Annotated in this window: 60 protein-coding genes (2 of these 60 cut by a window edge); 34 read left to right on the top strand and 26 right to left on the bottom strand. The window is 38.9% G+C overall.

The genetic code is table 11. The annotated features are described in order from the left end of the window. From J2Z32_RS10135 to J2Z32_RS10115, 5 genes are all read right to left on the bottom strand, one after another. Window positions 1-264 carry the 5' portion of an ABC transporter ATP-binding protein gene (locus J2Z32_RS10135; protein WP_210089043.1) on the bottom strand. Its footprint begins 660 nt before the window's first position, so the window shows 264 of its 924 coding nt (coding positions 1-264); the start codon lies at window positions 262-264; its stop codon lies beyond the left edge, outside the window. A gap of 338 nt (window positions 265-602) precedes the next feature. After that, entirely contained in the window at window positions 603-1,556 is a 954-nt protein-coding gene (locus J2Z32_RS10130; protein ID WP_280921125.1) for a sensor histidine kinase, read from the bottom strand. Then, on the bottom strand, window positions 1,535-2,254 hold the full coding sequence (locus J2Z32_RS10125; protein ID WP_342453945.1) for a response regulator transcription factor: 720 nt from the start codon (window positions 2,252-2,254) through the stop codon (window positions 1,535-1,537). Before J2Z32_RS10125 ends, J2Z32_RS10130 begins: the two co-directional genes overlap by 22 nt. Before the next feature lie 29 nt (window positions 2,255-2,283). Beyond that, window positions 2,284-3,342 (bottom strand): hypothetical protein, encoded by a 1,059-nt coding sequence (locus J2Z32_RS10120; RefSeq protein ID WP_210089042.1) that lies wholly within the window; start codon window positions 3,340-3,342, stop codon window positions 2,284-2,286. 83 nt (window positions 3,343-3,425) lie between these two features. Further along, window positions 3,426-3,704, bottom strand: coding sequence for a hypothetical protein (locus tag J2Z32_RS10115; RefSeq protein WP_210089041.1), 279 nt, complete (start codon window positions 3,702-3,704; stop codon window positions 3,426-3,428). Between the two features lie 215 nt (window positions 3,705-3,919). Between J2Z32_RS10115 and J2Z32_RS10110 the strand changes: the two genes are divergently transcribed. The 13 genes from J2Z32_RS10110 to J2Z32_RS10050 all read left to right on the top strand — a co-directional run bounded on the left by J2Z32_RS10110 (window position 3,920) and on the right by J2Z32_RS10050 (window position 16,793). Continuing rightward, a complete protein-coding gene (locus tag J2Z32_RS10110) occupies window positions 3,920-5,617 on the top strand; it encodes a molecular chaperone HscC (protein ID WP_210089040.1) in 1,698 nt (565 codons plus the stop codon). A gap of 3 nt (window positions 5,618-5,620) precedes the next feature. Beyond that, on the top strand, window positions 5,621-6,961 hold the full coding sequence (locus J2Z32_RS10105) for a J domain-containing protein (RefSeq protein WP_210089039.1): 1,341 nt from the start codon (window positions 5,621-5,623) through the stop codon (window positions 6,959-6,961). 27 nt (window positions 6,962-6,988) lie between these two features. After that, window positions 6,989-7,615 (top strand): DUF1266 domain-containing protein, encoded by a 627-nt coding sequence (locus J2Z32_RS10100; protein WP_210089038.1) that lies wholly within the window; start codon window positions 6,989-6,991, stop codon window positions 7,613-7,615. 106 nt (window positions 7,616-7,721) lie between these two features. Then, window positions 7,722-9,080 (top strand): transcriptional regulator, encoded by a 1,359-nt coding sequence (locus J2Z32_RS10095; protein ID WP_245251369.1) that lies wholly within the window; start codon window positions 7,722-7,724, stop codon window positions 9,078-9,080. Beyond that, on the top strand, window positions 9,061-9,228 hold the full coding sequence (locus J2Z32_RS10090; protein WP_210089036.1) for a hypothetical protein: 168 nt from the start codon (window positions 9,061-9,063) through the stop codon (window positions 9,226-9,228). Before J2Z32_RS10095 ends, J2Z32_RS10090 begins: the two co-directional genes overlap by 20 nt. 255 nt (window positions 9,229-9,483) lie before the next feature. Further along, window positions 9,484-10,848, top strand: a complete 1,365-nt coding sequence (locus tag J2Z32_RS10085) for a helix-turn-helix transcriptional regulator (RefSeq protein ID WP_280921124.1) — start codon at window positions 9,484-9,486, stop codon at window positions 10,846-10,848. Window positions 10,849-11,042: 194 nt separating this feature from the next. Next, window positions 11,043-12,416, top strand: coding sequence for a helix-turn-helix domain-containing protein (locus J2Z32_RS10080; RefSeq protein ID WP_342453944.1), 1,374 nt, complete (start codon window positions 11,043-11,045; stop codon window positions 12,414-12,416). Window positions 12,417-12,499: 83 nt separating this feature from the next. Next, window positions 12,500-12,676 (top strand): aspartyl-phosphate phosphatase Spo0E family protein, encoded by a 177-nt coding sequence (locus tag J2Z32_RS10075; protein ID WP_210089033.1) that lies wholly within the window; start codon window positions 12,500-12,502, stop codon window positions 12,674-12,676. A 172-nt stretch (window positions 12,677-12,848) separates the two neighbouring features. Next, window positions 12,849-14,123, top strand: coding sequence for a transcriptional regulator (locus J2Z32_RS10070; protein WP_210089032.1), 1,275 nt, complete (start codon window positions 12,849-12,851; stop codon window positions 14,121-14,123). A gap of 198 nt (window positions 14,124-14,321) precedes the next feature. Then, on the top strand, window positions 14,322-14,987 hold the full coding sequence (locus J2Z32_RS10065; RefSeq protein WP_210089031.1) for a hypothetical protein: 666 nt from the start codon (window positions 14,322-14,324) through the stop codon (window positions 14,985-14,987). A gap of 51 nt (window positions 14,988-15,038) precedes the next feature. Beyond that, window positions 15,039-15,389 (top strand): hypothetical protein, encoded by a 351-nt coding sequence (locus J2Z32_RS10060; RefSeq protein ID WP_210089030.1) that lies wholly within the window; start codon window positions 15,039-15,041, stop codon window positions 15,387-15,389. A gap of 35 nt (window positions 15,390-15,424) precedes the next feature. After that, window positions 15,425-15,643, top strand: coding sequence for a hypothetical protein (locus J2Z32_RS10055; protein ID WP_210089029.1), 219 nt, complete (start codon window positions 15,425-15,427; stop codon window positions 15,641-15,643). A 64-nt stretch (window positions 15,644-15,707) separates the two neighbouring features. Further along, complete coding sequence (locus J2Z32_RS10050) at window positions 15,708-16,793, top strand: polysaccharide deacetylase family protein (protein WP_210089028.1); 1,086 nt, start codon at window positions 15,708-15,710, stop codon at window positions 16,791-16,793. Window positions 16,794-16,998: 205 nt separating this feature from the next. Here the strand turns inward: J2Z32_RS10050 and J2Z32_RS10045 are convergent, their stop codons facing one another. Further along, entirely contained in the window at window positions 16,999-17,424 is a 426-nt protein-coding gene (locus J2Z32_RS10045; RefSeq protein WP_210089027.1) for a hypothetical protein, read from the bottom strand. A 133-nt stretch (window positions 17,425-17,557) separates the two neighbouring features. On the opposite strand from J2Z32_RS10045, the gene J2Z32_RS10040 reads away from it, so the two are divergent. Then, window positions 17,558-17,845 (top strand): hypothetical protein, encoded by a 288-nt coding sequence (locus J2Z32_RS10040; RefSeq protein WP_210089026.1) that lies wholly within the window; start codon window positions 17,558-17,560, stop codon window positions 17,843-17,845. Between the two features lie 23 nt (window positions 17,846-17,868). Here the strand turns inward: J2Z32_RS10040 and J2Z32_RS10035 are convergent, their stop codons facing one another. Together J2Z32_RS10035 and J2Z32_RS10030 are read right to left on the bottom strand one after the other, a co-directional pair. Beyond that, complete coding sequence (locus J2Z32_RS10035; protein ID WP_210089025.1) at window positions 17,869-18,240, bottom strand: hypothetical protein; 372 nt, start codon at window positions 18,238-18,240, stop codon at window positions 17,869-17,871. Window positions 18,241-18,290: 50 nt separating this feature from the next. After that, on the bottom strand, window positions 18,291-19,925 hold the full coding sequence (locus J2Z32_RS10030; protein ID WP_425342995.1) for a bifunctional metallophosphatase/5'-nucleotidase: 1,635 nt from the start codon (window positions 19,923-19,925) through the stop codon (window positions 18,291-18,293). A gap of 256 nt (window positions 19,926-20,181) precedes the next feature. On the opposite strand from J2Z32_RS10030, the gene J2Z32_RS10025 reads away from it, so the two are divergent. The 4 genes from J2Z32_RS10025 (at window position 20,182) to phnE (J2Z32_RS10010) (ending at window position 23,709) form a co-directional block, all read left to right on the top strand. Continuing rightward, on the top strand, window positions 20,182-21,159 hold the full coding sequence (locus tag J2Z32_RS10025; protein WP_245251364.1) for a phosphate/phosphite/phosphonate ABC transporter substrate-binding protein: 978 nt from the start codon (window positions 20,182-20,184) through the stop codon (window positions 21,157-21,159). Between the two features lie 80 nt (window positions 21,160-21,239). Then, a complete protein-coding gene (phnC, locus tag J2Z32_RS10020) occupies window positions 21,240-22,040 on the top strand; it encodes a phosphonate ABC transporter ATP-binding protein (protein WP_210089024.1) in 801 nt (266 codons plus the stop codon). Between the two features lie 14 nt (window positions 22,041-22,054). Continuing rightward, the gene (gene phnE, locus J2Z32_RS10015) at window positions 22,055-22,909 is read left to right on the top strand and encodes a phosphonate ABC transporter, permease protein PhnE (RefSeq protein WP_210089113.1); all 855 of its coding nucleotides are present in this window, start codon (window positions 22,055-22,057) and stop codon (window positions 22,907-22,909) included. After that, window positions 22,906-23,709, top strand: a complete 804-nt coding sequence (phnE, locus tag J2Z32_RS10010; RefSeq protein ID WP_210089023.1) for a phosphonate ABC transporter, permease protein PhnE — start codon at window positions 22,906-22,908, stop codon at window positions 23,707-23,709. The genes phnE (J2Z32_RS10015) and phnE (J2Z32_RS10010) overlap by 4 nt, the downstream gene beginning before the upstream one ends. A gap of 159 nt (window positions 23,710-23,868) precedes the next feature. On the opposite strand, the gene J2Z32_RS10005 is transcribed toward phnE (J2Z32_RS10010), so the two are convergent. The 3 genes from J2Z32_RS10005 to J2Z32_RS09995 form a co-directional block, all read right to left on the bottom strand. Further along, the gene (locus tag J2Z32_RS10005; RefSeq protein WP_210089022.1) at window positions 23,869-25,899 is read right to left on the bottom strand and encodes a methyl-accepting chemotaxis protein; all 2,031 of its coding nucleotides are present in this window, start codon (window positions 25,897-25,899) and stop codon (window positions 23,869-23,871) included. A gap of 162 nt (window positions 25,900-26,061) precedes the next feature. Then, on the bottom strand, window positions 26,062-28,125 hold the full coding sequence (locus J2Z32_RS10000) for a methyl-accepting chemotaxis protein (RefSeq protein WP_245251362.1): 2,064 nt from the start codon (window positions 28,123-28,125) through the stop codon (window positions 26,062-26,064). A gap of 185 nt (window positions 28,126-28,310) precedes the next feature. Beyond that, window positions 28,311-28,793: a glutathione peroxidase gene (locus tag J2Z32_RS09995; RefSeq protein WP_210089021.1), complete on the bottom strand. Its 483-nt coding sequence runs from the start codon at window positions 28,791-28,793 to the stop codon at window positions 28,311-28,313. Window positions 28,794-28,957: 164 nt separating this feature from the next. Between J2Z32_RS09995 and J2Z32_RS09990 the strand changes: the two genes are divergently transcribed. The 3 genes from J2Z32_RS09990 to J2Z32_RS09980 all read left to right on the top strand — a co-directional run bounded on the left by J2Z32_RS09990 (window position 28,958) and on the right by J2Z32_RS09980 (window position 30,925). Continuing rightward, window positions 28,958-29,401 carry a MarR family winged helix-turn-helix transcriptional regulator gene (locus J2Z32_RS09990; protein WP_245251361.1) on the top strand — a complete coding sequence of 148 codons (444 nt, stop codon included), beginning with the start codon at window positions 28,958-28,960 and terminating at the stop codon, window positions 29,399-29,401. After that, window positions 29,398-29,850, top strand: coding sequence for a hypothetical protein (locus J2Z32_RS09985; protein WP_210089019.1), 453 nt, complete (start codon window positions 29,398-29,400; stop codon window positions 29,848-29,850). Before J2Z32_RS09990 ends, J2Z32_RS09985 begins: the two co-directional genes overlap by 4 nt. 157 nt (window positions 29,851-30,007) lie before the next feature. Next, window positions 30,008-30,925, top strand: coding sequence for a metallophosphoesterase family protein (locus J2Z32_RS09980; RefSeq protein ID WP_245251359.1), 918 nt, complete (start codon window positions 30,008-30,010; stop codon window positions 30,923-30,925). Window positions 30,926-31,133: 208 nt separating this feature from the next. Here the strand turns inward: J2Z32_RS09980 and J2Z32_RS09975 are convergent, their stop codons facing one another. Continuing rightward, window positions 31,134-31,490: a DUF1304 domain-containing protein gene (locus tag J2Z32_RS09975; protein WP_210089017.1), complete on the bottom strand. Its 357-nt coding sequence runs from the start codon at window positions 31,488-31,490 to the stop codon at window positions 31,134-31,136. 205 nt (window positions 31,491-31,695) lie between these two features. On the opposite strand from J2Z32_RS09975, the gene J2Z32_RS09970 reads away from it, so the two are divergent. Together J2Z32_RS09970 and J2Z32_RS09965 are read left to right on the top strand one after the other, a co-directional pair. Continuing rightward, window positions 31,696-32,268 carry a sigma-70 family RNA polymerase sigma factor gene (locus J2Z32_RS09970; RefSeq protein ID WP_210089016.1) on the top strand — a complete coding sequence of 191 codons (573 nt, stop codon included), beginning with the start codon at window positions 31,696-31,698 and terminating at the stop codon, window positions 32,266-32,268. Further along, a complete protein-coding gene (locus J2Z32_RS09965; protein WP_210089015.1) occupies window positions 32,258-33,007 on the top strand; it encodes a DUF3600 domain-containing protein in 750 nt (249 codons plus the stop codon). Before J2Z32_RS09970 ends, J2Z32_RS09965 begins: the two co-directional genes overlap by 11 nt. 173 nt (window positions 33,008-33,180) lie before the next feature. Here the strand turns inward: J2Z32_RS09965 and J2Z32_RS09960 are convergent, their stop codons facing one another. Further along, window positions 33,181-34,155 (bottom strand): LacI family DNA-binding transcriptional regulator, encoded by a 975-nt coding sequence (locus J2Z32_RS09960; protein ID WP_210089014.1) that lies wholly within the window; start codon window positions 34,153-34,155, stop codon window positions 33,181-33,183. A gap of 117 nt (window positions 34,156-34,272) precedes the next feature. Between J2Z32_RS09960 and J2Z32_RS09955 the strand changes: the two genes are divergently transcribed. Then, on the top strand, window positions 34,273-35,688 hold the full coding sequence (locus J2Z32_RS09955; protein WP_210089013.1) for a glycoside hydrolase family 1 protein: 1,416 nt from the start codon (window positions 34,273-34,275) through the stop codon (window positions 35,686-35,688). Window positions 35,689-35,832: 144 nt separating this feature from the next. Here the strand turns inward: J2Z32_RS09955 and J2Z32_RS09950 are convergent, their stop codons facing one another. The 3 genes from J2Z32_RS09950 to J2Z32_RS09940 all read right to left on the bottom strand — a co-directional run bounded on the left by J2Z32_RS09950 (window position 35,833) and on the right by J2Z32_RS09940 (window position 39,634). Further along, window positions 35,833-38,064: a carbohydrate-binding domain-containing protein gene (locus tag J2Z32_RS09950; RefSeq protein ID WP_210089012.1), complete on the bottom strand. Its 2,232-nt coding sequence runs from the start codon at window positions 38,062-38,064 to the stop codon at window positions 35,833-35,835. A 72-nt stretch (window positions 38,065-38,136) separates the two neighbouring features. Continuing rightward, window positions 38,137-38,817, bottom strand: coding sequence for a DUF4956 domain-containing protein (locus tag J2Z32_RS09945; RefSeq protein ID WP_210089011.1), 681 nt, complete (start codon window positions 38,815-38,817; stop codon window positions 38,137-38,139). Further along, the gene (locus tag J2Z32_RS09940; RefSeq protein ID WP_210089010.1) at window positions 38,810-39,634 is read right to left on the bottom strand and encodes a polyphosphate polymerase domain-containing protein; all 825 of its coding nucleotides are present in this window, start codon (window positions 39,632-39,634) and stop codon (window positions 38,810-38,812) included. Before J2Z32_RS09940 ends, J2Z32_RS09945 begins: the two co-directional genes overlap by 8 nt. 270 nt (window positions 39,635-39,904) lie before the next feature. Between J2Z32_RS09940 and J2Z32_RS09935 the strand changes: the two genes are divergently transcribed. The 3 genes from J2Z32_RS09935 to J2Z32_RS09925 all read left to right on the top strand — a co-directional run bounded on the left by J2Z32_RS09935 (window position 39,905) and on the right by J2Z32_RS09925 (window position 43,161). After that, window positions 39,905-40,582: a response regulator transcription factor gene (locus tag J2Z32_RS09935; RefSeq protein ID WP_210089009.1), complete on the top strand. Its 678-nt coding sequence runs from the start codon at window positions 39,905-39,907 to the stop codon at window positions 40,580-40,582. Beyond that, complete coding sequence (locus J2Z32_RS09930) at window positions 40,582-41,892, top strand: sensor histidine kinase (RefSeq protein WP_210089008.1); 1,311 nt, start codon at window positions 40,582-40,584, stop codon at window positions 41,890-41,892. Before J2Z32_RS09935 ends, J2Z32_RS09930 begins: the two co-directional genes overlap by 1 nt. Before the next feature lie 270 nt (window positions 41,893-42,162). Next, complete coding sequence (locus tag J2Z32_RS09925) at window positions 42,163-43,161, top strand: polysaccharide lyase family 1 protein (RefSeq protein WP_245251368.1); 999 nt, start codon at window positions 42,163-42,165, stop codon at window positions 43,159-43,161. Window positions 43,162-43,218: 57 nt separating this feature from the next. Here the strand turns inward: J2Z32_RS09925 and J2Z32_RS09920 are convergent, their stop codons facing one another. Further along, window positions 43,219-43,719, bottom strand: coding sequence for a GNAT family N-acetyltransferase (locus tag J2Z32_RS09920; protein ID WP_210089007.1), 501 nt, complete (start codon window positions 43,717-43,719; stop codon window positions 43,219-43,221). A 63-nt stretch (window positions 43,720-43,782) separates the two neighbouring features. Further along, window positions 43,783-44,874: a dual-specificity RNA methyltransferase RlmN gene (gene rlmN, locus J2Z32_RS09915; protein WP_210089006.1), complete on the bottom strand. Its 1,092-nt coding sequence runs from the start codon at window positions 44,872-44,874 to the stop codon at window positions 43,783-43,785. Window positions 44,875-45,290: 416 nt separating this feature from the next. Between rlmN and J2Z32_RS22710 the strand changes: the two genes are divergently transcribed. Beyond that, on the top strand, window positions 45,291-45,374 hold the full coding sequence (locus J2Z32_RS22710; protein WP_425342994.1) for a putative holin-like toxin: 84 nt from the start codon (window positions 45,291-45,293) through the stop codon (window positions 45,372-45,374). Between the two features lie 241 nt (window positions 45,375-45,615). Then, window positions 45,616-46,173, top strand: coding sequence for a GNAT family N-acetyltransferase (locus J2Z32_RS09910; protein ID WP_210089110.1), 558 nt, complete (start codon window positions 45,616-45,618; stop codon window positions 46,171-46,173). 164 nt (window positions 46,174-46,337) lie between these two features. On the opposite strand, the gene J2Z32_RS09905 is transcribed toward J2Z32_RS09910, so the two are convergent. After that, window positions 46,338-46,550 carry a hypothetical protein gene (locus J2Z32_RS09905; protein WP_210089005.1) on the bottom strand — a complete coding sequence of 71 codons (213 nt, stop codon included), beginning with the start codon at window positions 46,548-46,550 and terminating at the stop codon, window positions 46,338-46,340. Window positions 46,551-46,672: 122 nt separating this feature from the next. On the opposite strand from J2Z32_RS09905, the gene J2Z32_RS09900 reads away from it, so the two are divergent. After that, window positions 46,673-47,350 carry a hypothetical protein gene (locus tag J2Z32_RS09900; RefSeq protein ID WP_210089004.1) on the top strand — a complete coding sequence of 226 codons (678 nt, stop codon included), beginning with the start codon at window positions 46,673-46,675 and terminating at the stop codon, window positions 47,348-47,350. 244 nt (window positions 47,351-47,594) lie between these two features. Here J2Z32_RS09900 and J2Z32_RS09895 read toward each other — a convergent pair whose 3' ends face one another. Continuing rightward, window positions 47,595-48,182, bottom strand: a complete 588-nt coding sequence (locus J2Z32_RS09895) for an NAD(P)H-dependent oxidoreductase (protein WP_210089003.1) — start codon at window positions 48,180-48,182, stop codon at window positions 47,595-47,597. Between the two features lie 140 nt (window positions 48,183-48,322). On the opposite strand from J2Z32_RS09895, the gene J2Z32_RS09890 reads away from it, so the two are divergent. After that, window positions 48,323-48,784, top strand: a complete 462-nt coding sequence (locus tag J2Z32_RS09890; RefSeq protein WP_342453948.1) for a MarR family winged helix-turn-helix transcriptional regulator — start codon at window positions 48,323-48,325, stop codon at window positions 48,782-48,784. Window positions 48,785-48,827: 43 nt separating this feature from the next. Here J2Z32_RS09890 and J2Z32_RS09885 read toward each other — a convergent pair whose 3' ends face one another. The 5 genes from J2Z32_RS09885 to J2Z32_RS09865 all read right to left on the bottom strand — a co-directional run bounded on the left by J2Z32_RS09885 (window position 48,828) and on the right by J2Z32_RS09865 (window position 52,295). Continuing rightward, the gene (locus tag J2Z32_RS09885) at window positions 48,828-49,436 is read right to left on the bottom strand and encodes an RNA 2'-phosphotransferase (protein ID WP_210089001.1); all 609 of its coding nucleotides are present in this window, start codon (window positions 49,434-49,436) and stop codon (window positions 48,828-48,830) included. Between the two features lie 26 nt (window positions 49,437-49,462). Next, the gene (locus tag J2Z32_RS09880) at window positions 49,463-49,885 is read right to left on the bottom strand and encodes a macro domain-containing protein (RefSeq protein WP_210089000.1); all 423 of its coding nucleotides are present in this window, start codon (window positions 49,883-49,885) and stop codon (window positions 49,463-49,465) included. 108 nt (window positions 49,886-49,993) lie between these two features. Next, complete coding sequence (locus tag J2Z32_RS09875) at window positions 49,994-50,842, bottom strand: TIGR02452 family protein (protein ID WP_210088999.1); 849 nt, start codon at window positions 50,840-50,842, stop codon at window positions 49,994-49,996. Window positions 50,843-50,856: 14 nt separating this feature from the next. Further along, window positions 50,857-51,408, bottom strand: coding sequence for a riboflavin biosynthesis intermediates N-glycosidase (locus J2Z32_RS09870; protein WP_210088998.1), 552 nt, complete (start codon window positions 51,406-51,408; stop codon window positions 50,857-50,859). Beyond that, window positions 51,405-52,295, bottom strand: a complete 891-nt coding sequence (locus J2Z32_RS09865) for an NUDIX hydrolase (protein WP_210089109.1) — start codon at window positions 52,293-52,295, stop codon at window positions 51,405-51,407. The genes J2Z32_RS09870 and J2Z32_RS09865 overlap by 4 nt, the downstream gene beginning before the upstream one ends. Before the next feature lie 363 nt (window positions 52,296-52,658). On the opposite strand from J2Z32_RS09865, the gene J2Z32_RS09860 reads away from it, so the two are divergent. The 3 genes from J2Z32_RS09860 to J2Z32_RS09850 all read left to right on the top strand — a co-directional run bounded on the left by J2Z32_RS09860 (window position 52,659) and on the right by J2Z32_RS09850 (window position 56,865). Beyond that, window positions 52,659-53,663 (top strand): LacI family DNA-binding transcriptional regulator, encoded by a 1,005-nt coding sequence (locus tag J2Z32_RS09860; protein WP_210088997.1) that lies wholly within the window; start codon window positions 52,659-52,661, stop codon window positions 53,661-53,663. 196 nt (window positions 53,664-53,859) lie between these two features. Further along, entirely contained in the window at window positions 53,860-55,350 is a 1,491-nt protein-coding gene (locus tag J2Z32_RS09855) for a glycoside hydrolase family 32 protein (RefSeq protein WP_210088996.1), read from the top strand. Between the two features lie 96 nt (window positions 55,351-55,446). Continuing rightward, window positions 55,447-56,865 (top strand): sucrose-specific PTS transporter subunit IIBC, encoded by a 1,419-nt coding sequence (locus J2Z32_RS09850; protein ID WP_210088995.1) that lies wholly within the window; start codon window positions 55,447-55,449, stop codon window positions 56,863-56,865. A gap of 117 nt (window positions 56,866-56,982) precedes the next feature. Here J2Z32_RS09850 and J2Z32_RS09845 read toward each other — a convergent pair whose 3' ends face one another. Beyond that, window positions 56,983-57,671, bottom strand: the 3' portion of a protein-coding gene (locus tag J2Z32_RS09845; RefSeq protein WP_210088994.1) for an LLM class flavin-dependent oxidoreductase. It continues 370 nt past the right edge of the window; only the last 689 of its 1,059 coding nucleotides appear in the window; the start codon falls outside the window, past its right edge; its stop codon occupies window positions 56,983-56,985.

Genomic DNA, 57,671 nt, shown 5'->3' with positions numbered 1-57,671 from the left:
AAAAACAGGGACTTCAATAATACTACCCATTCGCCCTAACTGAAGATAGGACTTCGGTGTAAGCTTCTGTCCAAACAGTTCAATCTCGCCGGTTGTTGGTTTGATCAAGCTTGTTATCATTTTCATCACCGTTGTTTTACCCGCTCCATTAGGTCCAAGAAAACCATAAATCTCACCTTGCTTCACATTCATATTTACATTGGAAACAACCTCTTTATTATTAAATACCTTCGTCAACTGAATCGTTCTAATCATGTAACTCATAGGCTCTCGCTCTCTCCTTCACTTCTAAGCTCTTATGTTATCTATTGTAAAAGACAATCCATTCTTAATTATTAATCAATTCTTACTTAATTCTTAAGTTGGGTTGTGGGAGGCTACGTAGCAGAGAGTGGTTTCAACCGCTGTTAAAGTCCCACCTTCTTCTATAACTTGTCTTGAAATGATAAAAGTGGGACTTTAAAGGCGGTCGCTATCGCTTTTCCACCATCTCTCTGCTCCTCCGCTTAGGTTGCCTATTGTCAAGTTCTGATTTTTAAGGTGAGTCGATATTGAGTGTAAAAAAATAGCTCACGACAAGGTAATTTCTTACCTGCCATAAGCTAATAATTTAATCGCTTCAACTTAACAGTAAACACGGTTTTATCGTAAGGTCTACTATATAACGTAATTTCGCCACCCATATTTTGTACAAGGCGTTTTGTGATGGTAAGCCCCAGTCCACTACCTTGGTACGATTTATTACGCGAATCCTCTAGCGTGTACATCCGTTCAAAAACACGACTATGATGGGCTTCATCAATGCCTTTTCCTCGATCCCACACGTCAATAGCTAACCATTGTTCATCTTGTCTGAGCCTAATCCCCAGCATTTTGCCCTCACTACCATAACGTATCGCATTGGAAATTAAATTGTCGAGGATGCGATCTATTGCACCTTCATTCGCATGGGCATATAACGGCTCCTGTGGAATCTCAATCTCCGCCTTAATGCCTTGACTTGTCATTACATCGTAGAAATGAAGAATACTACGACGACAAAGCTCATTGAGATGCACTTTAGTCAACGGTAACGGTTGATCCCCTGACTCTAGCTTAGCTAAGTCAAAAAACTGCTGAATCATATCCATAAGCTCATTTGCTTTCGATTGCACTTTTTGCAATGAAGCGGCTCGCTCTTCTGTAGACATCTCGGTATCCAGATTCATACGTTCAATATAGCCTAATACGACGGTCAGCGGGGTTTTTAAATCATGGGAGATGTTAGATAACATTCTGCGAATGGATTGCTCCGTTCTTTTATGATCCGCTAAAATACGTTGATTGTGCTCTAACACAGCATTAATATCTGAGAGCAATGTGGTCAACTGCTTGTCCGTTGTATAAAGCAGTAGCTTTTCCTGAGGACTATCAGAAATGATAAAGGCAAGCTTATGATGTATCTGCTCAAGCTGCCCATTACGTCTTCGATTAAATTGATATTGCTGGTAAAGTAAAATCAACAACAGGACAATAATGCTACCCAAAAGGAGGATTAACATGATTGTCCATCCCATTTGTAGCCGATCCCCCATAATGTCTTGAGGTGCTTAGGCTCTGATGGATTCTCTTCGATCTTGCTCCGTAAACGCCGAATATGTACATTAATGACATTCTCGTCGCCCATATAATCCTCTTGCCAAATAAATTCATAGATTTGCGCTTTTGTAAAAACACGATTAGGATTTTTCAGAAAAAGCTTGAGAATGTCTGCCTCTTTAGAAGTGAGCTTTATTTCATCATCACCTTTTTTAACTGAATAAAGATCTAAATCAACGATAGCATGGCCTAAATCAAGCACTTGGCTAGCCATGACCTCTGGTTCATTTGGCATGTCATGCTTCGCATATAAGGTAGCTCGACGAATAGCCGCTTTAATCCTTGCTGTAATCTCAATGAGTGAAAAGGGCTTGGCAATATAATCGTCTGCACCAAAGCCAAGTCCAATCGCCTTATCAATATCATTATCCTTAGCGGACATTATAAGAATGGGGATGGGACTGCTTTCTCTAATGATTTTGATCATTTCAATCCCATCCAGCTTCGGCATCATGATGTCGACAATGAGTAAATCAAACTTTTTATTTTGGAATTGGATGATCCCCTCTTCCCCATTACCAGCGGTAGTTACAGCATATCCCTCTTTGATTAAATAGCCTGTCAGCATATCTACAATTGAGCTATCATCATCAACAAGCAGTATATTATGTGCCACTTGGCTTCACCTCACAGCAAGATTATTGCTTACTTATTATTAAAAAGTGAATTTCGAACTTTCCCTGTGGCTCTATCCACTTCAAGCCAATCACCGGTAGCTAAATGCTCATTTCCCTTACTATTTGCAGCCACCTCATAAATATGGATCATCACTTTATTTTCATCCCAATGATCCACCTCTTGAATAAATGTCGATCCGATCCTTTTTTTATCAAGCAAATTAGTTTGTAGCACCGTTTTGCCCTCTACCCCAGTCACAATATAAAAGGCTTGCTCTGCACTAAGTTTGAAGTTGTCATCATCACGTATTGCTGTATTTCCCTCATCAATTAGCCCCATTTTCAACTTAACCCATCGATCTGCATAAGGCTTACAAAGCACCTCATAGATGACATCATCAGTTGCACCCTGCTCTCGTAGTATAGAACTAAGCTGTGAATAATTATAGCGATCTGGCTCGCCAACGAAGTTCACCTTGCCTTGTGCGGGGTCATAGATTGCAACATACTCCTGCATCATTCCTTCAGGAAGTGACATGTCATAGGCCTGAACATACACAATTTTATTAGCATGATCACCCATATTATAAATATATATATCACTTCGCCCTTGGCGATATCTTTCTGGAAGTTTTACAGCATCATAAATCGAATTTAAAAAGGGAACTTGATCTTCTATCGTGTTTTGCAAGTAGTAAGTGCCTTTAGGCTCGGCATTTAGCCCACCATATTTTATAGAGTCGTCATACTCAATACGTAAGCCATCTGAGGTAAAGATCAGTTCTACCCCAGCATACTCTTCATCCTTTAATACAAAACGCTCCCCATTCCATGAAAAGTCAGACGTAATCTCTCCTGTATGATGAGCGTATCCTGATGCCATGGAGGCATCAATATGGTACAAATTATCACCTAGCTTAGATACGATAGCACTCCCATTACTCACAGCCGTATAATCTGGTTTAGCATATGTCCCTTCCACTACAGTAGGTATTAATTTTTTCTTACTATTGATATTTTGTTCTGCTTTACTTGCTGATTCAGACGTAGCCTGAACCACTGTATTGACTGAGCGGTTCTGCGCCATTGAGGTCGCAGCTTCCCCCTGCACTGAACATCCTGATACCATTAAGGCAACAACGATACCTATACAATAGAGGGATCTCATCATTAATCGTCGTAACCTGCTAAACCTTTGTCCATCAAGTAATCCATTTCTGCTTCTAAAATTTCTTCAACCAATAGCTCTGTTAATTTCACATCACGGCGTCCAAGTACATAATCAACGACATCATCAAAATCAACGTCTACTTCCTTCGCTCCACCCTTATGGGCATTATCGAGATAAGCTGCCTCATGCTTCAATACAAGTCGTACTTGATCAGGTGTAGCTTCTGTTTCCTCGACTATATATGCTACTAATTCCTTTTCATTTAACGGCGAACTCATTTAAAAAATCAACTCCAATAGTTATTTATTTGGGTAAGTAATCTGTGTAGTAGTATATCATGTCGCTTTAGGTAAACGTAGTATTGTTATGTCTAAGGCAATCAAAAAGTCTGATTTTGGGTTTTCCTCCTGCTTTTTGGGTCTTTGATCTCATTTTTATTCCTTTATTTTCCGAAATACATACTAAGACTATGTAATGTGAGGTAGGTAATACTATGGCAAAAATCGGTATTGATTTAGGTACATCCAACAGCTTAGCTGCTTATTGGACAGAGGAAGGGCCTGCGTTGATTCCTAATGCCTTTGGACATTTTTTAACCCCTTCGATCGTCAGTGTTGATGAAAATAATGAAATTTTAGTAGGACAGATAGCGAAGGAACGCTTGATCACACATCCCTCTCTCACTGTCTCTACCTTTAAACGTTATATGGGGACGGACAAAATGTATCAGCTTGGCAATTTAACATTATCTCCAGAGGACTTATCTTCTTTTATTTTGCGCTCGTTAAAATCAGATGCGGAAACTTTTCTAGGTGAGGCCATTGATGAAGCGGTCATAAGTGTACCCGCTTATTTTAATGATGCCCAACGTAAAGCGACGAAACGCGCCGCAAATCTAGCAGGATTACATGTGGAACGGCTTATTAGCGAACCCACTGCTGCCGCCGTTTCCTATGGTCTTCATTTGCAGGACGCGGATACGAAGTTTCTTGTGTTTGACCTTGGTGGCGGAACCTTTGACGTATCAGTGTTAGATTACTTCGAGGGCGTTATGCAGGTACAAGCGATTGCGGGTGATAACTATCTTGGTGGTGAAGACTTTACGAATGTGTTGATGTCTCATTTTGTGGAATTCCATAAGCTGAATTTTGATGAAATGCCACATAAAACACAATCTGCGCTTCAAAAGCAAGCTGAATTATGCAAGCTAAGCTTATCCCAAAATGTAACGGGGCAAATGGAATTAAACTACGAGGAGCAAAGCTATACGCTAAGCGTTACAAAGGAGCAATTTGATCAAATATGTAGTTCGCTATTGCTTCGCCTTCGTAATCCCGTGGAGCGTGCCCTAAGAGATGCTTCCTTAATGCCATCTGACATTGATGGAATTATTTTGATTGGTGGCGCAACACGTATGTCCGTCATCAAAACAATTGTGAGTAAAATTTTTGGGCGTCTCCCTAATTTTGATATCAATCCAGATGAAGCCGTTGCATTAGGTGCTGCGATTCAGGTTGCGCTAAAGGAACGTAACGTTAGCTTAAAGGAAATGATTTTAACAGATGTATGTCCATATACACTGGGAACTGATGTGATAAGAAGAAGCAATAATGGATCTGTTGATAGCGGTTATTTCTTACCTATCATTGAGCGCAACACACCTATCCCTGTTAGTCGGGTAGAACGATTATATACTGCCCATGATCAACAAAGCATCATTTCAGTAGAGGTGTATCAAGGTGAAAGTCGGCTCGTCAAAAACAATGTAAAAATTGGTGAGCTTGAGGTTGCAGTCCCTAAAGCTGAGCGTGGCGAGCAATCGATTGATGTGAGATACACTTACGATATCAACGGCGTATTAGAGGTTGAAGTGACTGTGGTAAAAACACAAGAGCGGAAAACGATCGTCATTGAGCAAAATCCAGGGCAATCTACACCTGAAGCCATCCAGGCAAGGTTAAAGGAGCTGGCACATTTAAAAATCCATCCTCGTGACCGCAGTGAAAACCGTCTATTGTTAGCAAGATGTGAACGACTATATGAGGAATACATTGGACAAGAGCGCGAATATATCGCTCAGCTAACTTATGAATTTGAACGTGTACTCGCTACGCAGGATGATACACTGATTCGCAGTGAAGCGGCAGTATTGAAGCAAAACTTAGACAACTTGGAAAGGTGGAAAATCTAGTCGATGTCACCTTGGAAACGACTTCAGCTTGAACCGACCCACGATGCCAAGGCGATTCGGCGTGCATATGCCCAGCAGCTAAAGCGGTATCATCCAGAAGAAGATCCTGAGGGCTACCAGCAATTACGCCAAGCCTATGAGCAAATTATGACGGAGATTAAGACACAAGCGGTATATTCGCCTCCTTTTTCTGAGCCTCAGGAAGAGGAGGACCTTCAGGATACGGATATTCTGAATAATGCTAAGGGTATAGATGATCGGGATAGTTTTGATCGAGATGAACAAGAGGAAGACCCGATCACAACGCCACCTCGCCTGTGGCTACAGGATGATGGGCATGAACCTCCGCAGTACAGCAATCAAGAGAACGAAGCTGTAGCTTCACCATTAATAACGTCGTCAGGGCGAGCTGACCTCCTCCTATCTAACTTTAAAAAGCAGCTTGTTGAGCTTTATAACGATTTTCCATCCCGTCTTCAGCTTGAAAAATGGCGTACGCTCTTTGATAGCGATATATGCTGGGATTTACAGCATCGCACAGCGCTTATCATAAACCTAATTGAAGTGTTGGATCAACATCGCTATTTACCCCAGCAGGTATGGCACACTATTGAAGAGTTATTTGAGTTCAAGGCGTTTTGGAGTGAGGAACGCAAGCATGGCGCTTATATCCATGAGCATTTCCCTGAATTTCAGGACTATTACTTGTCACAGCTTAACGAACCTGCCTTAAGCTACGATGGCTTATTAACTCTTAACGGACAGCAAGGTGCAGACTTTGTACAATTAAGGGATCAAGGTTATCGAGCGCTACAAAAACAATCATTAATAGAAGCGCGTTATTTTTTGAAGCAAGCCTATGCTATTTATGATCAGGATCAAGACGTTATTCGCTTATTACTAGAATGTGAGCTTCAGTATAAACATAGTGAGCAGGCTCTTGCCTTAGCAGAAAAGCTAATCGAGATTTCCCCCAAGCAAATAGACGGATATATGTATAAGGCGAACCTACTTTTTAGCAATAACAACTACACAGAAGCCGCAGGCGTATATCTCCATATCAAAATGTATTGGCCTCAAAATATGGATGCGAAAATAAAACTAGCAGAATGCTTTATTTATATGAAGCAAGAGAAGTTAGCACGAAAGCAGCTTCTTGCACTTCAACGAGCCATGCCAGATGCTCCAAATGGACATTTGTTTAAAATCAATGAGCTATTATTCCAGTTTGAGCTAATCAAAGAACATAAAACAGTACAGTTTTATAGAAACTATGATCGATTTATGCAATTTGTAGCCATTGTGATGTTGATCGTGTTCTTGTATATATTTTTTAGTAAATAAATAATCACTATATAAAGAGGGGCATGTATGACAATCGAGCAATATGATACCGAGCATTTCATCCAATATTTATCTGATATTTGGTATTTAGCTGAAGGGGTATATCGTGATGGTATGCGTCGGTGGGACGAATTAGAGCTATTTGATAGGGAAACTCTATTGAACTGGCTATATAAATGGGATATTGAGGATTTCTCCTCCTTTTCCCTCCAATCCTCTTGGCTATTAGACCAAGGTTATCGAGCAGAATATGAGCAATACTCGGCCAAGCTTGTTACCTTTCCTTATGCACAACGAATTAGTTATATAGAAAAGGCTGATCTTGGAGAACAGGAGCAGGAGAAGCTACGAATTATTTTGCAATATCAAAATATATTAAGTAGCTCAGGTATTTTAGCCTATGATTACATCACGTATATTGGACTTCAGTATTTTGGAAATATATTAGGTTTCTTATCAAAGAGTGAGTTTCAGTCCAACGTGATTGCTGCGGCTAAGACCTTACAAAGTAAATATACAAACTGGGGTGACTGCATGATCGCTTGTATCGCAGGTGCTTTATTTCAAGGCTCAGCAGATTATTATCCCAATTATCAAATAAGTAAAAAGGAATATATGGAGGTTTTACACACTCTACACGATCTACATGAGTAATACCAAAGATAGGAAATGTTGACGAATGTAATTATGATCCATAATATAGTATTATAAGTTGCTATTTTATGGATTAAATGTAAAAGAGGTGCTTCTCTTGGCTGTGATGCCTACCATTCGAACATACCTACAACAATATATAGATGAAAATGAGATATCGATTAATAAATTTTCAGATGTAGTTGGAATTAATGCGGGAACCATTTGTAATATATTAAGTGGCAATCGCCCGATTGCAGTTCAGCAACTAGACCGTATTACAGCAGGAATGGACTTAGAGGAAGGCCACTATTACGATTTGTATATTCAGGAATGCTTTGATCAGGAAAGCCCTGACTGGAGGCGGCTTGGTCCCCTTTTGCGCCGTTGTGCAGAGTTAAATCGATTAGAAGATGTGGAGTTCATTTTGCGCTACACGTTGGACAACTTAAACTACATCCCATTGCTTTTTGATTTAGCAGAGCAGTTTTTTGAAGAGGGCAAAAAAGAAGCAGCGATTCTCCTCTACGAAAACATCGCAGAAAGCGAACGAACCCAACATTCAGAACGCTTGGCATTGTGCCAATATCGCTTATTTTTATTAAGGTTGAATGACGATCAGGAAAACAACTTGCTTGTAGCCACATACTTCGAGCCTTTTGTGGAGCGATTAGATGAGGATTATCAGTTGGATGCGATAAATGAGTTGTTGAATATAAATATTTCTTTGAGAAGATGGGACAGAGTTGAGCAGAATGCCCAGAAGTTATTAAATAAAGCTTTAAAACAGTACAAGCTTTTTGGCAACAATAATCGTAAAAGGAAAACCATTAACCCCTTAATATTTTATATACTATATGCTTACTTAGAATTTGGTGATGTTTATTTTCATCTAGGACAATATTCCAAGGCACTTGAATACGTTGAAATGTATGCTGAAGCTAATTGGATAGATAATCCGGATAAGGAAGATAAGATAATTTTAAAGCAATTTGAGAGCTGGGCTATTGCTAACCGCTATATGTATCAGATAATGGCTGGTCAAATAGATATATTACCACAATATGTTGAATATATTGCTGTTAGAGAAAATGATATCTTTATAGGGTTATATACAGTAATAACTGCTGCTAATCATTATAAAATTAATATTGATGATATACTCGAGCGGTTTTCAAATTACCTACATTTTAAGAAACAGGAAAACGCCTTTGGCAGAATAAGCGAACAAGTTACGCTAAGTCAATATCCCGACTTCACAAAGCAACTAGCTATCTACTATTTCAGAAATCAAAAAATAGCAGAAGGTATTAATTTCCTTATAGAAAGTTTAGCATCAGCTATTAAAATTAATAATGAAAGTGCTATGGTACAAGCTATGGGGTTATATGAGCAATACCGGCATCAAGCATCCACTCGAGCACAAGACAGATACCAATTACTAATAAAAGAGGTGTTAGAATTATATGAGAAGAAATTGGGCTAAGACTATTTTTATTGTTGGTGCTTCTTCCTTCTTGTTAATTAATTCGCTTAATTTCACTGAAAAGACTGAGGTTAGAGACACAACGAATCAATCAAACATTATTAACATTCTCTTTTCGCATGGAGGAGGAAGTGGCGGAAGCAAATAAACAATTGAAAATATTGTTTTAATTTGTATGTATTATATGCATATAATTATACTTTCCTTAATGTAATAGCCCGAACTAATACGGAATTCATTCCATATAATAGTTCGGGCTGATTTATAGTTGAAGCTGTTTAAATCTCTTTTCTGGATTAATTGCAATAAAAAACGGCTGCATTTATATGATAATAACTATTAAAATATTATATAATAGAAAACATTATTAATAATAAGAATAGATTTAAGAGAGGTGTAACTCTTGAACTCTATACCTACCATTCACACACTAGTACTAGACTTTCTTAAACAAAACCACCTATCCATGAATAAATTTGCAGACTCCATTGGAATGAACGTAGGCGCACTTAGCAATATTATAAGTGGGAAGCGCTCAATTTCAGTAAAGCAGCTAGACCAGATTACAGCAGGTATGGGGTTAGATGAAGGTTACTTCTATAGTTTCTATATTACTGAAATTTTTGACCAAGAAATTATGGATTGGCGAAAAATAAAACCACTCTTAAAAAGATGTGCTGACTTACATAGGTTAGAGGAAATACACCGCATTGTACAGCTCACACTTGATAATCTTACCTACATTCCTTTGCTATTTGATATAGCAGAGCTTTTTTTTAACGAGGGAAAAAATGATGCTGCAATTTTGCTTTATAAAGGCATTGCTGAAAGTGAACGAAGTCAGCATTCAGAGCGATTAGCCCTATGTCAATATAGAATGTTTTGCCTGCAACTTAATGACGATCAGGAACACAATTTGATACTTGCAACTCAGTTTGAGACTTATGTAGAGAGACTAAATGAGGATTATCAATTGGATGCAATTAATAAATTGTTAAATATAAACATCTCTTTGTGCAAGTGGGATAAAGTTGAACTTAATGCACACAAATTATTAAACAAAGCTTTAAAACAGTATAATATGTTTGGCAGTAATAATAGTGATAGAAAAACCAATAATCCCTTAATATTTTATATACTGTATGCTTATCTGGAACTTGGGGATGCTTACTTTCATTTAAAGCAACATTCTAAAGCACTTGAATATGTTCAAATGTATGCTGATGCTACTTGGGTCACTAGTCCAGATGAGGAAGATAAGCATATTATAGAACAATTTGAGAGCTGGGCAGTAGGGAATCGTTACGTATATCAATTAATGGCTGGACAAATTGATGTAATGCCTGAATATATAAACTACATGACTACTAACGAAAATGAAATATCTATGGGAATTTACACTATAATAATAGTTGCTAATGAGTATAAAATTAATATAGATAATATATTAAACAGATTTTCTGATTATTTACAAATTAAAAATTATGAAACACTCTTTAGCAAAACAAATCAGCAAGTAACTTCTAATCAGAATGCTGATTTTTCCAGGCAATTAGCGATCTATTATCTTAACAACGGTCAATTGGATACAGGTATACGCTACATCATAGATAGTCTTGAATATGCCATTAAGATTAACAATAACAACACAAAAATAAAATGTCTCACCGCAATCTTTAAAATTAGTCTACAGCATGAAGAGTATACGACTAATCCAAATTTTAAAAACCTTATGAGTGATTTACTAGAGATAAGTAAAAAGTCATAATTACTTTCTCCATAATTTTTCCATATTAACCTACTTTATGAAATTTTATTTTAAAATATTACATAAAAAGGTGGGGTTATATAGAATACGTTAGACAATAATTACATGACATCCACGTCATTCATCCAAAAGTCATCCAATAATCTATGATGCCTAATAAGCTAATTAATTCTTAGTAATTATAATATATAGAGGTGTTGTCCTTGGATTCCGTATCGTCTATTCCAACCTTGATTCAACATTTTTTAGAAAATAACCACTTATCCATGAATAAATTTGCAGACTCCATTGGAATGAACGTAGGCGCACTTAGCAATATAATAAGTGGGAAGCGCTCAATTTCGTTAAAGCAACTAGACCAAATTACAGCAGGTATGGGGTTAGAAGAAAGTTACTTTTATAGTTTCTATATTACTGCAATTTTTGATCAAGCAGTTATGGATTGGCGAAAGATAAAACCACTCTTAAAAAGATGTGCTAACTTACATAGGTTGGAGGATATACACCGCATTGTACAGCTCACACTTGATAATCTTACCTACATTCCTTTGCTATTTGATATAGCAGAGCTTTTTTTTAACGAGGGAAAAAATGATGCTGCAATTTTGCTTTATGAAGGTATTGCTGAAAGTGAAAAAAATCAACATTCAGAGCGATTAGCTTTATGTCAATATAGATTATTTGTGCTACGTTTAAATGACGATCAGGAAAACAATTTATTGCTTGTTACTCGGTTCGAGCCTTATGCAGAGAGACTAGAGGAAACTTATCAGTTAGAAGCCTTTCATTATTTAATAAACACGAACGGTTCACTCTCTAGATGGAAAGCATTAAAAGACAATGCAAAAAAGTTATTAGAGAAAGCGACTACACAGTATAGGCTATTCCGCAAAACTAACGAAAATAAAAACAATAGTAGACCATTAGTTTTTTATATTTTGTATTCCTATTTATCATTAGGCGATGCTTATTTTCAATTGGAGGAATATGATCAGGCTTTGAATTACATAAAAATGTATACTGATGTAGACTGGGTATCTGAGCCGAACATTGAGGAAAAAGTAATATTACAACAATTCCAAGAATGGGCTAACGCGAATCGACTGTTATATCAACTCATGGCAGGGCATGTTGAGGTCTTATCTAAATATGTAGAATATATAAATCCAAGAGAAAACGAACAGTTCATCGGAATGTATTATATTATCATAGCAGCAAATAAATATAATCTAAATATAGATGATATTCTTTCAACTTTCCAATTAGAATTATCATTTAAAAAGCAAGTAAATCAAATTTCTAAAATAATGGAGCAAGTTGCAATAGAACGATACTCCAACATTTTACGAGAATTAGGTATTTATTATTTAAACAAAGGTCAATTGGATATAGGTATCCAGTACGTTATTCAAAGCCTAGAATCAGCAATCAAAATTAACAATAAAAACACAAAATTAAAGTGCATTACGGCTATCTTTGAAATTAGCCTACAGCATGAAAAATATACGGCTACTCCAACCTTTAAAAACCTCATGAATGAAGTACTAGAGGTAAGCAGAAAGTCTTAATTATTTTATCCTATTGCATTTCTGTATTTAACCCACTTTATGCCAATATATCCTAAAATATTACATAAAGGGAGGTGTTATATATGGATTCTTGCGATTTTCTAAAATATAAAATAGAACAAGCTAGGCAACAATTATATGACATCGAAGTAGAATGTGGTTCGCTCATTCACCCCGAAGTCATTCAACAATCTATGGTGCTCGATGAACTCATTAACCAATATAACCGACAACGCTTTAAGCTTAAACAAACATGTTAGTTCAAATAAATAATCCTCTTTTTCCTTATTTCTAAAAATTAAAAATTTATTTATAGCATTTATAGTAATAGAGGTGGTTCCCTTGAATTCTATATCATCGATTCCTTCTTTTATTCAGCATTTTTTACACAATCATCAGTTAACTATGAATAAGTTTGCGGATTCCATTCAAATGAATGTAGGTGCACTTAGCAACATTATTAATGGTAAGCGATCAATTTCAGTTAAACAACTAGATCAAGTTACAGCAGGTATGGGGTTAGAACAAGGTCACTTTTATAGTTTATATATTACTGAGAATTTCGAACAAGGAACCATGGATTGGCGAAGGCTGCGACCGTTACTATTAAGATGTGCTGAGTTAAACAAGCTCGACGAAATTGAGCAAATATTACAGCTTTCATTGGAAAATCTAAATTATATCCCTCTGCTATTTGATATGGCGGAGCATTTTTTTATTCAAGGAAAAAAGGAAGCAGCGATCAAACTCTATCAAGGAATTGCAGAAACTGAACGGAATCAACATTCAGAGAGACTGGCTTTATGCCAATATAGATTGTTTACGTTGAAGTTAAATGATGATATGGAAAACAACTTATTGCTTGTTACTCAATTTGAGCCTTATGTGGAACGGTTAGAGGAAGGGTATCAATTGGAAGCAATTCATAAGTTAATAAATATAAATATATCTCTTTCAAGATGGACAAACGTAAAGCAGTATGCCCAAACCTTATTAGAAAAGTCATCTAAACAATATACGCTATTTGGTGAAGGTAGCGTCAATTTAAAAAACAATAGACCAATAATATTTTATATCTTGTATGCATATTTGGAATTAGCTCACGTTCAATTTGAATTTCAACAATATAAAGAAGGATTAAAATATATTGATATGTATACCAATACTGAATGGGTGAATAGCCCTACTTCCGAAGAATTAAAAATTATTGAACTATTTCAGGAATGGGCAGAGGCTAATCGCTTATTATATCAGTTAAGGGATGGAAAAATTGAAGTATTACCTGACTATGTAGAATACATCAGTACACTGGAACATGAGAAATTTTTAGGAATATATCATATTATCATAGTTGCTAATAAGTTCAAACTAGACGTAGATAACATTATTGAACGCTTCAAAGAACATCTATCCTTTAAACCTCAGCAAACCAAAATATCAACAATCTCTAATCAAGTCACTTTAGAAAGATACTCCAACCTTCTAAGAGAATTGGGCATTTATTATTTAAATAAAGGGCATTTAGATACAGGCGTTCGTTATATTATAGACAGTCTAGAATCTGCGATTAAGATCAATAGTAAGGATATTAAACTAAAATGTATTATGGCTATTTTTGAAATTAGTCTACAAAATAAGGATTATGTAGGAAATGAAAAGTTTAAAAATCTGATGGGTGATGTGTTGGAAATGAGTAAACAACCCTGAGTTAAACTAAAAAGTATATAAAAAAGTTGAATTTAAAAATGGAGTCAGGAAAGAAGCAACAGTTTTACAAGCAAGTCAAAGCTTGGTGTGGACTGTGGTTATTAAAAAAAGATTTGAACAAAATGAGTTAAAAGTTACTTTAGAGGAAGGTTAGCTTTCCTAAATGGAATTAATGCTTTCCTAACAAGGGGGATTACATTGAAACAGCTCATTTATAAACATTACATTACCCTCATCGCAGGTATTACCATCATTTGTTTACTAGCATATGTTTATTATGAACACCAATCAAAAACACATTACAAAAACTATATTTCCCAACAATTAAGACAAGATTTCAATAGCATTAGAGAAGATCTAATACAAAGTGAAGTCCTTTTTCGCACTATCCTGATTGATAATAAATTCACCAAAAATTATGGCTATGATGGATCTAAAACAGAAGCCTTTGCACTAACTTATCGGAGTGAAAATATCCAATCAATCCTCCCTAGGCTTGAAACATTAAGTTATGAGATGGGTTATATTGATGAATATACACCTAGTAGTTTAAGAAAGTCCCTAACCACAATCAGTGCATATTTTGATAGTAAAATTGATCCTTCCCAACCCATTAGTAATGAGAACCGATATATTATTACTACTTTCCGTCAATATAATTCGCAATTAATTAATGCTTTATTTCATAAAACAAAATTATTTAACGAACTTGGCCATTTTAAAGATCAATATGCAAAAGATGAATATGCACTCCAAGCATCTGATCCTGTGTGGACGGAAGCATTAAAGGTACTTGAGGAAACGAGTTTACAGTTTCTTAAAGATCATAACTTAGATAAACTAAGCGATATACTGGATAAATAAAGATACTGCTCAATTACTGCAATGAAATTTTCTAAGCCAAGGAGTCATACAATGCAAAAAACGATGATGTATTTCATTCTTATCTGCTCAATGATAACCATTTCAGGATGTAACAGTGACGTTGAAACCTCCGAACCTTCTATTTTAATTTACAAACAACAAGTATATATAGGAATGGAAGGCACTGCGCAGATTCAATTTTATGACTTCCCAAAAGTCAGTAGAGTTACAACAAAGATTTTAAATAACAAATTTCCACCTGATCATGAGTATTCTAATGAGGAAATAATAGCAAATGAATTAGCGATCGGGACAGAAATATATCAACTTGATGAAAATAAACTTTTTGCAAAAATAGATGATCGTATTTATAAGGTATTTGAGTTAAATGTAACTGAATAAACAACCAACAAAATTACTTACTTTAGGAGGTTTTAATGGGAATACTCAGTTTTTTTGTTACTGCAATCTGCCTCTTATTTCTTTGTTTAGGTATTGCCGTTAAGAGTAATAACAAATTAAATGATTTTAGTCTTACACTTAGCTTCTTGTCTTTACTTAATGCGATTCTACTCACTTACCTTAGTAGTTCATTTGGTGGAAGTGAAAGCAACTATTTATATAACATGATAGGTGTTAACTATTCCAATATATAGTACAATCATTACATATGTTCATATTTTACAGTTTTAATATTATCTTATGTAGTGAGGCGACAGCATGTTTAAAAATAGCAAATTCATTTTATTATCTGCCCTTTTAGTGATAACTACAGTTGTATGTGGTTATTTCGTAATTCAACGATACCAACATAAAATTCCTATTATTAAGAAATGGACGGCTACATCGCCATATGATGGTTTAAAACCCGAAGCAAACAATCCCAACGGGATTTACTATAAAAATCGTGTCCTAGTGTTGATGTATCACAATATTAGTCCTACACCCGAGGACTCTACGACATTATCTGTCGCTAATTTTGAAAAGCAATTAGAGCTTATGCAAGCTAATAACTTTCACTGGATTTCCATGAGTCAATACAGAGATTTCATATTGCATGGGGCATCTGTCCCTGACAATGCGGTACTGCTTACTTTCGATGACGGTTATGAATCATTTTATAAATATGCTTATCCACTCCTCCAGAAGTATCAGGCTCCTGCCTCTAGCTTCCTTATTGTCAATACACTTGATAATCCAAAGCATATTGGTATGAAGAAATTAACCTGGGAGCAAGTTCAGATCATGCATGAAAATGGGTTTGATTTCTTCAGTCATACCTATGATTCTCACGAGTATGCAAAATCTAATGCTTCAGGCTCTAAAAAAAACTCAATGCTTGCGGGTCCAATGTACCTAAAGGATAAGAATCGGAAAGAAACAGAAGCAGAATACGAGCTACGTATTACTAACGACCTTAAGCAGGCAAATGATATGCTACAACAGAAGCTAGGTGTACAAAACTATGTGCTTGCTTTTCCTTATGGACTGTTTTCTAAACCTCTTCTGAATATAAGTAAAGAGTTGGGAATTGATATCACTTTTACGGTTAAGATGGGGATAAATAAACCGGGACAAACCAACGGTTTTCGAGTTAATGCTGGTGGGAAGTCCAATAATCCTGACTTACAGCTCTCTCTTATGAAACACGCGGAAGAGAAGCTTGACGGTGTTCAATACAACGAGGATTATGATACTTATATAACGAAGTCTTTGCTTGTCTTAGGCGTTGTTTTTATCCTATGGTTAGGGTATGGATGGAGATTACTCAGGAAAAGAAAACATAATATAACTCACATCAACTAAGCGTCTGGAGGAAAATCCACTGATCCAGAGCTTCTGATCTCCCTGATGAAAGATGCTGTTGAGAAGCTTGGTGATGCTCACTTTAATTAAGAGCATATGTGTTATGTGATGCATTAAAAGGAAAAAGAACTAGCACGCTATAGGCATGAGTTACTATCCTACTGACTCATGCCTTTTCATTTGACCATTACGAATTTACTATGACTTAACTGTATCCCTCTTTTACGGAGGTATCCGCTACTACTGTAATTAATAAAAGGTAAAAGGGATAAAGGATCCAAGCAAACAACATTAGTAATCCTGTTACTGGTGCAGGTCTTTCCCCTGCCTCTGTAATCGGAATTAGCCACACATTAAGCCAGAGCAAGCCAATGTAAAATGGAATCCAAGATAGGGTAAGCCAATATTTATAAACTCCCTGCTTGAGGTATTTCTTTACAAGGAAGTATAACGTAGTAGACGAGATTATAATTAATATGAAGCAAAACGCATTAGAAAGAAGAGTAATCTCCCCTCCCGTCCAGCCTGTGATTCTTTCAAGACGATAATAATTCCCCATAGGTAAGAAAAAAAGATAGAGTATAAACGCGTTAAACAAACTAACAATACTTAATTTCAAAACCTTATGCATACATTCACTCCTAAATATAAATATCAGTGGAATATATTAACTATAATACAATCGAGACTTTCCATCCAACAAAGGATAATTATGGTGATATTAAGAATATATTAGTTATAATAATTTAATTGTAGGAGGACTTATGCGAAAATCATTGTTTTGGGGTGGAATAGTAATTTCGATCATGGGTGGATTTATGTATTGTTTTGAACGTTTTTCTGCTTACATCTCTCAGGGCATTATAATAGGAGGCAACGCCATTCATGGTACAACGGTGAGCGGAGTAGAGGGTATAAATATTCAATTAAGTACGAATGAACTTGTCCCTCTATTCCTGGTAGTTGGGGTTGTTTTCATAATTATAAGCTTAGTATCTGGTAATTTGAGCAAAGAAAACACTCAGGTTAAAAAAACAAACAACAAACATTGATTTAGTTTTTAGGATCTAGCTAGTTAGTTGTAAATAAAATAATAAGCTATTAAAAAGGCTGAAATCAGTAATTCTGGTAGTAGCAAGTAAATGGATACGATATGTTGCTTCGTCTCTCTAATATATTTATATTCTAAGATTGAAGTATACACGCCATGGAGTGGCAACAATAGTGCAAATACCAGTTCAAAAACTCGTATATTTAAGATCCAGTTAAGCCAATACATTCCTAATAAAAGAATAATAAAAACAATCGTAAAAAGCATGTATCTTTTTTGGGTAGGTGTATCTCTTAAAGTCCTATCGTCTTCTACAATCAGTAAGGTTAAAATACGTTGCGCACAATATAATAATATGAAGACAATTAAATAAAACCTAAAATTTACCTCAATCATTTTTTCTCCATTCTATATGTTATTTCTGGTATATACTTAATTTTACCTTCCTACCACACCACCCGCCAATTCCTGTCACAAGTAGCCTCAATCGTTTCACGCTGCACGATATAGTCTGCGATTAGTTCTGACATATCCACCATAATTTCTTTAACCGCAAGGCGATTGCGGTACATGTCATAGTCCCCGCCCCCTCCTGCACGATAGCTATTCATGACGACATCTATTTCTTGTTCCATGGTTAAATCATGTCCTTGATACTGTAGCACGGTAACTCGTCCACCAAGTGGTTTCCGAATGTCCAATTCGTACGTAATTCCTTCCCACATGTCATAGTTATAGTGAGTAGGCTTAGGTTCGATATAGCTTGGATTTACCTCAGGTTGTCCCTCTGCATTAAGGATAAAGTAATTTGCCGTCTGCTCTAGTGCATCCTTAATATCTTGTCCCCGTAATCTAAGCACTGTCAACGTGTTAGGATACATGAAATTGGTAAGCACATCGCGTAGCGTAATGTTTGCATTAAAGCCAATTGAATCTTGATTCAATAAAGCCGCATTCGATACGTTTACACCCGCTATCTCCATTTGCACCTTATTTACAAACTCCATAAAAGGGTGATCCTTTAAACGACAGGCAAATGCCGATGTAATCGTCATATCTCCATTGACTTGTCCAATCGGTTGATCAAGCCACACTTGTGTCTGATCTTCTACCGCTTTGGTGAGCGCAATAATCTGCTCATCCGCCCTAACATTTTCATCTATCATTTTCAATTCAGCATGCTTATCTGTTATTTTCCACATACCTGCTTCATCTTTTGTAAACGTAATGTTAACTTCACCTAAAGCTTGCCCTTTACAACCTGGTTGAATGACAGTGACACCGCCAACTTCACTAGCTATATAACGATGCTGATGCCCTGTTACTAAAACATCAATGCCTTCAATTTCCGTACACATGGCAACCCCTTGATTCTCTCCTGTTAAGCGCTCCGTCTCTACTCCAGAAGATAAATCACGCTCAAAACCGCCATGATAACATACTACTAGCAAATCAGGCTCAACCTCAGCACGAATATGTGCCACCCATGCCTTTGTTTGTGTCAAAGCATCCTTAAATTGTAATCCTTCGATATGCTCAGGGCGTTCCCAATTGGGGATGTAATGCGTAGTAATACCAAGAATGGCTACCTTCACGCCTGAATCTAATGTTTTAACAATATAAGGTTTGCCCAAGAAGCTAGCACCAGTAAGCTCGCTGAATTCAGCACCTCTGCCTATAGTTTGTCCCTCATCCTCCCACACAATATTGGCAGCAAGCCATGGAAATTCACTATCCTGTACAATTCCCTGCAACGTATCCAAACCATAATTAAATTCATGATTGCCAAATACCGCTGCGTCATAGCCTAGTTCATTAAGTGCCAAAATCGCAGGATGAGTGCCCGCTGTATGCTTCAAAGCATACGTAGATAAAGGCGTACCTTGAATCAAGTCACCATTATCTATTAGTAACAAGTCAGGGTTCAATGCCCTTTGCTGTTTAATTAACGTAGCTACCTTTGCTAAACCTAGGTTCAAATCCTCATCTCCACAATAATCTGTGGGGAAAATATGCCCATGAATATCACTCGTAATCAGCAATTTACAGGATGCTATTTCCTTGTTCGCTTCCATTTCCATTTCTTTCTCCTTCTCCACCGCAGTTCACCCTTATCCTTTATACATTTTAAATTATTTATCTATTTGCTTTCACCCACATTAGACTTGGTTAAATTTTTATACCGATGTGAGCCCTATTCTAGCAGGTTCCTTTGTATTTTTCATGGGTATTTCAAATTTTTACAAAAGTTTTTCATTCTGCTTACATTCCGCAAATACAACAAGCCTATAGTTAGAAATGTTAAAACACTATTATATTTGTGGAGGTCATTTTGCTTTGAAAAAAATAATGAAATTTATTGCCCCTTTACTTATCACCGCTGCTGTGGTGAGTGGATGTAACTCAGGAAGTGCAAGTGATGCATCAAAAAACAATTCAGGTTCAAAGCCAGCAGCGAGTACCAACACCAGTACCACAGATACAGGGTATACACCTGAGAAGACATTAACTGTGCAATTTGTACCTTCTCAAAATGCCGATACACTTGAGGCAAAAGCAAAACCACTAGAAAAATTGTTGTCCGACGAGCTAGGTATTCCAGTTAGTGTGAGTGTATCTACAGACTACAATACGATCATTGAAGCGATGGCTTCAAAAAAGGTGGACGTAGGTTTCTTACCACCAACAGCTTATGTGCTAGCTAAAGAAAAAGGGGCAGCAGACGTTATTTTACAAGCACAACGTTATGGTGTAGACGATACAACAGGCGCGCCAACAACGGATCTTGTGGACTTTTATAAATCGATGATTATTGTGAAAAAAGACTCTCCAATCAAAACGATTGAGGACTTAAAGGGCAAAAAAATTGCCTACCAAAATGTAACCTCTTCTGCTGGGTTTGTATGGCCGGCTGCCAAGCTAATGGATGCGGGAATCGATCCTTTAAAGGACATTCAAGCACTGACTGTCAAAGGACATGACCAAGGTGTCATTGCTGTACTCAATGGGGACGTAGATGCAGCAGCCATTTTCCAAGATGCTCGTAACGTCGTTAAGAAGGACTACCCAACTGTATTTGAAGATACACGTGTACTTGCATTTACAGAGCCAATTCCAAATGACACGGTTTCTGTACGTAGCGACATGAACGCAGATTGGAAGACTAAAATCCAAGAAGCCTTCATCAACATTGGGAAAAATGAAGAAGGGCACAAAATCATTAAAGAAATTTATTCCCACGAAGGTTATGTGAAATCCGATGATAAAGTGTTTGATATTGTGCGTGAATACGGGAAAAAGGTAAAAACCGAATAAGTGAGTTGAACTAAAAGCAGCTTGAGTCTGTATACTGTAAGCTTGTTAAGCTGTTCTAGCAACAAAAAGGAGCCTAAGCAATGATAGAGTTAAAAAACGTAACAAAGCTATATTCAAATGGAACCAAAGGGTTAAACAACATTAATTTAACCCTAAAGCAAGGTGAATTCATTGCTGTCGTTGGGCTATCCGGAGCAGGGAAATCCACCCTGCTTCGCTCCATTAATCGCCTTCATGATATTTCCGAAGGGGATATTCTAATAGATGGCAAGTCGATTACGAAGGCGTCGGGTCGTGATTTACGCTTACTTCGTAGAGATATTGGCATGATTTTTCAAGGCTTTAACCTTGTGAAGCGGAGTACGGTTTTGCGTAATGTGCTGGCAGGCAGGGTAGGTCACCATTCAACATTACGTACCTTGATTGGCAACTTTCCGAAGCAGGATATCGAGTTAGCATTTGAAGCCTTAGAACGTGTCAACATTCCAGAAAAAGCGTATATTCGTGCAGATCAGCTCTCTGGTGGACAACAGCAGCGTGTAGCGATTGCACGTGTGCTTGCTCAAGAAGCAAAAGTAATCCTTGCTGATGAGCCTGTGGCATCACTTGATCCGTTAACAACGAAGCAAGTTATGGATGATCTCAAAGCTGTAAACCGTGAGCTTGGCATTACGACGGTTATCAACCTGCATTTTATAGATTTAGCTCGAGAATATGCTACACGTATTATAGGACTCCGTGCGGGTGAGGTCGTATTTGATGGCCCTGTTCATGAGGCGACTGATGAAGTATTTGCAGAAATCTATGGTCGTCCGATCCAGAAGGATGAATTGCTGCAAGAGCACAGGCAAGAGCAAGAGAAGGAACAGGTGGTGGTATGAGTTCACCAACAGAGATGCAGGCTGATTCCTTTCGCACTAGATCCAGCGATAACTATAACTCTAACTCTGATCCTAATCTTAGCCCAAATCCTAGCCCGATCCGCCCTACTCGCCCAAGCAGAACAAAGCACTACTTTACCTTTGCCCTCCTCGTTGTTTTGTTATGGGGCAGTGGCATTCAAACGAAGGTTTCCTTTAGTGAGTTATGGTTAGGCTTACCAAACATGTTCGATTTGCTCAAACAAATGGTTCCACCAAATTGGGGTTATTTTGTCCGTATTTCTAGCGCGATGTTAGACACATTACGAATGGCAGTAGTCGGAACAACCTTAGGAGCAATCATGGCGATTCCTGTTGCTTTGCTAAGTGCAAGTAATGTTGTCACACGCAAATATATTTATTATCCGATCCGTTTCATGCTGAACCTCATTCGTACGATTCCTGATTTACTGCTTGCGGCTATTTTTGTTGCTATTTTTGGACTTGGGGCATTACCAGGTATTTTTGCGCTCGCTGTATTTTCATTAGGCCTGATTGCGAAGTTAACTTATGAGGCACTAGAGACGATTGATGCAGGTCCACTTGAAGCAATGACAGCCGTAGGTGCAAATAAACTACAATTGATCTTGTATGGGGTTGTTCCACAAATTCAAGCACACTTTGTTTCCTATGTACTATATACCTTTGAAATTAACGTCCGCGCTGCCGCTATTTTAGGGTTTGTGGGTGCAGGTGGAATTGGACACTATTATGAAGTGACATTAGGGTTCCTTGAATACGATAAAACAAGCAGTATTATTGTGTTCACATTAGTCATTGTGCTGATCATTGATTATATCAGTGCGAAGCTACGGGAGAAATTATTATGAATCATATTAAAAGTGGGCTTATTCCGAAGCCTAAAAAAAATCCATATCGCTATCTAGTGTATCTCACACTTGCCATTATCTATATTTGGGCGTTTGCTGGAATTTCATTTAGCGGGATTAAAGAAACAGCGGGCAAAATTACGAAGGCCATCTTTGCTGGTATTTTATCGCCTGACTGGGGTTATGTTTATTTACCTGATGGTGAGGATCTATTGCGTGGCTTATTAGATACACTTGCTATCTCTGTGCTAGGTACCTTTATTTCGGCGGTTGTATGTATTCCTTTTGCCTTTTGGGCAGCAGTCAACATGAGTAAAACTAAAGCGATATCTGGCTCAGGTAAAATGCTACTTAGCTTCATCCGGACGTTTCCCGAAATTATTATGGCGATTTTATTTGTAAAAACAGTCGGACCTACCTCCTTTGCTGGTGTACTCGCCTTAGGCGTGCACTCGATTGGCATGATGGGTAAGCTGTTTGCAGATGAAATTGAAAATATTGATCGTGGGCCGATTGAAGCACTGACGTCTACAGGTGCAAGTAAGCTGCAAATTTTATGGTACGCTGTCATTCCACAGGTTTTACCTGGATTTCTCTCCTACACCTTGTATCGCTTTGAGATCAATGTGCGCTCTGCCACAATTCTTGGACTCATAGGGGCTGGTGGAATTGGAACTCCATTAAGCTTCGCCCTTACAGCGCGGAATTGGGATCGAGTAGGGATCATTTTGCTCGGAATTATTGTCATGATTACGATGATTGATTATATTTCTGGTACGTTACGTAAAAAAATCGTATAACTTCTTAAGTATAGATTGTTTCTCACCCGTCAATTTTACTGGTTAGCTCCAGTTGCACGAAGGACAATAAATGAAAAAAGCTGTTCCCCAGTCTGAGGAACTGATCCCGTTTGAAAGACAGGGTCAATTCCTAGACGTGTGGAACAGCCTTTTTTAATTTTAAATCTTAAACGCTCCAATCGTTTTCTTCAATTGTGCTGCCATGTCGGACAACGTTTGCGCCGAAGCTGAAATTTCCTCCATTGAAGCGAGCTGCTCCTCCGCAGAAGCCGCAACCTCCTCAGATGTAGCTGCATTCCCAACTGCAATTGAAGCAAGCTCATTTGCTGTAGATGTAATTTGCTGGACACTTGCTGAGATTTGCTGTGCCGTAGCCGCAATTTCTTCAATTTGCGGGGTGGTTTCCTTGATGTTAGCCAAAGTCCCTTCTAGCTTTTCTGTGGTAACGCCAGTTATAGTAAGGCCTTCTTGCACCTCGTCAGTAACCTTGTTCATCATTTGGACTGCGCTACCTGTATCATGCTGAACCAAAGAAATTAAAGCTGAGATTTGTTTCGTAGATGACGCTGACTGTTCTGCGAGCTTACGCACCTCATCCGCAACCACAGCAAAACCACTGCCATGCTCTCCCGCTCTCGCGGCTTCAATTGCCGCATTTAAGGCTAATAGATTGGTCTGGTTGGCAATTTCACTAATAGCTTGTGTAATATCCCCAATTTCCTGTGAACGTTTATACAAGATTTGCAACGTTTCGTTAGAAGTCGCAACCGATTCATAAATGGATTGCATCTGATCTCCAGCTTGCTGAAGAGATTTTCCGCCCTCCTCCGCTTGCGCCGATGATAATCTTGCCAAATCTGCAACAGCGCTAGAACGCTCCGCAATTAGAGTGACGCCATTTGCAATTTCCTCTAATGCATTGGAGTTTTGCTCTAAGCCAATTGTTTGCTTCTCTGCACCACTCGCAATTTCTTGTACCGCTTCAGATACTTGTTCACTTGCACGGCTTGTCTGCTCCGCACTCATTGTAAGCTCCCCTGAAGATGTGGCAACATGCTCTGCACTCGTGTTAACATCCTGAATTAATAATCGTAGCTTTCCTTGCATGCTTTGGAATGCCATGCCCAATTGACCAATCTCATCTTCGGATTTCACTACAATTTCTTGCGTTAAGTCCCCTTCACTTACATACCCCGCTTGCTTTACAAGTAAAGCAATAGGCTTCACAATGGATCGGATCATGAAAAATATAAATAAGCCACCGATCACAAGGCAGATACCCGCTGCCATCATCGTTGTAAAGGTAATCGTGTTCATAATGCTATCTGTTTCTGAATAATACAACGTTCCTGCTATTTTCCAGCCTGTCAGTTCATTCGTAGTATATTGAAGATATTTTGCTTCTCCTTGAAATGGAAAATCATATGCATTTTTATCAGCTTCATACATCTTTAAATTAAACTCTTCTTTTACTTCTCGACCTGCCTCAAATGTAGGATGCAATATGTAATGTTTATTTTTATCTAAAAGTATTGCATACCCTTCCTCACCTATTTTAATTGTTTCCACTTGACTCTTAAAGTTAGATAAGTCTAAATCTATTCCTATTACACCAGATCCATCCGCGGCCTCTGCCGTGATTGAGGTGACCATTTGCTCTGTTCCTATGGATAGATAAGGCTGATTAATTACTGCCTTTCCTTTTGCATTTATTGCAGGCTCGTACCAAGGACGTGTTCTTGGATCATAATCTGAAGGCATTTCCTTTATAGGAAAGTTAATATACTCCCCTTCTTTTGTTGCAAAGTAAATCTCGCTTACCTCAGGATGCAGTGTTAAGTATTCATTAAATGATTTTAATACATCCTCGCGCTCATTCATTATTTTTTCATAGTTTATTCCTTTAGCAAAATACTCAGCATCGTGTACCTTAGGCCTCATCATCGTATTGATCAACTCGTTAATTGAAGTAACAGATTGACTTGTACTCTGTTTAAGCTGAGTCTCAATTCCAGTTTTTGCACTGTTAGAAGCTAAAAAACCAATTGTCAGCGATGGAATTAAAAGAATGGCCGCTGTAACCATAACCATCTTCACCTTAAAATCATTAAATCGAATATTTAGGCGTTTTCTTTTGTGATTCTTTGTTTTAAACTCCCTTCTTTTCTGTTCCTTTTTTATTTTTGTCATTATTGTCTCCCCTTTTTGTTTATAATGCACATCGTCTTATTATATATATCTGCCTATGTACTCGTGAAGTTAAATAAAGGATATCAAGGAATAATTAGTTAAATTAAAAAAACGATGCTCTGCTTGTAAGCAAAACACCGTTTTCATCATTAAAAATAACAATTATACTTTAAATACCTCAATCGTTTTCCTTAATTGTGACGCCATCTCAGACAACATCTGTACCGATGCTGATATTTCCTCCATCGAAGCAAGCTGCTCCTCCGCGGAAGCCGCGACCTCCTCACAAATCGTGGCATTCCCAACCGCAATCGAGGCTAGCTCATTTGCTGTAGATGTAATCTGCTGAACACTTGCCGAGATTTCTTCGGCTGTAGCTGCAATTTCCTCAATCTGTGGTGTTGTTTCTTGAATGCCAGATAACGTGCCCTCTAGCTTTTGTAGTGTAACCCCAGATATATTTAATCCCTCCTCGACTTCGGACGTCACCTTGTTCATCGTTTTCACCGCACTATCGGTATCCTGCTGAACCAAAGTAATCAAATCCGAAATCTGCTTCGCCGATAATTCAGATTGCTCAGCTAGCTTACGCACCTCATCCGCAACCACGGCAAAACCACTACCATGTTCCCCCGCTCTTGCAGCTTCAATAGCAGCATTTAGAGCTAATAGATTAGTTTGGCTCGCAATACTACGAATTGCACCTGTAATTTCTCCAATTTCTTGAGAGCGTTGATATAAAATTTGTAGTGTTTCATTCGAAACAGATACAGATTGATAGATTGAATACATCTGATCCCCTGCTTGTCGAAGTGATTTCCCACCATCCTCTGCCTGAGTGGAGGATAATCGCGCTAAATCCGCCACAGCACTAGAGCGCTCCGCAATTAAAGTGACTCCATTTGAAATTTCAGCAAGTGCATTTGAATTCAGCTCTAAACCTACCGTCTGCTTCTCCGCACCACCTGCGATTTCCTGTACAGCTACAGATACCTGCTCACTCGCGCGGCTTGTCTGCTCTGCACTCAGTTTTAACTCATTGGAAGAAGAGGCAACATGCTCCGCATTTGTTCTTACTTCCTGAATTAAATCATGTAGCTTAGTTTGCATGCCCTGAAATGCCTTACCAAGTTGACCTATCTCATCCTCCGACTGAATATGAACCTCTTGCGTTAAATCACCTTCACTAATATATGAGGCTTGCTTTACAAGAGTTTTAATTGGTTTTACAATTGATCTCACCATAAAGGTAATCAAGATTCCCCCAAGCACAAGGCAGATCAATGCTGTAAAGCCTGTAGTTCTATTAATCGAATTAGTAATCTCATCCGTTTCTGAATAATAAAGCGTCCCTGCTAACCTCCATCCTGACAATTTATTGGTTGTATACTGAAGGTATTTGTTATCTCCGTCAATCTCATAATCAAACTCTCCTGACTCACCCTCAAACATTTTTAATGCAAAAAACTCCTTGGCAACTTGACCCGCCTTAATCGTAGGATGAAGAATATATTTTTTATTTTGATCTAACAAAATAGAATAGCCTTGTTTCCCAATCTGTACTGTTTCAACCTCACGCTTAAACTCTGCTAAATCAAGATCAACCCCAATAACACCAGCCCCGTCTTTCGTTTCGATCGAAACAGAGGCGACCATCTCATTTCCGCCAACCGAAAGATGTGGAGGATTGATCATCGCTTTCCCGTTGCCCTGTATTGCAGTCTGATACCATTCTCGCTTTCTAGGATCAAAATCACTAGGTAACTCACTATCAGGATATTGAATAAACTCCCCTTTTTTTGACCCGTAATAAATTTGAGTTACTTCAGGATGTAATGCGATATATTGCTTAAAAGAATTCAAAAGCGATTCCCGCTCATTTTCAGCACTGGCATCTTCACCTTTAACTTGGTTAGCAAAATGCTCGACATCATGGATTTTAGGTTGAATCATACGATCAATTAAAATATTAACGGAAGCTACCGATTGTTTTGCACTATCTTTAAGCTGTTGGACAACCCCATCTTGGGCACTAGTAGCAGCTAAATAACCTATAACGAGAGATGGCACTAATAAAATAAATACCGTAATAAAAATAAGCTTCACTTTAAAATTGTTCATTCTACTTTTAAATCCTGTTCTACTATGTACCTTTTTAGAATTAATGAACTTATTAGATTGATTTAACTTATCTAACTTTTTTGTCTTTTTCACTTTTAAATTCAAAATAGAACCCTCCTTGTATGTAATTGTAATTTAATCATATATATCGGCTAAACCTGCGTAAATGTAAATAAAGGTTAAATAGTATTATATTTCTATAAAAAGAGAAAAAGAGATGATTTCCCATATGGAAAACACCTCTTAACTGTAATAATGACTTTATTTGATTATAAAATTGAACTCACTTTTTACTGTTGAAGTAACTCACGAATATAAGAATCTACTTCTTTGGGATCATCTTTAGGTGCAAAACGCTTCACAACTTTGCCTTCTTGATCAATCAGGAATTTAGTAAAATTCCATTTAATCGATTTGGAGCCCAATAAACCTGGTGCTTCTGTTGTAAGATGTTGAAATAGTGGATGTGCATTTTTTCCATTTACATCTATTTTGGCATACAGCGGGAAGTTAACACCAAAGTTAAGCTCACAAGCTTGTGCGACTTGATCATTATCCCCCGGTTCTTGGTTAGCAAACTGTCCGCATGGGAACCCAAGTACAACAAAGCCTTGCTCCTTGTAATCGTCATATAACTTTTGTAGTCCCTTAAATTGAGGTGCAAGCCCACATTTTGTTGCCGTATTTACAATTAACATTACTTTACCCTTATAATTCGCAAGTGTTTCCGATTGTCCCTTAATCGTTGTAACTGGAATATCATAAATAGACATGACTCACTCATCTCCTATTTGCTAATTGTGTTTCCCTTAATTAAATTGTATTCAATTTATATCTCGAAGTCAATTTTGTTTAACAACGCTTTACTTTGACGCTGTATAAAAGCAATGCTATAATAAAAAAAATTGCATACAATTAAATGGCAGGTGATAACAATATGGAAATTAAAAATACTTTGAAGCTAGATGATCAGCTATGTTTTGCCTTTTACGCATGCTCTAGAGAGATTATGAAGCTGTACCGCCCTATTTTACAGGATCTTAATTTAACGTATACCCAATATATCACGATGATCGCATTGTGGGAGCAGGATAATACCACGGTAAAGGATCTTGGACAACGATTATATCTTGACTCAGGTACATTAACCCCACTATTAAAAAAGCTTGAAGCGATGGGCTTAATTAAACGTACCCGGGATCAGCATGATGAACGTAACGTATTAATTACAGTGACACCTGAAGGTAGAGAGATGGAGCAGGCTGCCAACGAAATTCCTTGCAAGCTATTCCAAGATACCGAAGTAGAGCTAGAGGACGCGAAGCAATTACATGCTCAGGTTCAAAACCTACTAAGCAAAATTGGGTCTAAAAAATCTTGATAAAATTCATTGGTATGATTGGAATCGCCGCAAATAGCCTTACACTAGCCTTTGGCTTGAGTGCATTTGTGATGGGGATTGTCTTTTTTCTAATTGGTTTACCTCAGATGAAGAAAAAAGCTGTCTCCGCCTTTTTTAATAAAGACGTGGCCTATATTATGGCAACGATGGCGATCTTGCTTACCTTTCTTATTTTGATGGGCTTCTCCATTTATTTAAGTAAAGAGCTACTATTTTCAAGTGTTTTATCGTCTGCAGAGACGTTGAGGCTTGGGAAACGATTGCTTTTTGTGATGGGTGTTGTAGTCTTGTGGGGCTTCGTCTGCACTAAATGGCTGCTTCCGATCGTCTTCGATTCGATTAAGCTTAGCAAGAAGCAATTAACGGTTGTATTCACAGGTATTATAAGTATGATCGTTGTAGGTGTAGATGCGGTCATGCAAAATTAATATTAAACCCAAATGATCTAGCAAAATTCTAATTTAGAGTTAAGCAGATGATCGTTTGGGTTTTTTACATAGATTTAATACAGCTATGATGTCACCCTAATGCAGAGGGATTACACTGACTATAATCTATTACCTTTAGACGATAGGAGGTAGCATGATGCTTCAACATGAATCTGAGGAAAAGAAACCACAGCTGCCCCTGCTCTCCTTTCAGGTTATTACAGACACTCATCTTACTCCGAGTCCTTCCCACGCTTACAACGTTAATTTTGAACGTGCCCTACAGGATATTTACGCACAAGCTCCATCCAGTCATGGTATTATGCATGTTGGTGATATTACTGAGCATGGCTACAGGGAGGAATACAGGGAACTCCTGCGCATCATTAACAAATATCATGCCTACCTTCCTAATATTCATTATACTTTAGGCAACCATGATGTCGGAGTTGGCGACTTCCATGTTAGTTTGAAGCAATTTTTGTCTTATACTCACTCTCCTGCTCCTTATTACGATTTTTGGCTGAAAGGTTATCATTTTCTCTTTCTTGGTACAGAGGAAGGATTAGAATCGTTTTGTACACTAAGTGATACCCAACTCCAATGGCTTGAGGAAAAGCTGCAGGAGCAAGGGGATAACGATCAACATTGTGATCGCCATACGTTTATATTTCTTCACCAACCACTAATAAACACCGTTGCAGGCTCATCGGAAGATCAAAGCTTTTACGGCGTACAGGAAGATGAACAGCTAAGGGAGATTTTAAGTAAATACCCCAATCTAATTTTATTTACAGGGCATACCCATTGGGAAATGGAATCAAAAAATACGATCTATACCGATCTCTGCTCACCACAAGGTCCCGTTATGCTAAATGTAGCGTCCACCGCCTATTTATGGAATGATGAGCATGAGCCGATTGTGGGTAGTCAAGGTTATTATGTAGAGGTATATGAGGATCACATTGGGATAAAAGGAAGAGATTTTTTACGTAGAAAGTGGATTCCTTCTGCACAATTTACGATTGAGATCGCAAGTGGTGACCAATTCATAGCATCTTATAACGTTTTATAGAGTTCTCATAGTGGATTTATATCGCTTAGGTTATATATTTTTCGACAATGTTCCACATGAAACTTTTTTTATCGAGCAAAAATGACAAACAAAAAGCCTAACTTCTCAACGTCAGACTAGGGATGTGTGTAACTGTCCCTTATTCGTTGAAGATAGGCTTTTTAAGTTGTTTTATTGTTGTTTTATTATTACAATTGTTATTATTCTTTTATAGTAAAACAGCGATAATCGCTAAAAATGCAGGAATTCCTTGCTTCACTAATATCGATTTGCTAGATGTTAATGCGCCATAGATCGCTGCAATCGCAACACAAATTAAGAAAAATAAAGTAAGCTGATGACCAAAAGTAGCGTTAGGATGTACAAGTCCCCACACTAAGCCAGCCGCAAGAAATCCGTTATATAAGCCTTGGTTAGCTGCTAATCCTTTCGTTTGCTTCGCAAAGCTAGGCTCTAAACCAAACACCGTTGGCCCTTTCGTTTCCCACATAAACATTTCCATAATCATAATATACACATGTTCAAGCGCAACAATTGAAACTAAAACAATTGCAAGTATTTCCATCATAAATTCCTCTTTCCATAGGTTTTATCGAATTTCAGATATGTAAAGGAGTGTCAGCTACTATATATATTAACGCACAATTTCATTGTATGCAATTAAATATTTAAAAAAATAAATCGAACGATATTAAAAGATTGAACCAATATAGTATGAAAGGTGCAGCAAAACACCGCGCGGTGTGAAAAGAGAAGGTAGGGAGCAGATCATGGATACTGAAAAAGAGCTAATTAAGTCCACGCTAGCCGGCAGTGTGGAAGCTTATCGAACACTTTATGAAATCACGGTTCAGGATGTATATCGAACGGTTCGATTTCTTGTAGTAAACATCGCAGATAGCGATGATATTGTGCAAGAAATATATATTTCTGTGTACCGCTCATTGCAACACTATGATCTGGCACGCCCCTTCCGCCCTTGGCTTATGACAATTGCTATCCGTCAAATCCAAACCTATCGGAGACAAAGATGGCGTCAATTTCGTTTGCTACAGAAAGCCGGAGTGAGAGAAGAAGTTCAGCAGGATTTCTCACCTGAGTTGACGGATAAAATGTCTCAGCAAGCGCTAATTTATGCAGTAAACAAGCTTCCTTTCAAGCTCAAGCAGGTCGTTATTTTACATTACTTGAACCAATACACCCAAGAAGAGATCGCTGAAATATTAAGCATTCCACTTGGAACTGTTAAATCACGTATACACGCAGCATTACAAAAATTAAGAAAAAAGCAAACATTGCTTCCTTTAATCAATGGAAAGGTGGAGAACTGGCATGAGTCATAATGACCTTGATCAACAATTGCAAAAGGCTCTACAGGAGCATACGAAGCATTGGACAGCTCCCTCCCACCTCCAGTACCAAATTATAAAGGAAATCTCAGCTACACAAGGAGGAAAAACAATGAAAAAGTGGCTTGTTTCCGTCATCGTTACCGCTTTACTACTTATTCCTGTAGGTGCTTATGCAGGTTATCATTACTTAGCAGATGCCATTTATGGCTCCAAAGAAGCGGTGTTGCAATTGGGAGGGACTGAGCAACAATACGAACGGCTTGAAAAAAAGCTAATACAAGCTAAAAATCAACTTAGCGAAGAAGAGTATACAAAGTTTATGACCACGCTAAAGGAGTATGGTCAATTTTACTTAAAATATGCCGACGCTAATGGGAATATTGATCCCAAGACGTGGAGCAAGCAAGAGAAAGCTCATTATGAAGCCTTAACTGAGCAACTGACACCTTTATTTGAACGATTAGAACAGTTAGATAAGCAAGCGACAGCTAAGTCCTCTATGGATGAACCAGCCTTTTGGGAGAACGCGTTAAAGAAAGCCAAGACGCAATTTACGGAAGCAGAGTATCAAGAATTCAAACATACTTATGAGACCATGTGGAATTACAAATCCATCGTGACGAATGAAGTGGATTGGGATCGGTTATCAAAGGAACAACAAGCTGAGGTGAATGAACTGAGACCCAAGCTGCTACAATATTTAGAGCGATTAGGGTACAAAGCAAAATAATGATGTAACACAAAAGAAAAACCTAATATTAGCTAGTATAAAAGGGACAGTATGTCTCCTCGAAAACGGGGCAACTGTCTCTTCTCTTTTTATTGCTCTATTTTCGCTCATTTTTCTGCCCTTTTTCTTGCTATTCTTCCCTCACATTCTCCGATCTTTAATCATCTCTCTCTTTAAGTCGTCTCCCTCTCCACTAACTTATAGCTTAACTTATGAAGTGGAATTGGCTCCTTCAGCAACCGCTGTGACAAAATAAAAAAGGCATTTTCTCCTTGTAGCTTGACCGGATTATCGATCGTAGTAATGCCAAGCGTTTTTGAAATCGCGGTGTTATCAAAGCCTACAATGGCTATCTCATTTGGTATAGAAATCCCTTCTCGATGTGCCTGTGTGAACATGCCTGCGGCTACATAATCATTGGCACATAAAATCGCATCTACGTGTTCAATTTTACCTGTCGACACTAAATCCACCATAACCTGCTCACCATCTGGAATATTGTGAATATCAGAATAATAAAAATCCGACATAACGGGCAAATTATACTGTTTCATCCAAGCTTCATACGCTCTACGTCTATTTAGTGTGTTGATACTGGCACTTCTACCAAAGGCGTTGGCGATCACTCGATAACCTTTTTGAAGCAGATGCTCCAAAGCAAGTGAATAACCTTCATATTGATCCATCGACACCCATTGAAGCTCAGGGTGATTCATGCGTTGCCATGACACGATGGGTCCAAATTTCAAATAAGTAGCGATTAGATCTGGGTTAATAGATGAATTAACAATGGCTAGTCCATCCACCCTTTTTTGTTTCAAATCATTAAAGGCCTGCAGCTCTTTTTTTTCGTCACCATATGTAATATAAATAATACTCTGAAACCCATATCGTTCTGCCGTCTTCACAAAGCTATTTAGGAATGGTAGCATGACCTCATTGATAACAGCGGTAATGACACCAATTTGCATCGTCCTACCTTTAGCTAAGGAGATCGCATTCCGATTTGGCACATAATCTAATTGCTTCATAATCTCTAAAATTTTATCTCTCGTTTGGGGATTAACATGGGGAGAGTTGTTCAGAACTCTAGATACAGTGGCTTTCGAATAACCGGATATTTTCGCAATTTGATCTAGACTCGCCATCCTGATCCTCCTTCTGGAATAAAAACTTGACATGTAACGCGTTACATCTATTACGATGCCATTAAAGGCTTATATTCATTAGTTTACCACATTTAAAAAATATAAAGGCGGGATAACATGAGCTTACAATTTCCAAAAAACTTTCTATGGGGCGGAGCTGTAGCGGCTAACCAATGTGAAGGGGCTTATCAAGAGGATGGTAAAGGCTGGTCTACACAAGATATTTCTCCACAAGGGATCGCCGGCCCCATTACAGACGTGCCTACCGAAGACAACATGAAATTAATTGGAATTGACTTTTATCATCGCTATAAAGAAGATGTGAAGTTGTTTGCAGAAATGGGCTTCAAAACATTCAGAACCTCAATCGCTTGGTCGCGTATTTTCCCTAAAGGGGACGAGCTAGAGCCAAACGAAAAGGGACTACAATTTTATGATGACCTTTTTGACGAATGTTTAAAATATGGCATTGAGCCACTTGTAACGATTTCTCACTATGAGACACCATTACATTTATCCAAAGAATATAACGGTTGGGTTAACCGTGATCTTGTTGGCTTCTATGAGCGGTATGTACGTACATTGTTTACGCGCTACAAAGGTAAAGTGAAATATTGGCTTACTTTCAATGAAATCAACTCCATTCTTGAGGCGCCATTTATGAGTGGTGGGATCTGGACTCCAAAAGAGGAATTAAGCAAACAAGACTTGTACCAAGCTTGTCACCATGAATTTGTAGCTAGTGCATTAGCGGTCAAAATCGGCCATGAAATTGATCCAGATGCTCAAATCGGTTGTATGGTGCTTAGCTTGCCTACGTATCCAATTACACCAAACCCAGATGACGTTATTGCAACAATGGAATATAACCATAAAAATGACTTCTTTGCCGATGTGCACGTTAGAGGCGAATATCCTGGATACATGAAGCGTTATTTCAAGGAAAATAACATCAGCATTCATTTTGAGCCAGGCGATGAGGAAATTTTGAAAAATACCGTTGATTTCATCTCATTTAGCTATTATGTAAGTATTTGTCAGGCTGCGGACTTAAGTAAATACAACAAAGGTGGCGGAAATATTTTTGCTGGCGTACCTAACCCGTACCTCGAAGCAAGTGAGTGGGGCTGGCAAATTGACCCGAAAGGTCTACGTTATGTGCTTAACTCCTTCTACGATCGTTACCAAAAACCATTGTTTATCGTTGAAAATGGACTTGGTGCAGTCGATGAGCTGATTACGAATGAAAAAGGCGAAAAAACGGTAGAGGATGACTATCGCATTCAGTATTTAAACGATCACCTTGTTCAGGTTGGTGAAGCGATTGCGGATGGTGTAGAAGTCATGGGTTACACGCCTTGGGGTTGTATCGACCTTGTTAGTGCTTCCACTGCACAGCTTAAGAAGCGTTATGGCTTCATCTACGTAGATCGTCATGATGACGGCTCAGGTACATTGGAAAGATACCGTAAAAAGTCATTCCACTGGTACAAAGAAGTAATTAGCACCAATGGAGGAAGCCTGAAGCGTTAAGACATGCTCGCAATGCACAAATTCTTTATATAAAAACAACTCGACCCAAGAAATTAACGTGTATCGTAGTTTCGAGGTCGAGTTGTTTTAATTTGTGCTGAATAAAGTTTCCTTATTTACATGTTCATTCTCTGCTTCATAAATTTATTTACCTGCCGAATTGCTCGTGTCTGTCTTGCTTGTTGTCCCTTGAGATGTGCCTGACTGCCGGCGATTGCGAGCACCATCGGCTCCACCTTGCCAACCACCACCAGGGCCACCCATACCAGATCGTGCTGTCGTTACACCTGACTCATTTACCCAAGTCACATTGCTTGTAGACTGGAAGGCAATGAATTGAGTCCCACCACTATACGTTCCGCCTGTATACAGTCCATTCACTTCTTCTCCTGTAGATGTCCCACCTGTATAAATAACATAAGAGCCATCCTTCGTAAGATTCGGGGAGCTAATAACTACATTTTGATAATTTTTAGCTGGTGCAAATGTCAAAATGTTATTCCCCTTGCTGTCTTGAACGTGAACCATTGTTCCTGCTTTTTGTATTTCAGGGAATGTCATAACAAGCGTATTTTGTGTTGAAGCATCTGATGTGCCCTGTGCCATGCCGGAGCTACCTGCTGCCACCAAATATCCGCCACTAATGACAAATGTCCCATCATAATCTAATGCACCGTTACCATTGCTTGTTGGGCCATTTACAATAACGGTTCCACCTGTCATCGTAATTGAGCCATTAGCATCTAGACCATCTCCGCCCGCATTCACGGTGAGAGACCCTCCATTAATGTGAAGCTCACTGTTGCTATCAGAATTACCAGGAAATCCGCCTGGGCCACGGTTTTGCTGTGTAGCATCTTCTTCACCTTTGGTAGCAGTGCTCGTTGTTGAAGTGGAGGCATTTACACCATCATCTGAGGAAGTCACATCAATTTCTCCGTCATTCAAGGTGATGAGTGCTCCTTCAAGTCCTTCATAACTTTTGGTGATTTTAATACTTCCACCATTAATAGTTAACGCTTGATCAGCATGTATCGCATCATCTCCAGACTGAATTGTGAAGGTCCCTCCATTCACTGTCACATCGCTGTTGCTATGCAAGGAATCGTCCATTGAATCAATCGTATATTTTCCACCATTTACAGTTAGGTTAGTTCCTGCTTTAAGTGCCTTTGCACTGATAGATTCTTCTTCTGTTGTTGCCCCTGCATTGTCTGCATCGACGTTCGAATCAGTCCCTACCATTGGGCTATTGTTAGAACTGTCACCATTAGGCATTTCCGGCTTATCGGCTGGGGGTTCTCCATCAGGTGGTGTACCCATATTGGATGGAGGTGTAGCACCATCCACTCGATTTCGAGGGCCGTCACCTCGACCTCCACCAAAGCCCATGCCTCCACCAGGGCCTTCCTCAACCTTTGCTGGTGCGTTTGCACTTCCGCCTGCGGTCACGATATTATATGTCCCCCCATCCATCACTAATGTAGTCTCTGCCTGAATACCATCGCTACCACTAACAATGTTGAAGGTTCCGTCTGCAATGGCAACAAAGCCTTTAGTTATATCCTTATCATTGCTAGATTTAATGCCGTCACCTACCGCATCAATGCTAATCGTTGCTCCCTGAATCGCAACCATGTCCTTACCTTTAATGCCGTCATCAGCTGCCTTGACAGTAATTGCACTACTTAAGATTTTCAGATCATCCTTGCTAGTAATCCCTTCATTATAGTTACCCGTAACGGTCAGCTGCCCTGCACCATTAAACGTAAGATCAGCCTTGCTGAAAATAGCCGCATCTGGCTCATCGGTGCTTTTATCTTCATATACATAGGTTTTTCCATCAGAAACGAAGTTCTTCGTTCCCTTTTCAAGGGTAATTACTGTCTTGCCTGCCTTTTGAATATAAATGCCTGCACTGTCATTATCATGAATACTTGCTCCATTTAACACGAGATGCACCAGACCTTTATCAGCAACGTTGACCACGATCTGACCATCTGTTAACTCGCCACTGAGCACATAAGTACCTGCTTTTGAGATCGTGACTGAACCATTATTAGTCTTCACGCCGGCAGTATCAGAGCCTGTAACGGCTGCTGTGCCGCCATTCAATTTGATCAGGGTTGAATCTGCTTCAGTCCAGCTTACGTTGGTATCATCTGCATCCAAAGAAACCAAATCTGCATATTTCACTAACGTTGACTGACTGTCAGATACTGTTTTAGATGAACCTGTTGTGGATACCGCAGCATTAGCGGCAGTGCTGGTGGCTGCTGGAGCATTGCATGCTGCGAGCAAGCTGGTAATCATGGTAATGGACCAAATCTTACTACTTGTAATCATATTTTTGCGCTTCGTTATATTTTTCTTCATTCCTATCATTCCTCTCCATTCATAATGGGTTAATCAAGCTATTAAGTCATCAATCAAGTCAAGCTTCGAGACTTAATATTCTGTAGATGGGCTCATGGTTAACGAAATATCGAGATTACCATTACGGGTACGAATCGTATCTAAAAATTGCTTCTGATTCACATTTTCATTAATTGTCACAATATAAACTAGTTCATACAAACTCCCAAGCTCCGTGGTTCTAATCTTTTTGAGCTCAAACGGGACATTAAATTTATAAAACACTTCGTTTAGCGCTTCTTCATAGCTTAAATTTTCAGGAATTGTTACTTTTAATGTCTTTTGTAGACTCTTTTTTGCACCAAAATTAAAACGGCTTAATAAAAACATCATAATACACAGGATAAGCGTGAACATAACCGAATAACCAAAGGCACCTACACCACATGCCAAGCCAGATGCCATCGTGAACAAAACGTAAGCAATATCCTTCGGATCACCAGGTGCACTGCGGAAACGAATGATAGAGAAAGCTCCGGCCAAGCTGAATGCCCTAGCAATATTACTTCCAATTAGTAGAATGATGATGGCAACAATAACTGGTAGTACAACCATCGTTAAAGTGAAGCTTTGAGAATATGTGGTCTGATTGGTTCTCATATAGGTAAAACTAATAATAAGTCCAAGCAAAATGGCGATTCCGATAGTAATCACTGCACTACTAAAATTTAATGTTGTTCCGTCTAGTGCGGAGCTAAAAATTGAATCAAGCATAAAGTACACGCTCTCTTTCTTTGATTGTTTTTTCTTGTTCCAAAACTGGATTGAAATCTGTAGCTGACTCTGACTCCAGCTCCGTTCCGTTCTGGTAGTTAAGATTATTTCTTTTGACTAAATATCTGAACTCATTTCCATATTTGGAGAAGCCTATTCGATAAAGCCCGTGTTTACTAAGCAGTTGGGACAACCAGAAGGGAACCGTTTTCTCAGCTTTGACTTCCATGAGCCAGCGACCATCCTTCACCAATGGCTCGCCATAATCGCCTTGCTCTAGCTTCAGATCATACCTGCGACTACGGATATTGGTATCAAAGGTAATACGGAGATCACGACTGTTCTTATCAAACAATGCCTTGCGTTCATAGGCTAGATACACCTTAGGTTCTAAATCATAAATTTGAAGAAAGTATTTAATCTCTTCCAGAACCTGTTTATTCATATAATTTGCAAAGTCCGGCATCTCTCCAGAAGAAACAAATTCATAAGCTTCGTCTAGCTTCAAGGCTGTCCTACGTTTATTTACGAGACCAAAAACCTTCTTTTTTATCTCCAGGTACACTTTGGCATTTTCTTCAGGTACGCCATAGGCTCTTAATCTGAGCTTTTCTTTGTATTTCGGTTTGGAGAGGCTGGCTCGAATCAGTGAATCATGTGGTGTGTCAAAGTATAGGTTACTGATGGAGTAGTATTCATGTGTTTTGTTGTACGCATCTAGCTCCATGTATTTTAGTAGGTCATTATAGAAGTAGGCGTATTGCTCATCCGTCAGCAGGTATTTGCTCTCATACCGGTTAAATACTTCAATTGCCATAATGGTTCATCCTTTCGGGTAAGATTTGTATGTTTTCATTCATCGTGTAGTGCCTTCATGTATGTATCTTAGAGGAACAACCTTGAATGAACCTTAAATCGTTTTACATTGCGTTAACAATTCCTTACCTTCATCTAATAATCTGCATTTGCAAGTTGTTAAGGTTGATTCAAGGTTTTATTGGTAAAATAAAAACATCCAAACCAACTGAATGTAACAAGCGTGTAGTTTTAAAGATATAAATAAATCAAGCAGAGGAATGGTTGAATCATGAGAATATTAATTGCAGAAGATGAGGTTCATTTAGCTGAGGCGGTATCGCAGATTTTGAAAAAAAACAACTATTCTGTGGACGTAGTCCACGATGGCAGATCAGGGCTTGATTATGCACTGAGCGGCATCTATGATCTGTTATTATTGGATATTATGATGCCAGAAATGGATGGCATTAACGTGCTAAAGACATTACGCAGTGAAGGAAACCATACACCAGTCATTCTGCTTACAGCCAAAGGGGATTTGTCAGACAAGGTATCCGGCCTGGATTATGGAGCCGATGATTATATTGCAAAGCCATTTGCTACAGAAGAACTGCTTGCCCGCATTCGGGCAGCTTTGAGACGTAAAGGAGAGGTTATCCCCGAGGATAGCTTGAGGTATGGAGATATTGAACTAAATACGACCCAGTTAAAGCTGAGTGTGCAGGATAAGGAGATTAAACTCAATTTGAAGGAGAATGAGCTGCTAGAGCTACTGATTATGCGTAAACAGGCGATCACTTCTAAAGAGCAGATTATTGAGAAGCTGTGGGGATTCGACTCGGAAGTGGAATATAACAACGTCGAGGTCTATATTTCCTTTTTGCGAAAAAAACTAACCTTCCTGAATTCATCTGTTCGCATCAACACAATTCGAGGCGTGGGGTATGTACTTGAGGTGATGAGTTAATGTTTAAAAAACTTCGTAATCGGTTTCTGATTGTTAATTTGATGTCAATCTCATTTATGATGATCGTTGCTTTTATAACGATTTACGTCATTACGTATCAGAATGTGCAACGTGAAACGAACTTGGAGCTTTATAAAGCGTCGGATTTCTATCATGGTCCATACCAATCTCTACCTTCTACAACAGGTAAAAGTGAGAGCAGTGGTAATGGCGGTAATGATTTCAAACAAAATCGGGGGCCAGGGGGAGATCTCGGTTCTCCACCAGCCCGCTCTGTTTCTTTTATGATTCAAACGGATAATCAAGGGAATATCACGGACACCCATTCGCGGTTTAACATGGAAAACACCTTTTATAACGAAGCATTACAAAAAGTAGATCGTAGTAATCTTGCCAAAGGAGAGCGGCAGAGAGGCCAGTTTTCTTTGGATGGCACGGACTGGGCGTATATTATTGATGCAAGCACTGAGGGACCCATGATTGTATTTATGGATGTGACGGCACAACAGGGTATTTTGACGAATTTAATCTACACCTTTGCGGTCGTTGGGCTCATTATGCTTATTGTGATCTATTTCCTAAGTCGCTATTTCGCCAATCGCTCAATTGCGCCTGTTCGGGAAGCATTTGAGAAGCAGAAGCAATTTATTGCAGATGCGTCACATGAACTCAAAACGCCGTTGACTATCATTAATACCAATACAGATGTTCTTCTGGCGAATCAGGAGGATACCATTGAAAATCAAGCTAAATGGCTACACTATATCAAATCGGAAGCCGAGCGAATGTCTAGACTAACCAATGATTTATTGTATCTAACTCAGATGGATGACTCCCATTCCATGCCAATGCATACCAAATTTAATATGAGTGATGCAGTAGAAAGCATTATTTTGCCGATGGAGGCTGTTATTTTTGAGAAAGACATTTCTCTCGATTACAATATTGAACCTGATTTAAGCGTTCATGGAAACCGTGAGCAAATTCAACAGGTTATTTTAATCCTACTAGATAATGCTGTAAAATACTCTGGAACGAAGGGAGCTGTAACCGTTACGCTTCAGAAGCTAAATTACGATGTAATACTAACCATCTCCAATACGGGGGAAGGCATTGCACCGGAGCATCTGGATCGTGTTTTTGACCGGTTTTATCGGACTGATTCCTCCAGAGCACGCATAAATGGCGGGCACGGTCTGGGCCTAGCAATTGCACGTTCAATCGTGGAGCAACATAAAGGAGAAATTTATGCGAAAAGTTCAGTGGGTGAAGGCGCTTCATTTTATGTGCGGTTATTAGGAGCAAGGTAACCTCATATATTGTATAAATTCCTACACATAAGCTAACTTCTCATAAAGAACCTATGCAGAATCTATCAAACAACCTGCATAGGTTTTTTTATAATCTATTTATGGAATTATATTGAAATAAAGCGTATTTAATGTATAATATAGTAAAAATTATTTTTTTTATTTTATGAATTGATTCACTAGAAAGGATATAAAAAAACTTTGAAGGAAGTGATGATTTTGAGAAAGGTCCATCCAACCAAATTGATCTCTCTAACCATCGTATTCATCATGTTAATCTTATCTACTCCATATGCGCAAGGAGCAGCTAATTTCCCAAACACATCCTCGACAGGACTTACTGGGTTTGCTGGGAATGCTAAAAATGAATTCGGAGTTTCCAAAGGAGCCGTAACAGGAGGAAAAAATGGTTCTATCATTTATATTTCAACACTAGATAAATTAAAACAACATTTACCAGACTCTAGCCCCAAAATTTTAGTCATTGAGAAAAATATCAGCTCTAATTCTCTAGTTAAAATAAATATTGGAGCAAATAAAACCCTAGTAGGCTCTTATGCCAATCATACTTTAAAAAATATTAACCTCAGAACAACGGGCGCCTCAAACAATGTTATTTTCCAAAACTTAACGTTCGAGCATAGTCCAAACATAAACCAAAACGATGATATACAGTTATATCTTACTTCTGGCTCTAACTATTGGATTGACCACGTTACCTTTGCAGGACATAGTTATAATCCGAATGGAGGCGATCTGGACAAACTGTTGTACATTGGACAAAGTGCGGACTACATCACTATAAGCAACTCTAAATTTATGAATCATCGTTATGGACTTATTCTTGGATATCCTGATGACTCACAACAACAATACAATGGACTCCCACATATTACACTGGCAAATAATTATTTCGAGAATGTATATACTCGTGCTCCTGGGCTAATGAGATATGGTTATTTCCACATTAAAAACAATTATATTAATAACTTCAACTTAGGATTTACAATTGCAACCCAAGCGAAAATCTATTCTGAAAACAACTATTTTGGTGCAGGTAGTGAAAAGGGCGGTATACTTGATGATAAAGGCACTGGCTTCTTCAAGGATGTTGGTAGCTTCCCGCAGATTAAAAATAAAACTTCACCATCTACAAATTGGAATCCAAAAAATAATTACTCCTATGAGGTAAGAACTCCTGAATATATCAAGGAATTCGTCACTAAATATGCAGGCTCATCCAATACCACGCTTGTTTTTGGTAAATAAAAACGATAATAGCCCATGCATGGCGATATCTCTATCCATGCATGGGCTATTTATAGTTCATACAGACAAGAAGTAATTATAAAACTCATCATCCCGCACATAACCCAACTTCTCATAAAGAGCTTGTGCCTGCTTATTAGTTGGCGCTGTAGACAACGCAATGCCTTTAGCATTTGTCATCATGGCAAAGCGTTTAGCTTGCTCTAACAACTGCTCGGCAATCCCTTGCTTTCTGTGTTCCTCAGCTACATACAGATCATTTAAAATCCATGAACGTTGCATAGAAATTGAGGAAAAGGTCGGGTAAAGCTGTGTAAAGCCTACAATGTTCGCGTTCATGCTCACATTTATATTTGCATCTGTATTGGCATCTTCATTTTCATTCTCTTTAGCAACTAAAATGACAGACTCCGCATGATTAAAGCGATCCAGCAAAAATTGCTTCGCTCCTTCTACATTGGAAGGTTGTCCATAAAATACACGATATTGATCAAATAGAACTGCTAGTTGTGGAACATCATGAATCGTTGCTTGCTCTAATGAATAGGTTGCCTTCATATCCTCGTTGCCTCCCTGTCCCTCACATTCTTTACTTCTCGTATCCTCCTACTTCTATGGAGACTACACGATTTTTTCCTGAACCTTACCTTCCCGCTTCATCTGCTTACTTCGAAGCTGACCACAAGCGGCATCGATATCTGTACCATGCTCCTGACGGATGGTGCAGTTAATGCCATGCTTTTTCAAAATATCATAAAAGCCAAGCACATCATTTTTAAGACTACGACCATATTGAATATGTTCATCTACTGGATTATACGGTATCAGATTGACGCTAGAAACATCCTTACGGCTCATCATAAGCTCCGCTAGCTCCTTGGCATGCTCAGGCTGATCATTTACACCTTGTAGCAAAATATATTCAAAAGCAACTCGCTGATTCGTAACCTCACAGAAATAATCCACTGACTCCATTAGCTTCTCTAATGGGAACGCAGCATTAATTTTCATGATCGAGGTACGAAGCTCATTGTTGGGTGCATGTAATGAAATCGCTAAATTAACCCTTAAATTTTCATCGGCAAATGCCTTAATTTTAGGGGCAAGCCCACTCGTAGACACCGTAATCCGACGTGAACCAATGGCAAGGCCTTTGTGATCCTTAATTATGTTGAGGAAATTAATTAGATGTTCATAGTTATCAAATGGCTCACCGATACCCATCACTACAAGATGAGTTACCTTCTCCCCTTGGCCACGGTCATCTAAAAATTGCTGCACACGAATGACTTGCTCTACAATTTCACCACTCGTTAAATTACGGATTTTGCTTAATAGTCCACTCGCACAAAAGCTACAGCCGATGTTACAGCCCACCTGAGTCGTAACGCAGACAGATAACCCATATTTTTGACGCATAAGCACCGTTTCGATTAAGTGCCCGTCATGTAAACGGAATAAAAACTTAACCGTACCATCAGCCGACTCCTGTTTCACATGCTCTTCGAGCGTGGTCATTTCAAATTGCTCCTGTAACAAAGAAACATACGCTACCGCAGCTTTGCTCTCTTGCTCCATATCACTAAATTGATGCACACGATCACGATATAATTGAGTCCATAATGTATTTGCACGAGATGGCTTGAAGTTTTGCTTCAACGTCCATTCTTTCATTTGCTCTAATGTTAATCCATAGATGGATTGCTTGTTCATGGTTGGTCTCCTTTATTCCTAACTTCTTACTTCACTCGGCTATAAAAAGGGGGATTGCTCTAATAATTAGTGCTTGTACGTCTAACAGAATTAGCGGAGGGGCAGAGAGATTCTGGAGAAGTGATAGCGTTCGTATTTAAAACTTGATTCCTACAGCTATCTTTATTTAAATAAAGGAATATGGTTTTAACAACGATCGTAAGAACTCTCTGCACCGTAGCCAACTTCGCTAGCTAACAAGTGCGAATTATTTAATTTCCCTTTTAATTAAAATCTAATATTTTAAGTATACCCTAACTAAAGTCAGATGCGAATACGGATAAAATGAATACATAATATGGTATAATTATCCTTACACAATAGAATAGGCATGATAGGGCGGTCAGCTAAATCCTCCAGGAAAGGGGGACGATGCCATGGAAGTATACCAAGCTTTGACGCTAATGATTTCATTTGCGACATTAGTTGTACTTATACTTTCTTTCCATAATAAAAAATAGACCGCCCCTCACAAGGTAATGGTCTATTTTTTATTAGATTCAACCTTTATAGCCCCGCCCTTAAAAGCGGCTATTATGCAAGGGTGCCGTGTTAGAGCACGGCCCCTTATTTCTATCTTTATTATATTTCTTTTGAAATATACGTGCAACCTGTGTGTTATAAATAGGACTCTTATTGATATTGGATCACAGATCACTGATAGCTCTAAAAATGAAAGAAATTAGAAAGCAGGCGAACTCCATGCCCGATCTTATTTTAATAGGTGAAAAAGTAAAGCTACGACCCCCACTCGCAACTGACCTCCCTCAACTTTACAGTTACATCTACGGTACCGCACATCCCGAATGGCGCCAATTTGATGCTCCTTATTTTCCATTAGAAATTATTACAGAGTCCCAATTTGCCGAAAAAATGCAAAAGCATATTGATCTTAAGGACGTTAAGGACATAGCTCAGGTGCTCGTTATTGAAGCTGATAACAAGGTGATTGGTGAGGTTTCTTTTTATTGGGAGGAAAAATCGACACGTTGGCTGGAAATGGGGATTGATATTTATGATACTCAATATTGGAATGGCGGATATGGAACAGAAGCCTTAAAGCTATGGATTAGCTACTTGTTCCAGCATCTAGACATCGCTCGTGTAGGCTTAACCACATGGTCAGGCAACCCAAGAATGATCCACTGTGCGGAAAAGCTAGGCATGCAGATGGAGGGACGGATGCGTAAATGCCGTTATTATAAAGGGGTATATTATGATTCCATTCGTATGGGGTTGTTGCGTGAGGAATGGGAGTAATTACCTCCACGAGAAATAAGACTAAGATATTTTTAACCAACTGCACAAAATTAAACCTACATGTGATTCAGGGTTCTGATGATTGTATTTATGTAATCAGAACCCCAATCCTAGTAAAATACAGTGAGTAAAAAAAGTCTAGAAAAGATGATAACTGCAACTTTCTATTGATCTTTTTTCTTAATAAATTTCATTACTGTATTCACTAAGAGCAAACAAGCAATAACTCCTAATAAAAGGTTCGTCATGTTCAAGGCACTAACTAAATTACTAACTTCCACCTTTACGTCATAAACTGCATTCCCAGTTTTGTCTGCAATTTTTCTAATAGCTGAAGAAAAATCATTAAAATACTGATGTAATTCTGAAAAATCCATTTGTAAGATACCTCGCTTTTAAATAAAATTTTTATATTATTCCTATATTTGACATTTTAGAGATGTTAATCTACTATAGATTATAGTATCATAATTTACTAAATATTAGGAGGTATTTCGAAGTGAATTTTAAAAAATCTTTTATGTTACTGCTAACTTTTTGTCTCTCTATTATTCTAGTTGCACCTTTGGCGTCTGCAAATAATCTTGATTCCTCTGATTCTCAAAATGTTAAGTTAAAAATGACTTATATCAAAGTTCCAAATTCCAAAAATGTTGATATAAAGAGGACAGAGGACAGCAATTCTACTAAAGTTGAGATTTTTGATAAAGAGACTGGTGTACTTCTAGATACGTATGGTGAAACTGTTGAGCCTGTAATTCAAAAGGGTTTTAATTTACAAGCAGGCAATTATAGAATAGTAACCACTACCAAAGATACGAAAATAGGTCCTGGTACTGTGAGAATGACAGTTAAAATGAATGTTTACAGTTCTGGTTCATTCAGACAAATAAATTCAGTTGAAAGTAAGACTATGGCCGCGATTACCTCAGGAGCATTTACGCTTGAAGACGATGATGTTGTTGCAATCTCTACTACAGGTTCCTTCCCAACTCATGAAATTACAGCAAATGGATCCGGAGTACTAACATTTAAAGGTACAAAATCTTCTTCTGCAGGATTTTCATTTGAAATTTTTAAAGGTTTTGGTTTTGATATGAGTGGAAGTTCATCATCTGATTGGTATGCTCGCAAGTACTTTGAAATGGGACTTACTTATAACTTATACCCATACTAAAATATTTTCATAACTATTATAAGTAGAACTCTAGTAAAAAATTTAGAGGATTTTCGTCATTGTAATAACCTTTTTGACGTATCCTCTTTTTTCTTTAAAAATTTGAGCACAACTCAAGTTCTATTGTCTGAATATTTTTTTTAAATAATATACTTATTCATTCCTTAAAAGTTCTAATTACATTCATGTATATAAAAATTTCCAGCATAATATTACTTTAATCCTTACTCTTATTTAAATTCTTCTATCCCTTCACCCCCGCAAAATACCGCTGCACCTTCTCCAGCTTCTGCGCCTGTTTCCCTTTTCGACTTTCCATATTACCAAGCTCAAAAAACTTCACTTTTTTTATTCCAACGAAATTAAATAACGCCGTTTTCATTAATTTTTTATGAGCATTGTTATGCAAGAGTAACGGGTAATGCGTAGGTCCCTTCATGGTAGATACACAAACCACGGATTTGCCCTTTAGCAAGCCCTCTGTCAACCAACCACCTTTATCTCGATAAGCGAAATTGGATGCAAACATACGATCAATATAACCCATCAGCATCGCAGGCGGACGCCCCCACCAGATTGGATAAATAAATACGATTTGATCTGCCCACAGCAGCTGTTCTCTATATTTTGCTAACTCAGGTACAAGATGCATATCCCGTCTACGTAATTCCTTATTATGCACAAGGACAGGATCAAAGCCCTCTTCATATAAATCTAATACTTGTGTTTCCTTTACCTGTGGATTTTGCTTATAACCCTCTAGTACCTTCTGCAAAAAAGCGTAATTCAGGCTCTCGTGATTGGGATGTGTATATACAATTAATGTGTTCATGCTCCACCTCTTTTAAGTTTGCTTATATATAGTTATCTTTTGATAACAAAATCCTATCATGTTACTATTTATATGTCAAATGATAATTGTTTTATGACAATTGTATTATGATAATTAATTTGTTATCGTACTTGAAAGAGGTGAATATTTTGGACAAAAGTGTATTATTTCAAAAGCTACTACTGTTTACATCTGATGTAATTAAAACTTCACAAAATCTAAGTAAAAATGTAAAGTCAGACGACGTTACTCCTGTGCAATACCGCATTTTGGAGCAGCTTGCTGTGAGTAAACCCCTTACACTAAGCCAAATTAGTGAATGTCAACATATATCAATGCCCAATACGAGTCGGGAAATAAAAAAACTCATGGAGAAGCAGCTATGCCTAAAGCATGACTCTCCCGATGATCGTCGTAAACAGTATATAAGCCTCTCCCCTGAGGGAGAAGCCATGATGAAGCATACCTTTTCAATTGTTGAAACTCGCTTTAACGAGCTAATTAAGGATATTCCTATAACCGATCTACTGCAGATCGAAGCTGCGATCGATATATTACAACAGAAGGTTTTTAATATAGGTGCACAGCAGGAAGTGAAGTGAATAGCAGCCAAGTGAATTAGCTTCGCTTGGTCGTTATTGCAAATTATTTCTTTTCAAAAGCTGTCGACGTCACATATTGCCAAGGGACATGATCACACAACCATACACCATTAGCTGAGCGATAAAATACAAAACCTTGCTCATGCATAGCTAACGCATTAATCGTCAAAATTGCCGGCTTCCCATGCCGACTGCCAACGCGATGTGCTGTATCTACATCTGCACTTAGATGAACGTGTTGTCTCGTTCCCTTTACAATTCCCTTTGCTTTGATGCTATCTACAGCATGGGATGCTGTGCCATGGTACAAGACGTTAGGAGGTACCTGCTGCTCCAGCTCCATGTCTACAGACAAGGAATGACCTTGATTGGCACGTATTTTTGTCCCATCTTCATTAAAGCTATATCGTTGTTTGTTGTTTTCCCTTACAATGCGCTCTAATCTATCTCTGTCTATTTTCCAGCCAGCTCGATTCACACCTGAGAGCAATTGCTCTATATCTGCATATCCCTGCTGATCTAGTTTAATTTTTGCTGCAGCAGGATTATGACGTAATACTAGACTTAGAAAACGGCCTAGCTTTACATCCTCCTTGCTTTGTTGGGGTTCATTTCGTTCATTCCCCTGTAATCCGTAATTAAAATGATTCATGTCTACCTCCTCTTACAACGATCCTATTACAGCGAAAATACAACAATTTCAATTTCAGTATTTTCAAAGGTTTGCGCAATAATCGCCTTCACCTTATCCCACTTCAGCCGATCTAACCCACAGCCGATTTGTGGCATCCCTATTTTGCTAATCCCCTGCTCTAAGCAAACGTCCCGCAGTGAAGCCACTGCCGCAGTTAAAGTCCCATAAGTTGGTTTATGCCAATACTTCGCTTTGGTTACGAGATTTAGTGTTCTCCCGACGGGGTAACATACCCCAATTTCTAAAGGGTGGCTCGCCGCTTGTGCCTGTAAGGCACTTAGGTCAAAACGTTTCGTAAATTGTACTGCAATCCCCGCCCCCATCTTGGCATCTGCGGAGATACTATGTGCAAGCTTGTACTCATCACCAATTTCAAATAAATCTCCTTGAAGCTCTGTAAAAATCATAATGTCCTCCCCTAGTCGTTCCACAAATCTTTAGGTCTTCATAAAAAGACTAACCATTCAAATGGATAAGGCTACAGATAAGACCACAACTAGCCTTTATAGCAAAGGTTATTGAGTTGGAAACGTATTTTCAAACGCCTCAATACAAGCTTGATCCTTGGAGCGATCTAACACGGCATAAATAATTTCATCAAAGAAGCATCCATAACCTTCGTCTTCAATTAGCTCCTTCCACCACTGAGCCACTTTAACTGGATCGTTACGGAATACTCCACAGCCATACGCACCAAGCACTAAAGTCCGATGTCCATGCTTCGCAAATAGAGCAAGGGATAAAGCCATTCGTTCCTTCATGACAATCTCCGCTTGGTCCTTATCCTCCCCTTTGAGAATAACTTGACCATAGTTAACCGCAGGTAATGTTAAGACCGAAGCAAATACAGGATTAGCCAACAGCTCGAATTTACCATCTCTAAAAAAAACAACATCAGGGGAATAGATCGCATGATGGGTATACATCATCGATTTACAGGCACGATTCGCCTCATAATATCTAGGCTGGCGTAGCTGTGTTCCATACAGTCCACTAGAGGCGGAAAGACTTTCCTCTTGTGCCATTGCCCCATTAAGGAAGCCACCACCTGGGTTTTTTGCACTAGCAAAATTAAGCACGCCGATGTTCTCAATTCCTGCTTGATACAGCTCCTTAATAACCTCCACAGCCGCCTGATTCACGACATGCTGTTTGGGTGCATGATTTGCTTTATTTGCTTGATTCGCTTGCGCCTTAGCTTCATATATTTCTAATACCTGATGTGCTTCATCGGGTGTTATTAGTATGCAATGATCTTCTGCCTGTTGCTGAACCTCCGCAATACTAATTTTGCGGTCTCCATATAGATAATACCCTTGTTCAATAATATTAACGGTGTCCTTCGCAATCCCTTTGCGTTTCATATTAAATCCACTCCTTATCGTTTAAGCAACTGATCTCGTACCTCTGTTAAAGCGAAGCCAAGTAAGTTTTTACCACGCCATTTCATTGGGTTTTCTGCATCTGGGTTAGACTTGCCCATCCCAATTCCCCATATCCGGTCACGTGGACTAGCTTCAACTAAAATGCGATTTTTAGTTGTTTTCATAAAATTCCATAGCGATTCATTTTGCGAAAATTTCGCCAGATTTCCTTCCCTTACAATGTCATAACATTTGCTACTCCAAACCTCCGGATCAAATCCTCTTACCGCTCGGCCAAACGCCTTCATTTCCTTCGGGTGCTTCGATTTCATAATCGCCGCTAACATCTCTTCATCACCAAATAAACGCGCCTTTTCTGCCATCATATATTGCTCTGTGCACGTGTACACCACCCCATTTACTTCAAAAGAGCAGTGCCACCACTGACTAAAACAGCTCTGATTAACCACACCATCCGCAGGTGGCGTATGACCCCAAAAAAACAAATATTTAAACTTTTCCCCAGCCTGATGGGCTTGACGTAAAGCCTCTAAACTATAAATCATGTCATCATCTCCCAATTTCTCCGATATAGGCGAGAAGGTCTATGCCCTGCATTTTCCGTATAATGATCGCTTTCCATTACTAGATGCGCCACCTTACGGCGAAATGCCGCCTTTAACAATTCCTTACCTAAAATGACTTCATACACCTGCTGGAGTGCAGTAAGCGTAAATAGCTGTGGCATTAAATGAAGGGCTATCCCTGTATACTCCACCTTACCTCTTAAGCGTTCCATCGCCGCACCTATAATTTTTGCATGATCAAAAGCTAAGCCGTTATTGGAAAGGATATTGTACTCTGTATGTGTCGCTGATTCTGTGAGCGTCATTTTGCGTTCCACTAGGGCTGTAAGGGTATCCCTCTCTGAAGTTAATATCAGCTCGTAATGCCATGAACGAATAACACCACTTTCCAATATCTCCTTCTGCTCTCTGATTAGGCGATAAGATAGTGTAAACCATGCTGCATGATCCGCATCATCTCCCGCCTGAAGCTCAACTTGACTGCTATCAATTAAAGCCATATACGAACAACTCATCACCCATGTTCGAGGATCACGATGAGGTTCACTAAACGTATAAAGCTGTTCTAAATAAACATGGTCTACCCCTGTTTCCTCTCGTAGTTCACGCACCGCCGCCTGCTCTGTTGTCTCGTTGGGACGGACAAACCCACCTGGTAACGCCCATTTCCCTAAGTATGGGTGTCCTCCCCGCTGGATCAATAACACACGTAGTGCCTTCTCAGGCAACTTCCGATAATTGTCCTTCTCGGTATCCATCACCGTAAAAATAACCATATCTGTAGCTACGGAAGGCCGTTCATAATCTCCGACATCATATTGTGCCAGAAATTGTGATTCGGTTAATCCATTACGATCTCGAATCATTCCTTCTTCATTTTGGAGCATCGCTTCTTCATCTGGGAGCATTCCCTTTTGATCTCGGATCTCCCTTTCCTCATCGCGTTTCATACCCTCACTCACCACTTTACTTATATTTAATCGATATTTGCCTATCTGTTAGTATTTATTTGTTAGCAAAATTGTCTTAGTATCCATTTGTTAATATCTAATTGTTACTAACAAAATAAATGTTTTGATAAATGATGTCAAGGGACTTTAGACCCTGCATATTCAATAATATAAAATGAGCCTTAAAATATGATAATATAGACAGGTGATCACCTAAGAGAGATTACTCAGTTTGATCAAGAGATTACTCAGATTACTAAAGGGTTGTTGGGGGATTTTATGAATAATACAATTGCAGATATCGCCAAATTAGCAGGTGTAGCTAAAAGCACAGTTTCACGCTATTTAAATGGTGGCTCTGTTAGTAAAAATACAAGTGAACAAATTGAACAGGTCATAAAAGCAACAGGTTATGTGCCAAATATGTTTGCGCAAAGCTTAAAGGCCAAAGTGACCAACATTATCGGCACGGTTGTACCCAGATTGGATTCCTTTGCAACATCCCAGACCTTAATTGGCATCGATGATACGTTAAGAGCATTGCGTTACCAGATGCTTATTTCAAATACAAGCCAAGACGCTTCACGCGAAATTGAAGCGATGTATGCCTTCTCACGCCAGAAGGTGGCTGGCATTATTTTACTCGCAGCGGTCATTACGAAGAAGCATTTACAAGCTATTGATGATATTGGCATTCCAGTTCTTTTGGTTGGTCAGCAGCACCCTCAGCTTTACAGCTTAATTCATGATGATTACCATGCTGCCTATGAGCTTGGTAAATATGTACTTTCACAAGGACATCATCGCATTGCTTATCTTGGTGTGACTGAGCAGGATATCGCCGTTGGGGTGCAGCGTAAAAGTGGATTCCATCAAGCTGTGCAAGAGGCAATGAATGAGGAGCTTGAAACCTCCAAATATGATGTTAGATACTTTGAAACAAGCTTTAAAATGAGCGATGCACGTCTGGCCGCTGAAAATATTTTAGAACAGTTTTCCCCCTCCATTATCGTCTGCGCAACAGACAATATCGCACTTGGCGTCATTAACACGGCCTACGCACAGGGAAGATCTATTCCTCATGATTTATCTGTCACTGGATTTGGCAATTACGACATCACCGCAGTTGTCCATCCTCCATTAACGACAGTGGAATATGCATATCGAGAGGCAGGAAAAACTGCGGCTGAAAGCATAGTACGGCTTGTAGAGCAACAATCTGTCCCCAAAATTACAACATCAAAATGTAAATTAGTTCCGCGAGAAAGCGTTGACAAAATTTAAACAAATGCATTATAATCAGTTTGAAACCGGTTCCAAGTATGGAACCGGTAGATTTAATCAATAGCTTTAATTTTTATATATTTCACTTGGAACCGGTTCTATTTTTTTGTTATCCTTGTTTGTTTTTCATTTTTACAGTCTTGTATGAACAACTTGGAACCGGTTCCTAATCTTAATACGGATAGGGGCTTATGACATGACACAACAACACAAATATCGGTTGCTTGAGCAAGCAGAGCCAGGCGAGCTCGCTAGACTACAAGAACTGGTAAGGAACTGCAACTGGCGTCAAGTCTTTCATATTCAACCCTCCACAGGCTTGCTAAATGATCCAAACGGGCTATCTTATTTTAACGGTGAATATCATGTGTTTTATCAGTGGTATCCATTAGGTACGGAGCATGGGATGAAGTATTGGTATCACCTTAAATCCCAAGATGGTGTGAACTGGCAAGATGTTGGCATCGGGATTAAGCCTGGTGACCCCTTTGATTCACATGGTGCCTATTCAGGCAGTGCCATTGAACACGAGGGTAAGCTACACCTGATGTATACGGGAAATACACGCGATGCTGGGTGGGTTCGCCACCCTTATCAGTGCATGGCAGTGATGGATGCAGACAATCACATTACAAAATGGGAGCAGCCTGTAATTCCTGAAGTACCCGAAGGCTATACTGACCATTTCCGTGATCCGAAGCTATGGAAGCAAGATGAGTACTTTTATTGTGTCATCGGGGCTCAACGAACAAATTTAACAGGATGTACTGTATTGTATCGTTCAATCGATTTGAAGCGATGGGAGTTTATTGGAGAGTTAAAAACGGATTTAAAAGAGTTTGGCTATATGTGGGAGTGCCCAGACTATTTCCAACTGGATGGCGCGGGTGTATTGCTCTTTTGTCCACAAGGAATAGCTCATCAAGGGGATCACTACCATAATATTTATCAATCTGGGTATATAATTGGTAAGCCCTTAGATGTGGATGCCTTACAGCTAACGCATAGCCAATTTCAAGAGCTAGATCGTGGCTTTGATTTCTATGCCCCTCAGACGTTGCTTGATGGTCAGGGTCGGCGCATATTGATTGGATGGATGGGATTACCTGACATTAGCTATCCAACTGATACCCATGGATGGGCACATTGTCTAACCTTACCAAGAGTATTGTCTGTGCAAGATGGCAAGCTCATTCAACAGCCGCTTCCTGAACTAGCAAGCTTACGTCAAGGAGAAGCGCAGCACGTAAATGATACACTAACTTCGCACACTAGAAGCTATGATCATTTTTCAGGAACAACGTATGAATTAAAATGCACATTTGATGTTTTAGATGCAGAGCAAGTTGGGATTATATTCCGAGCAAAGGACAACGAGTATAGCGTAATTCGTTATGACGTAGAGCATCATAAGCTCGTTTTAGATCGTTCATCCTCTGGCGTACCACTTGCAATCGAATATGAAGAAACAAGGCAATGCAACATGACAGGGAAGCAAATTACTTTGCATTTATTTGTGGATGTATCTTCCGTTGAAATATTTGTAAATGAGGGTGAGGAAGTATTTACAAGCCGTGTTTTTCCTAGCTCACAAAGCGAAGGTATCCAGTTTTTTTCCCAAGAGGGCTCCGCAAGGCTTGAAGCTACGATATGGCAGCTACACCCGCAGGGAAACACAGAGAAGTAAGAAACAAGGTAACAAGGACCGTGGTCAGTCTGCAGAGTTCAGTAGAGTTCAGTAGAGATCATCACAGTTCAGAACTAAAACAGGGGAGGTTTTCATATGTCTGAAAATCAAAAAATCGCAAAAGCAGTAGTTGAAGCGGTCGGGGGCAGTGAAAATATTGCTTCATTTGCACACTGTGCAACACGCCTGCGGATTATGGTTCATGATGAAGCAAAAATTGATAAGGCTCAGGTTGATAAGATTGACAAGGTAAAGGGTGCCTTCTTCAACTCGGGACAATTTCAAATTATTTTTGGTACGGGGACCGTTAATCGTATTTATGAAGAGGTTGAAAAGCTAGGCATTACAGGCTCTACAAAGGAAGAAATTAAAAGCCAAGCTAAAAAGCAAGGTAATGCCTTCCAACGTGCGATTCGTACCTTTGGTGATGTGTTTGTACCCATTATTCCTGTTCTTGTGGCAACTGGACTATTTATGGGGTTACGTGGCTTGCTAACGCAGGAGCAAATGCTTGCTTTCTTTGGCTTAACGGCGCAGGACATTTCACCTAACTTTATATTGTTCACCCAAGTTTTAACGGATACTGCTTTTGCCTTTTTACCTGCATTAGTTGCTTGGTCTACTTTCCGCGTCTTTGGCGGTAGTCCCGTACTTGGGATCGTTTTAGGTTTAATGCTCGTAAATCCAGCGTTACCAAATGCTTATGATGTGGCAAATGGTTCCGCAAGTGCACTGACGATGTTTGGCTTTATTCCCGTGGTAGGTTATCAAGGTTCCGTACTTCCTGCCTTTTTTGTAGGCTTACTTGGTGCCAAATTCGAACGATTCCTACGCAAGCGTGTACCAGAGGCACTTGATCTTATTGTGACTCCATTTGTTACACTACTAGTTATGATTTTATTAGGACTCTTTGCTATTGGACCTATTTTCCACAGCTTAGAAGTTTGGATCTTGCAAGGTACAACTTATCTTCTAAATCTTCCATTTGGGATTGCAGGTCTTTTAATTGGTTTTTTAAATCAGCTTATTGTAGTTACAGGTGTTCATCATATTTTCAACTTCTTAGAAATTCAGTTACTTGAGCAATATGGGAAAAATACATTTAATGCGATTATTACGTGTGCGATTGCAGCACAAGGTGCCGCTTGCCTCGCGGTTGGCTTGAAGACAAAAGACAAGAAGCTTAAAGCACTTGCTCTACCTTCTTCCTTCTCCGCTTTCCTTGGGATTACCGAGCCAGCCATTTTTGGTGTGAATCTTAGATATATGAAGCCATTTATTATGGGATTAGTTGGTGGTGCAGTGGGTGGATTCCTAGCATCCATTTTCCAACTAGCTGCAACAGGCATGTCCGTCACCGTTATTCCTGGGACGTTGCTGTACTTGAACTCACAGCTTCCACTTTATATTGTGGCTAACCTAGCTGCGATGGCGACTGCGTTCGTATTAACATGGCTATTTGGCTATAACGATAAAATGCTGGATGCTCAAAACCAGCAGAAGCAAGTGGCGTAAGCCTAATATGTAAAAATATGAGAAAAACCTTCAAACTGCACCTTAGAGCAGGGTTTAATCCCCGTTCGAAAGTGAGCTTGAAGGTTTTATTTTTTGAGCAAATATTTTTTACGAAAATTAGTCCTGCTGTCCTCTAGCCTCCCAAGCCGCAATTTCCTCACGTACAAGCGGAGCTACCTCTGTACCTAACAGACGGACTGCATTCATCACGTCCTCATGTGGCATCGTGCCTAATGGAAGGTGAAGCATAAAGCGAGTAATCCCTACATGCTTGCGTAATGCAATAATTTTGTCTGCTACCGTTTTTGGATCACCGACATATAAAGCACCATCTGGCCCTCTTGCCGCATCATAACTGGCACGACTATAGTGTCCCCAACCACGTTCACGACCAAGCACGTTCATCACTGCTTGAGTTGGCGGGAAAAACTTCTCCGCAGCTTCCTCGTTGCTTACGCCAACAAAGCCATGAGAATGTGAAGCTACAGGTAGCTTAGAGGCATCATGTCCTGCTTTTGTTGCGGCACGTTTATACAACTCCACCAATGGTGCAAATTGCTGAGGATTACCACCAATAATCGCTAATACAAGCGGTAAACCAAGTATTCCTGCACGAACAACCGATTCCGCTGTACCCCCACTTCCAATCCAAACTGGAAGCAAATCCTGCACAGGACGAGGGTATACCCCAAGATTGTTGATCGATGGGCGATGTGTGCCTTCCCAGGTTACTTTTTCAGACTCACGTAGTTTCAGTAATAATTGTAGTTTTTCATCAAATAATTCATTATAATCGTTCAAATCAT

The sequence above is a fragment of the Paenibacillus turicensis genome, assembly GCF_017873435.1.
GTDB lineage: Bacteria > Bacillota > Bacilli > Paenibacillales > Paenibacillaceae > Fontibacillus > Fontibacillus turicensis.
The sequence above is the reverse complement of the archived record's forward strand: the minus strand, read 5'-3'. Positions and strand labels throughout refer to the sequence as shown.

Excerpts from the sequence above, each read along its gene's own strand:
- J2Z32_RS10130 (WP_280921125.1), bottom strand. The coding sequence starts at position 1,556 with ATGGGATGGACAATCATGTTAATCCTCCTTTTGGGTAGCATTATTGTC.
- J2Z32_RS10120 (WP_210089042.1), bottom strand. The coding sequence starts at position 3,342 with ATGGCGCAGAACCGCTCAGTCAATACAGTGGTTCAGGCTACGTCTGAA.
- J2Z32_RS10115 (WP_210089041.1), bottom strand. The coding sequence starts at position 3,704 with ATGAGTTCGCCGTTAAATGAAAAGGAATTAGTAGCATATATAGTCGAG.
- J2Z32_RS10110 (WP_210089040.1), top strand. The coding sequence starts at position 3,920 with ATGGCAAAAATCGGTATTGATTTAGGTACATCCAACAGCTTAGCTGCT.
- J2Z32_RS10105 (WP_210089039.1), top strand. The coding sequence starts at position 5,621 with ATGTCACCTTGGAAACGACTTCAGCTTGAACCGACCCACGATGCCAAG.
- J2Z32_RS10100 (WP_210089038.1), top strand. The coding sequence starts at position 6,989 with ATGACAATCGAGCAATATGATACCGAGCATTTCATCCAATATTTATCT.
- J2Z32_RS10095 (WP_245251369.1), top strand. The coding sequence starts at position 7,722 with ATGCCTACCATTCGAACATACCTACAACAATATATAGATGAAAATGAG.
- J2Z32_RS10090 (WP_210089036.1), top strand. The coding sequence starts at position 9,061 with ATGAGAAGAAATTGGGCTAAGACTATTTTTATTGTTGGTGCTTCTTCC.
- J2Z32_RS10075 (WP_210089033.1), top strand. The coding sequence starts at position 12,500 with ATGGATTCTTGCGATTTTCTAAAATATAAAATAGAACAAGCTAGGCAA.
- J2Z32_RS10070 (WP_210089032.1), top strand. The coding sequence starts at position 12,849 with ATGAATGTAGGTGCACTTAGCAACATTATTAATGGTAAGCGATCAATT.
- J2Z32_RS10060 (WP_210089030.1), top strand. The coding sequence starts at position 15,039 with ATGCAAAAAACGATGATGTATTTCATTCTTATCTGCTCAATGATAACC.
- J2Z32_RS10055 (WP_210089029.1), top strand. The coding sequence starts at position 15,425 with ATGGGAATACTCAGTTTTTTTGTTACTGCAATCTGCCTCTTATTTCTT.
- J2Z32_RS10050 (WP_210089028.1), top strand. The coding sequence starts at position 15,708 with ATGTTTAAAAATAGCAAATTCATTTTATTATCTGCCCTTTTAGTGATA.
- J2Z32_RS10045 (WP_210089027.1), bottom strand. The coding sequence starts at position 17,424 with ATGCATAAGGTTTTGAAATTAAGTATTGTTAGTTTGTTTAACGCGTTT.
- J2Z32_RS10040 (WP_210089026.1), top strand. The coding sequence starts at position 17,558 with ATGCGAAAATCATTGTTTTGGGGTGGAATAGTAATTTCGATCATGGGT.
- J2Z32_RS10035 (WP_210089025.1), bottom strand. The coding sequence starts at position 18,240 with ATGATTGAGGTAAATTTTAGGTTTTATTTAATTGTCTTCATATTATTA.
- J2Z32_RS10030 (WP_425342995.1), bottom strand. The coding sequence starts at position 19,925 with ATGGAAATGGAAGCGAACAAGGAAATAGCATCCTGTAAATTGCTGATT.
- phnC (WP_210089024.1), top strand. The coding sequence starts at position 21,240 with ATGATAGAGTTAAAAAACGTAACAAAGCTATATTCAAATGGAACCAAA.
- phnE (WP_210089113.1), top strand. The coding sequence starts at position 22,055 with ATGCAGGCTGATTCCTTTCGCACTAGATCCAGCGATAACTATAACTCT.
- phnE (WP_210089023.1), top strand. The coding sequence starts at position 22,906 with ATGAATCATATTAAAAGTGGGCTTATTCCGAAGCCTAAAAAAAATCCA.
- J2Z32_RS10005 (WP_210089022.1), bottom strand. The coding sequence starts at position 25,899 with ATGACAAAAATAAAAAAGGAACAGAAAAGAAGGGAGTTTAAAACAAAG.
- J2Z32_RS09995 (WP_210089021.1), bottom strand. The coding sequence starts at position 28,793 with ATGTCTATTTATGATATTCCAGTTACAACGATTAAGGGACAATCGGAA.
- J2Z32_RS09990 (WP_245251361.1), top strand. The coding sequence starts at position 28,958 with ATGGAAATTAAAAATACTTTGAAGCTAGATGATCAGCTATGTTTTGCC.
- J2Z32_RS09980 (WP_245251359.1), top strand. The coding sequence starts at position 30,008 with ATGCTTCAACATGAATCTGAGGAAAAGAAACCACAGCTGCCCCTGCTC.
- J2Z32_RS09975 (WP_210089017.1), bottom strand. The coding sequence starts at position 31,490 with ATGGAAATACTTGCAATTGTTTTAGTTTCAATTGTTGCGCTTGAACAT.
- J2Z32_RS09970 (WP_210089016.1), top strand. The coding sequence starts at position 31,696 with ATGGATACTGAAAAAGAGCTAATTAAGTCCACGCTAGCCGGCAGTGTG.
- J2Z32_RS09965 (WP_210089015.1), top strand. The coding sequence starts at position 32,258 with ATGAGTCATAATGACCTTGATCAACAATTGCAAAAGGCTCTACAGGAG.
- J2Z32_RS09960 (WP_210089014.1), bottom strand. The coding sequence starts at position 34,155 with ATGGCGAGTCTAGATCAAATTGCGAAAATATCCGGTTATTCGAAAGCC.
- J2Z32_RS09955 (WP_210089013.1), top strand. The coding sequence starts at position 34,273 with ATGAGCTTACAATTTCCAAAAAACTTTCTATGGGGCGGAGCTGTAGCG.
- J2Z32_RS09950 (WP_210089012.1), bottom strand. The coding sequence starts at position 38,064 with ATGAAGAAAAATATAACGAAGCGCAAAAATATGATTACAAGTAGTAAG.
- J2Z32_RS09945 (WP_210089011.1), bottom strand. The coding sequence starts at position 38,817 with ATGCTTGATTCAATTTTTAGCTCCGCACTAGACGGAACAACATTAAAT.
- J2Z32_RS09940 (WP_210089010.1), bottom strand. The coding sequence starts at position 39,634 with ATGGCAATTGAAGTATTTAACCGGTATGAGAGCAAATACCTGCTGACG.
- J2Z32_RS09935 (WP_210089009.1), top strand. The coding sequence starts at position 39,905 with ATGAGAATATTAATTGCAGAAGATGAGGTTCATTTAGCTGAGGCGGTA.
- J2Z32_RS09930 (WP_210089008.1), top strand. The coding sequence starts at position 40,582 with ATGTTTAAAAAACTTCGTAATCGGTTTCTGATTGTTAATTTGATGTCA.
- J2Z32_RS09925 (WP_245251368.1), top strand. The coding sequence starts at position 42,163 with ATGTTAATCTTATCTACTCCATATGCGCAAGGAGCAGCTAATTTCCCA.
- J2Z32_RS09920 (WP_210089007.1), bottom strand. The coding sequence starts at position 43,719 with ATGAAGGCAACCTATTCATTAGAGCAAGCAACGATTCATGATGTTCCA.
- rlmN (WP_210089006.1), bottom strand. The coding sequence starts at position 44,874 with ATGAACAAGCAATCCATCTATGGATTAACATTAGAGCAAATGAAAGAA.
- J2Z32_RS22710 (WP_425342994.1), top strand. The coding sequence starts at position 45,291 with ATGGAAGTATACCAAGCTTTGACGCTAATGATTTCATTTGCGACATTA.
- J2Z32_RS09910 (WP_210089110.1), top strand. The coding sequence starts at position 45,616 with ATGCCCGATCTTATTTTAATAGGTGAAAAAGTAAAGCTACGACCCCCA.
- J2Z32_RS09905 (WP_210089005.1), bottom strand. The coding sequence starts at position 46,550 with ATGGATTTTTCAGAATTACATCAGTATTTTAATGATTTTTCTTCAGCT.
- J2Z32_RS09895 (WP_210089003.1), bottom strand. The coding sequence starts at position 48,182 with ATGAACACATTAATTGTATATACACATCCCAATCACGAGAGCCTGAAT.
- J2Z32_RS09885 (WP_210089001.1), bottom strand. The coding sequence starts at position 49,436 with ATGAATCATTTTAATTACGGATTACAGGGGAATGAACGAAATGAACCC.
- J2Z32_RS09880 (WP_210089000.1), bottom strand. The coding sequence starts at position 49,885 with ATGATTTTTACAGAGCTTCAAGGAGATTTATTTGAAATTGGTGATGAG.
- J2Z32_RS09875 (WP_210088999.1), bottom strand. The coding sequence starts at position 50,842 with ATGAAACGCAAAGGGATTGCGAAGGACACCGTTAATATTATTGAACAA.
- J2Z32_RS09870 (WP_210088998.1), bottom strand. The coding sequence starts at position 51,408 with ATGATTTATAGTTTAGAGGCTTTACGTCAAGCCCATCAGGCTGGGGAA.
- J2Z32_RS09865 (WP_210089109.1), bottom strand. The coding sequence starts at position 52,295 with ATGATTCGAGATCGTAATGGATTAACCGAATCACAATTTCTGGCACAA.
- J2Z32_RS09860 (WP_210088997.1), top strand. The coding sequence starts at position 52,659 with ATGAATAATACAATTGCAGATATCGCCAAATTAGCAGGTGTAGCTAAA.
- J2Z32_RS09855 (WP_210088996.1), top strand. The coding sequence starts at position 53,860 with ATGACACAACAACACAAATATCGGTTGCTTGAGCAAGCAGAGCCAGGC.
- J2Z32_RS09850 (WP_210088995.1), top strand. The coding sequence starts at position 55,447 with ATGTCTGAAAATCAAAAAATCGCAAAAGCAGTAGTTGAAGCGGTCGGG.